A 57,671-nucleotide genomic window follows, 5' to 3' on the forward strand; every position below is an offset into this window, starting at 1 on the left:
ATCAGAGTAGGAGCATCCTGGGGCAGCAGATTCTCCAGTGTGCAGCACATTTCCATGGTAGTCCCCTGCTTGCGGGCATTAACCTCCACAAAATAGATCCGACCGGAGTTGCTGACGATATAGTCACATCCGAAAATTCCCCTGTATCCGCTTCTGCCCAGGACACGGCCCACCATCCTGGTATGCTCTTTTATCTCCAGCTGATCCTTGTACGGCAGGACCGAAGGAAAGGTCGAGCCCCTGAACATGTTTCCGCCTTCTATTTCCTGGTCGGCAATGGCCGCAATAAAGACATCGTCCTCGTTACCCACCACTCCCAGGACCGTGGGATCATGTTCATGAGGGACGTATCTGCTGATGAAATAAGTGGACTGAGGCAGGGGCAGCCTTGAATTCAAATCAGACATGGACCGGACAATAAAACTGTTGGTACCAGCCGCTGAATAGGGCTGGGAAACAAAAACACCTTCGGTCCACTCTGCCAGGGCTGATGTGGTTCCCTGAACCATCTCCCCGACCCCGCTGCAGACCTTGTAGTCTATGACCGGCACAGCATCCTTAAGCATCTGCAGCTGGTAAAGCTTGTTATTCCACATGCTGGCCACCTGTCCACCCGGACCCAGAAGCACCACCCCTGGCATCCTGGTAAAGGAAAGTTCAGGCAGGGACTCAAAAACATGCACATACAGCCTGCCCTGCTTACGGACCAGCATCCGAACCAGTTCCAGGACTGTTGATGAATAGGATACCACACCGGCAAAATCTCCGGCTGACATCCTGCAGCTGAATTTCTTGCTGGTCTGAGCATAAAGGCTCCTGGCCAGGGGGTTAATGACCAGGACATTCTTATGCGGATATGATTCCATCACATCAGGGAGGATGGAAATATAATCAAATTTCTTGTTGTGGATTCTGGCGAGATTCTCTTTGACAAACTGATTGAGAGCGTCGGTCTTGATTTCTCCGATGTACAGAAAATAATTCGTATCATCTTCCAGCTTGAGGTCCGAAAAAAGAACATCTTCTTCATCAGAAAACATGCCCAACCCTCCGGGGATTGACAATTTTGCAAAATCCCAGCATGACGATCATACAATTTCGTCTAATGGATATGCTGAACCTGACCATCCATTCTGACATCGCTGCAATAACAAAACAAATTCAAGCGCTTACCTTAAAAATCTACCTGTTTATCCGGCCTGCATAATACCTGCAACTTAGAACCCCATCAACCATTCTTAAGGAGGTGACCGCTCCTTAAGCCAGCCTCATCCCAAGCCCCTCCCCCCGTCCTGCCAGCAGGTGCAGAGCTGATTTTGCAGGACTTTTCTAAAAGACATCCTGAAATGTCAATGAAAAAAACTGCCAGCATCTCCAGTGGGACTCCTGATAGTTTCAACCCAGGCTCCTGGCCATGGTTTGACATGAATGAATAATTATCTATAATTTACTCTGTTTATTTGCCACACCTTCAATTTTCGAGCCAGCTTCAGTTGGGAGTCGGCCAGCATGGCCGCAACACTTCTGGTACCAATCTGGTACCCGGCTAAAACAGATTAATCAGGCCATTGGTGCCATTCAAAGAAAACCAGGCAGGACCCGGAGTCTGCCCTGACTGGGACCAGGATCCTGTTCAGGCCAGCAGTCCTTAACACCTTATAATGGAGGAAAACCATGAACCGTCCCAAGTACATAAATGAGATCTCCAAGGTCGGACAAATACCTGAAAAAGAACTGGAGGACCTTGCTCCGGTCATGCAGAAATTCGAGTTCAGGTCCAATGATTATTACCTGTCCCTGATCAATTGGGATGATCCCAATGACCCCATTAAAAGAATCATTATCCCCTGCCAGGAGGAGCTCGATCAGTGGGGAAAACTGGACCCGTCCAATGAGAAAAAATATTCCAAAATGCCCGGACTTCAGCATAAATATCTGAGCACAGCCGTATTTCTGGCCAGTGACACCTGCGGGGGCTACTGCAGGTACTGCTTCCGCAAAAGGCTTTTCATTTACCCTGAACAAAGAGAAGTCCTGACTGATTACCAGGCAGCCCTAGACTATGTCCGCTCCCACCCCGAAATCAACAACGTCCTCATAACCGGGGGTGACGGACTCATGCTGTCCACAGCCAGACTGGAAGAGCTGATAAGCAGTCTGCGCACCATTAAGCATGTCAAAATCATCAGAATAGGAACCAAGCTTTTATCCTATGATCCCTACCGGGTCATCAATGATCCCGGACTGATAAAACTGGTGGAGGAATACAGTCTGCCCCACAAAAGAATCTATTTCATGCTCCATTTTTCTCATCCCAGGGAAATCACCCAGGTCAGTCTGGAAGCCTGCAACCGGCTGATCAAGGCCGGCGGTATTCTCTGCAACCAGACCCCCATGCTCCGGGGGGTAAACGACGATCCCCAGGTAATGGGAGAACTCTTCAACCAGCTTTCGTACATGGGAATTGCACCTTATTACATCTTTTTATGCAGACCTACAGTGGGCAACCTAACCTACGCCGTCCCAGTGGAAGAAGCCTTTCATGTCTTTCAAACGGCCAGAGGAATGTGCTCAGGGCTTGGAAAAAGAGCCAAACTGGCCATGTCCCATGCCGAGGGCAAGATTGAAGTAGTGGCCATGACTGATGAAAACATAATTTTTCGAATCCACCGGGCCGCTGATCCCGATGACAGCGGAAAAGTTTTTATCTGCAGACGGAATCCCAGTGCCTACTGGTTTGACGACTACAGAGAAATCCTGGAAACCATCCATCATCAGGACCTGGGGTATTGACCTAAAAAAACCCGGTCCTCCAAGCTTAAGGACCGGGTAACAACTATCAACCGCAGCTGACAGAAATCATTCTCAATTCTGCTTCAGCAGTCTCTCCATTCGATCTCTGTTGAACCCGTTTATCCTCATCCCATTGATGATCACCACCGGTGTTCCAGTCAAACCCATATCCCTCATGATCTTCATCTGGCGGGCCAGCTCATCCTGGTGTCTGGTCTGAAGGAGAAACAGCACCTCTTCAGGGGAATCGGTAAAGACATTGAATTGCTGATTAAAAAGGGAAATAACATCCAGGTCGGGGTTGCCAATAATCTGGTCCCTGTCCATCATATAGGCGAAATCAACCACATCCTGATAAAGGTCTTCATCTTTGTATTCCATCATAAGCAAAGTCAAAGCCATTGAACCTGAGTCGGGATCAATGGGAAAGTGGGCAATCCTGAATTCGTCAATCCAGTCTTTCTGGTCCAGGAGATGGGTATAAGCATGCCGGCAATAGGGGCAGAACGGATCGCTCAGAAAAAGCACCTGGGCAGTTCCAGAACCTTTAAAAAGAAGGTCTCCCACTCCGGGGTCCCCTTCGATTCTGTCCAGTTCATCCAATGCGTCCTGATGCAAAGACTCTCCAGTTCCCAGATCAACAAAAGATCCATCCAGCTGAACAGTTCCGGTCTCATCAACAATCAGGTCCACAAGCTGCTTTCGGCCGGTTTCCGGCTCAAACAAGGCCATTCTCACTGCATATAGGGGCAGGACCTGACCACTGACCACTAGCTCGAACCGGATCTTGCGTTCCAGAGTCATATTTTTCACACTAATGGCCTCAGGATCTCCTCCTCTCTCAACAATGATTCCCTGAAATCTGTCAAGCACATTGGTAATCAGCACGTCTTCCTGCAGCCCGGCATTAAGCTTGGAGCCAAGTCCAAGGATTATGCAAAAAGCAAAAAATAAAATCTTTTTCATCTGACCTCCATGATCATATTCATCACTGATTTTCTTCAGGACAAGGATTGCAATTAACTGCCCTCTACCAGCAGTATGGACTCCAGGGATGGGGACTCCAGGGATGGAAATGCCGGTCCTGGCAAAAGGGACCAGGGCCGCAGGAATCGTAACAGGACGTAACGGCTTTCCTCATATCCCACAGGCGAAGATGCTGCACCTGGATAAGCGGATACACATAAGTCCGCTCCCCAACCAAGCCCTCTTTTTGACCGGATATGTTTCCAATAACTGTTAACTCACGCCCTTGGCCATAAATTGCCGGGTCCATGAAACCCGAATGCCTTATCATGAACCGGCCAAGAGATCTATCCAGATCTCTTGGCCTCTTCTGAAAGTCAAGCTCTGTCTGCCTGACAATGATCAGGGTGTCCCCTGGTTTGACAATAGCCTCAACAATCACCCCGCCCAGGATAACAGTTTTTCCCACAAATCGTCCCGGGTCTTCCAGCACATGCTTGAACCTGATCTCTCTTTGCACCTCATCCATGGCCTGCCGGGAAAAGGGTGAGCATCCAACAGCACAGACCAGCAACAAAAAAAGAAGATAAAAAAATCGCTGGCTCATCTTAGAATCCCACCCCAACACCTGCACCCACACCACCGCTTCCACCGCCAACTCCAATCCCCAGCCGGGGACTTCTGGACAAGCTGCTGATCTGCCACAGGTGGTGTTCCACCGCCATAATCACTGGATAAACATATTCCATTTCACCCAGGGGCCGGACTTCTTTCCCTTCCACCTGTCCGGCCACAGTCACCAGTCTGCCCGGAGCGTAGACCGATGGATCCAGGAATCCGGGGAAAAAGACCAGAAAGCGACCACCTGACTCATCCCCGGTCAACGGCCTTTGTCGGATATCCAGGGGATGCTCCAGGATCTCCACCCAGGTCTCCCTCTCCAAGGGGACTGTATTGAGGATCCTTCCCCCTAAAACCAGAGTCTTGCCCTTCATGACGCTGATATTCTGCCGGAGGTCAGCAAAGGATACACTTTGATCAACAGTTTTCATAACCGGCCCGGATATGACCGGGGCACAGGAAGGCAGCAGCAAAAAAAGGCCCATCAAGACAAGCATCATCCTGATCATCTCCGTCCTCCTTGTGCAGATCTACTTTGCGATCCGGACCAGACTTTAGCAGGCAATAATCACAAACAATAAGCCTGCCAAAGACCTTGCCCGGACTTATTATTCCCTGGGCCTTGAACTGTGTCTCTTGGAAGCGGAAAGCTCAGCCTTCCGGAGGCGGATGGACTTGGGAGTAACCTCCACCATTTCATCCGCCCGGATAAAGTGGAGGGCCCTCTCCAGGGTCATGGGCAGAACCGGGGGCAGCACAATGGCATCATCCTTGCCGGAGGCCCTGATGTTGGTAAGCTTTTTTTCCTTGGAGGCATTAACATTCAGATCACTCTCCCGGTTGTGCTCTCCTATGATCATTCCCTCATAAACCGGTTCACCCGGGGAGATAAACAGGTTTCCCCTGGCCTTGAGATTGGAGAGAGCATAAGGTACAGCCGCTCCTGCCCGATCAGCCACCAGGGATCCCATGAACCGGGTAGGGAAATCTCCTCTGAATTCATCATATCCGCTGAAATAGGAATTCATGATCCCTGTTCCCTTGGTATCTGTCAGAAATTCATCCCTGTAGCCGATAAGGCCGCGGGATGGGATACTGAACTCCAGCCTGACCCGGCCGGTATCGTGGTTGACAAGATTGATCATGCGTCCCTTGCGCAGGGACAATTTTTCCGTAACCACCCCCACAAAGGTTTCGTCGCAATCCACGAACAAATGTTCCATGGGTTCCAGCTTTTTTCCACCCTCAAACTTGTAGATCACTTCCGGCCGGCCCACACTGAGTTCAAACCCCTCCCTGCGCATGGTCTCAATGAGAATGGCCATCTGAAACTCACCCCGCCCCTTGACCAGAAAGCTGTCCCTGTCTCTGGTTTCCTCAACCTGGATAGCCACGTTTCTCAACGTCTCCCTGACCAGCCTTTCCCAAATTTTCCTGGACTGGACATGCTTTCCCTCTTTTCCAGACAGGGGAGAAGTATTGATGGAAAACTTCATGGCCACTGTGGGCTCGTCAACTGTGATTCTTTTCAAAGGCACAGGATTGTCTCTGGTGCAGATGGTATCACCAATATGTACGTTCTCGATACCTGAAATAACTGCAATGTCACCAGGCAGGACTTCATCGGTTTCCTTCAGCTCCAGGCCGATGTAGGTCTGCAGCTTGGTTACCCGCAGCAGATCCTGTCTCTCCCCCTGCCCCAGGCAGACAAGCTGGTCGCTTTGCCTGGCCCGGCCATTGAAAACTTTGCCCACAGCCAGCCTTCCCAGATAATCTGAATAACCCAGATCCGAGACCAGCATCTGAAAAGGTTTATCCGGATCATAGGCCGGGGCAGGAACCATCTCCAGGATGGAGTTGAAAAGAATGTCCAGGTTTTCACCTCTTTCCTCGAGAGAACCCTTGGCTATTCCCTGAACAGCAATGGCATAGATCACCGGAAAATCCAGCTGGTCCTCGGTGGCATCAAGATCAATGAACAGATCGTATATCTCATCCAGCACTTCAGCCACCCTGGCATCCTTGCGGTCGATCTTATTGATGAGCACAATGATTTTGAGCCCGGCCTCCATGGTCTTCTTCAAAACAAACCTGGTCTGGGGCAGGGGGCCTTCCGAGGCATCCACCAGCAGAACTGCTCCGTCGGCCATGGAAAGAGAGCGTTCCACTTCTCCGCCAAAGTCGGCGTGACCAGGGGTATCAATGATATTAATCTTGACTCCATTCCACATGACTGCACAATTTTTGGCTGCAATGGTGATGCCGCGTTCGCGCTCCAGGTCCATGGAATCCATGACCCTTTCTTCAACTTCCAGACCCTGACGAAACACTCCGCTCTGTTTAAACATTGCGTCCACCAGGGTGGTCTTTCCGTGGTCCACATGGGCTATTATGGCCACATTACGGACCAGTTCATTTCTTTCTGTTTTCTTCATAGTTATCCAACTGGCTAATAATTTCAGAACTTGTGGCATCCATGAGCGGACCATGCTCAAAGCCGGCCAGGTGCAGAATGCCGTGGACCATGAGCCGCACAAGATAGGAATAGGGATCCTGACCGTACAGAAAGGATTCCCGCTCAATCCCATCAATATTGATGATCAGCTGGGCTGGATCAGCAGGACTATCTCCAGGAAAGCTCAAGACATTGGTTGGACCTTTAAGATCCAGAAATTTCTTATTGAAACCGGCCATACCGGGATCATCGGTAAAAAGCATCTCCAGGCGGATTTCATCCAGGCCGGGACCAGAGCATATTCTATGGGCCATCGTCCTGATTTCTCTGGGACTGGTGACAACAACCCGGCTCAATCCGGCCTCGAATCTGACACTTATCCTGGATGACCGCCTGCCCGGGTCATTCATCAGACTGTTTCCGGGCCTCGACTCTTTCCCGGTCAAAACGGTCATAAGCCCGGACAATGCGTCCCACAAGGCTGTGCCTGATCACGTCTTTTTCATTAAAATAGACAAATTCGATCTCATCTATTCCTGCCAGGACTTTCTGAGTCTGGATAAGCCCGGAAACAGACGTCCCCGGCAAATCAACCTGGGTTACATCTCCGGTTACCACAGCCTTGGAACCCAGGCCCATCCTGGTCAAAAACATCTTCATCTGCTCTGGAGTGGTGTTCTGAGCTTCATCCAGGATAATGAAAGATTCGTTCAGAGTCCTGCCCCGCATAAAAGCCAGAGGAGCAACCTCGATCATGCCTGTTTCAAGCATTTCCTGGACTTTGCGGAAATCCAGCATGTCGTGCAGAGCGTCATACAGCGGCCGCAGATAAGGATTCACCTTTTCCAGAATATCCCCGGGCAGAAAGCCGAGTTTTTCCCCTGCTTCCACCGCAGGTCTGGCCAGGATAATCCTCTTGACCGTTTTCTGCATCAGATGCGATACAGCCACGGCTACAGCCAGGTATGTCTTTCCAGTGCCGGCAGGACCAACTCCAAAGACCAGATCCCTGGTCTTGATGGCCTGCAGGTATCTGCGCTGGGTGGCGCTTTTGGGGACTATGGTCTTTTTATTGGAAACAATAAAAATTTCCTTTTTAAAGACCTTCCTCAAGTCAGCACCGGGATCATTTTCAAGGATCCGCAAGGCAGCCTCCACGTCCTGAGGGCTTGTCCTGTAACCGGACTTAATCAGGGCGTAGAGCTGGACCAGACAATTTTCTGCCAGCTCAAGATTCTCCTGGGAACGTCCTTTAAGTCGAATTTTATTTCCCCTGCTTTCAATCAGAACCTCGGTCCAGGCATGGATGACCTGTAACGAATTCCCCTGGGGACCAAAAAGTTCCTGGATGGATTGGGTATCGTCAAAATCGATCTGTTTTTCAAAAAAATCAGGCATGGTTATTCTTGGAAGGAACCTTTAGATAGCCGTTGATCCGGGTTTTGTCTGAACTTTAGCCAAACCGGCTTTTTAACCATTGAGCCCTGGATCATGTTAGGTTATGGTTCTTGGGTTTTATGGATACACCTGTTGTTCCGGAATTTCTAGAAAGCATTACTGAATAAGTCATAATATCTCTATTTATTTTAAAACACAAGCCGGACCACTCCTGCTGGAGCATGATACATGGATATCAAACTGTTCTTCACTACATTCGGCATCATTTTTCTGGCTGAACTCGGTGACAAGACTCAGATGGCCTCAGTTCTTATGGCCGCCCAGAGCCAGAAACCATGGACAGTCTTCATTGGTGCCTCCCTGGCACTGGTAAGCATCACCCTTCTGGCAGTGATCTTTGCCAACATAATCTGCAACTACATCCCAGGGGAAGCCATTAAAAAATTTGCAGCCATTGGTTTTCTGGTCATTGGTACTCTCATGCTCGTTGATAAAATATAGTCCAGTCTCAGCCGTAACCTTAAGCAGAAGTTATTCCAAGTGACAAATAAGACAATTCCGGTTCTCCTTTTTCTGCTCTTAATCCTGATTATGGTCACTCCAGCCCGGGCCACAAACCCCTGGAACCTGGAGGCTGACCGCATCCTTTCCAGGGAGGATGAAAATATTATTGAAGCCTTTGGCAATATCCATCTCACCAGGCTCAATGATTACCTCCAGGCCGACTATGCCAAGCTGTACACAGATACCAACTGGCTCTATCTCAAGGGAAATGTACGATCCTACTGGGATGGAGACTATCTTCAGGGTGACGAGGCAGAACTGGATCTGGACAACAAGGTCGGATGGGTCAAGAACGGACAGGTTTTCATGGCTGAAGAGCACATGTATTTTACAGGGGAGCATCTGGAAAAGACCGGTCAGCACACCTATACCTTTATCCAGGGAACTGTGACCTCCTGCGACGACGAAGTTCCGCCCTGGTCAATAATGTCCAGCCAGGGCAAGATTACTGTGGATGGTTATGCAAGGCTGTGGCATCCCAGGTTCAGGGTAAAGGACAGGTCTGTTCTATACTCACCCTACATGATAGTCCCGGTCAAGACCAGACGCCAGAGTGGTTTTCTCATTCCGGACATAGGTCATGGGTCTGAGTACGGCACCAACATCAACCTGCCCTATTACCAGGTGATTGATGACCAGCGCGACGCCACCCTCTACACCAACTACTATTCCAAGAGAGGAGTCATGCTGGGCCTGGAATACCGCCATACCCCAGGCCTGCTGAACAAAGGGCTGTGGAGGGCCGACTGGCTGAGCGACCGGGACAGACACGATAAAGCAGAATCAATGCCCTCCAGACTTTCCAGAAGGGAGAAGGGACAGGATCTATTCAGACCGAACCGGGACAGATACTGGCTGAGGGGCAAATATGACGGCCATGATCCGCAATCAGGCTGGTCCTGGAAAATTGACCTGGACTACGTATCCGATCACACCTACCTCAAAGAATTCAAGTCAGGACAATCCGGATTTGACAACTCCCGGGATCAGTTCCTCGAGCAATTCGGCCGGGATATCCAGGATCATGACCGGCTGATCCGGGCCAACATCATCAGTGCAGCCAGAAACTGGAGCAATATAGGTCTGGATGCCCGCATGGTCTATTCCGACAACCTGATCTACAAGAATCAAAATCTTCCTTCAGGCGAGAATCCCACCATCCAGAGACTGCCTGAAGTAAATTTGGATCTGTACAGAACCAGACTGGGAGCTTCTCCCTTTGAAATCCAGGCCTCCAACCAGGCTGTATACTTCTGGAGGGAATATGGCACCCGGGCGGCCAGAATAAACCTGCATCCCAGGATAAGCCTTCCCTTGAGAAATGCGCTGGGTACTGTCACCCCCAGAATCGGGTGGAGGCAGGCTATTTATATGGTGGATGAATTTGAAAACGAGGCTTCAGCTGTCAACACCAAAGACAGGTTTCAGACCAGAGGCCTTTATGATTTCAATCTTAACTCTTACACGGAACTGTTCCGGATCTTCAACCTTAACCCCCTGCCCGGACCTGATCCGGACCAAGCAGGAAAAAGCAGCTGGACCAGAATCAAACATACTCTCAAACCGGAAATCAACTATGACTTTGTACAGAACAAGGACCAGGCCGAGTATCCCAGATTTGACTCCCTGGACCGGATAAATCCCAGGGATGAACTGACCTATTCCATCAGCAACATCTTCACCAGGAGAAAAGATAGCCTGGTCCAGGCCGGACCAGATCAAGAACCTTCCATCAGCAGCTCTTACCTGGATTTTTTTCGTTTAAAATTCGAACAGTCCTATGATTTCAGAGAGGCACGGAGACGACAGGAGTTCAAATCAATCTCCAGAAAACATCCTTTTTCAGACCTGCTGACCGAAACACAGGTCAGCCCTTCACGCCAGGTATCCTTCAGAAACAGGACCTGGTATTCACTATATGAAAACACCATCACTGAGCACGAACACTCCCTGATCCTGACCTGGCCCCAAATCATGTCCGCCTGGGTCAGCCTGGATTTTCTAAGGGAAAACGTGGTTCACAAACGTCCCAATAGAAGACCGGAGATCTTTGACGAAAAAGTCAACATCCTGGAGCTGGGTTCCAGCTTTGATTTCATCAGGAACTGGCAGTTCACCTTTGTTTATCGAAGAGACCTGGACACCGGGAAAGACCTGGAAAGAGGAGTGGGTATCCTCTACCGTCACCAGTGCTACAGCCTGGAGTTCAATTTCAAGGAATCAGACTATGACCGGAAATACGAAATCCGGTTCAACCTATTAAACCTGGGTTCATTCGGCGGCTAGACCCATGTCCAGAATCAGCATACTCCCTCCAGAGCTGCAGAACCAGATCGCTGCAGGTGAAGTGGTGGAACGCCCGGCATCAGTGGTCAAGGAACTCATGGAAAACAGCATTGATGCCGACGCCTCGGACATACAGGTGCATCTTGAATCCGGCGGTCAAAGCCGGATCATGATTGTTGACAACGGCTCCGGGATGAGTAGTCAGGATTTGTCCCTGGCCCTGACCAGGCATGCCACCAGTAAGATTTCCAGTCTGGAAGAATTGTCTTCTGTAACCAGTTTCGGTTTCAGGGGGGAGGCCCTGCCAAGCATCGCCTCCATATCCCAGTTTACTGTTTCCTCCTGCCCCCGAAATCAGGACCAGGGTTATTTCCTGAAATTGATTTACGGCAATATCGTGGATCAAGGCCCTGAAGCCATGGTGCCCGGGACAAAAATTATTGTGGAGAACCTTCTGGCCAATGTTCCGGCCAGGCTGAAATTTTTAAAAACCAGGGCCACTGAAAGCAGAAAATGCCATGAAGCCTTTATCCGCCACGTTCTGGCTAACCTGAAGATTGACTTTGAACTCTTTTCCGAGTCCAGGTCAGTTTACAGGTTTTATCCTGGACAGCCTCTCCTGGAACGGCTGCGGGTCATCTGGCCTTCCCAGGTCTGTGACAGCCTGAGGGATTTTTCCCTGGATAAAAACGGCTTCCGCCTGTCCGGACTGGCCTCTGGACCTGAAAGCGCCCAGGCCAGGGCTGACCGAATCCTTTTCTATGTTAACCAGCGACCGGTCAATGACCGAATGCTTCTCTCCGCTGTCCGCCAGGCATACAAAGGCAGACTTCTTTCCCGGGAATACCCCCAGGTGGTTCTATTCATTGACCTTCCACCTGATCTGATAGACGTAAACGTCCATCCGGCCAAAAACGAAATCCGTTTCCGCAATGAAAAGGAAGTTTTTTCTCTGGTGGTTAACGCCCTGAAATCCTGTTTTCAAGCTGATATCTACCAGTCCCCGGACCTTTCTGAATCAGATTGGAAAGAGCCGGGCCGGGCCTATTTACCTGAGGAGCAGGAAAAGACTTTTCAAAGACTGAAAGAAAAACAGGCCCACTTTGATATCCAGCCCAAGTACACAGAAAAAACAGGTACCCCAAACCCCGCCATCGGATTCGGAAGCAGGCCACTTGCCATTCATGGGCTGACCTACCTGGGTCAGGTGGATTGTTCATTTCTGCTTTTTCTTAAAAAACCCGGGACCCTTTTAATAGTTGACCAGCATGCAGCCCATGAGCGGATAGTGCTGGAACAGATCAAAAAAGCGTACCGAAACCCGGTGGTAAAAAAACTGGTTATTCCGGAAAAGCTTTCCATCCATCCGTCCCAGAGAACTCTTCTGGAAAACATATGGAAGGACCTCAAGGCCATGGGATTTATTTTGGAGTTTGATCCGGCCAAGAACCTGTCCGTGGCCGGAGTACCGGATTTTCTTTCCATAAAAGAGGCTGTTGCGGCCCTGGAAGATATCCTGGCTGCCAAAAAAACCGGACTGCAGGACATGTTCATATCCATGGCCTGCAAAGGAGCTGTCAAGGCCGGGGCCGTGATCACCCCGGACGAGGCTGTGGAACTCATGAAAAAACTTCTGGGCTGTCCTGACAACCTCTTCTGCCCTCATGGACGTCCCATATCCAGGGAACTGGCAGGAAAAGACCTGGAGAGAATGTTTAAAAGAAGATAGGAGGTTATTATGAATATACTTATAGTTGGCTCTGGTGGAAGGGAACACTCCCTGGCCTGGAAAATAAAGCAGAGCCCAAAAGTCAAAGAAATTTACATTGCACCGGGCAACGGTGGCACAGCTTCCCTGGGGCAAAATATACCGGTCAGTGTAGACGACATCCCTGGCCTGGTGGCCCTGGCCAGGGAAAAAAACATCGGGCTTGTTGTTGTCGGGCCAGAGCTTCCTCTGGTTCTGGGACTCTCTGATGCGCTGGACCGGGAAAATATCCCCTGTTTTGGCCCTGGCGCATATGCTGCCCAGCTGGAAGGGAGCAAGGCCTTTTCCAAATTCCTCATGGCCGAGGCTGAGGTCCCCACTGCTGGATTCAAGGTCTTTGAAGACTTTGCTCTGGCCGAAGAATACCTCAAAGCCAGAGACTACCCCTTGGTAGTCAAGGCCGACGGTCTGGCCGCAGGCAAAGGGGTTGTGGTGGCCACTGATTTTGCAGAAGCCAGGGAGGCCCTGCATGACATGATGGTCAAGCAGGTATTCGGCAAGGCAGGCGAGACAGTGGTCATAGAAGACGCTCTTCAGGGCGAAGAAGCTTCATTCCTGGCCTTTTGTGATGGCCATGATTACCTCCTTCTGCCCTCTTCCCAGGATCACAAAAGAATCGGGGAAAATGACACCGGTCCAAACACCGGGGGCATGGGAGCCTACAGCCCGGCCCCGGTTTTGCCCCAAGAAAAATATGAGGAAACCGCTCACCAGGTAATCAGGCCCATTATCCAGCATCTGGCTGAAATGGGCCGACCCTTTAAAGGCATACTGTACGCAGGACTTATGTTTACCCAATACGGGCCCAAGGTCCTTGAGTACAACGTCAGGTTCGGTGACCCGGAGTGCCAGCCTCTGCTCATGCGTCTGGAATCTGATCTTGTTGAGATCATGCTGGCCTGTGTTGAACAGAGACTTAAGGATGTAACTCTGAAGATCAGGCCGGAAGCTGGCGTGTGCGTAGTCCTGTCCGCTGATGGCTATCCCAAGCAGTATAAAAAAGGACATGTCATAACCGGCATTGACGAAGCTGAAAAAGATTCCCTGGTCAAGGTGTTTCATGCCGGAACAAGCTTTGACGGATCAAATATCCTGACCAGCGGCGGCCGGGTCCTGGGGGTTACGGCCCTGGGTCAGAACCTGCAGGAGGCCATTTCCAGGTGCTACACAGCAGCAGACAGGATCAATTTTCAAGGCATGTATATGCGCCGGGATATCGGGCAGAAGGGACTGGAAAAAACCTGAGCCTGTTTTTTCCCAAAAAAAACATGATTCCGGGCACGGACTCCAATTTTGTCCATGCCCGGAATGCGCAATATCAACTAAGGTACAGGTCAGGAACAGTCGGCCAGCCCCTGTCTGCCTGGACGCCTGATGACCCAGACCAGAAAGTAAACCACTGGAGTGTCCATAAAGGCGATCAGCAGCTTTATGAGCACCTGCCCAACGATCAAAGGTAAAATAGGCATGATCCCATAAAAGGCTATGCTGATGAAAATCACACTGTCTATGACCTGAGAAGATCCCGTGGACAGGTTGTTCCTGATCCAGAGATGTCTGCCCCGGAATATCTTTTTCCAGAAGTGAAAAGCCCAAACATCATGGTTCTGGCTGATTACATAAGCAATCAAAGAGGCCAGGATGATCCTGGGAGCAGCCCCCAAAACTGATCCGTAGGCTTCCTGATTGTCCCAGAAGGAAGCTCCAGGCCAGGCCAGGGCCAGATGAATAAGCCCGAGACTGACCACCAGGGCGGCAAAACCACCCAAAACCACCTGCTTGGCCTTTTCCTTACCCCAGATTTCACTGATGACATCCGAAGCAACAAAGGTGATGCAATAGGCCAGGATCCCTGCCGGAAGCACCACACTGCCGATGGTAATAATCTTTGAAGAAATAACTGATGCCACCACCAGGCTTCCGGAAAATACCGTGGCAAGCAAAATAAACGCCAGGCTGTTGTCCCGATCCACTAGATCTCCTCTGAGGCCTTTTCTACATCGTCACGCATCTTCTGTCTGGCAGCCTCGATTTTCCGGGCCAGTTCCTGATCATCCAGGGCCAGGATCTGGGCCGCCATCCAGGCTGCATTTCTGGCCCCGGCCTTATCCAAGGCCACGGTGGAAACAGGAAAACCCGGAGGCATCTGGACAGTAGCCAGCAGTGCATCCATTCCCCCAAGGCTGGAAGCGGACAGAGGAATTCCTATGACCGGCTTGATAGTGGACGCAGCCACAGCCCCGGCCAGGTGCGCAGCCATGCCGGCGGCACAGACAAATACCTTGCATCCCTTTTCCTCCATTTCCCGGATCAACTTTCTGGTCCTCTCCGGTGTCCTGTGGGCAGAGGTAATGGTCATGAAATGTTCAATACCCAGCTTATCCAGAACTTCTGAACAGGGCCTGACCTTTTCCAGATCAGACTTGCTTCCCATGAAAATAGCAACCTTTACCATATGATACTCCTGTATTTATCTAAAAACATGCTTCCTGATAGGAATTGCCACATCCACGCATCTTCAAGTTATCCTGACGGACATGGCTGAAAAATGATTCGCCCGCAGCAGCCAGGATCTTAGTATCATTGCAGCCCTTCACCGTCCTGATCACCAGGTGATTTTAAAGGACAGAATCAAGCCCGCTTTATCTTTTGTCCACCACCCTCACGGCCTTGCCCTGGTTTTTGGGCAGGCTTCCGTGCTCCACCAGATCGACCTTGGCAGTAATAAGGATCTCTTCCCTCAAAAGGCCGGCTATTTTCTGCTGCAAAGCCTGAAGAGTCCGCATGTCCTCCACGAAAAATTCATCCCGGATCTCCACTTTGACCCGCATCTGATCCAGGTATCCTTTTCGTTCCAGTTCAATTACATAGTTCTGACCAACTTCCGGGATGGACATAAGTACTTTCTCCACCTGCATGGGATAAATGTTCACTCCCTTGAGAACGATCATGTCGTCGGACCGGCCGGTTATCCGGTCAATTCTTTTGTGGATGCGGCCACACGGACAGTCACCCGGAATAAATCTGGTCAGATCCCTGGTCCTGTATCTGATGATGGGCATTCCTTCCCGACAAAGAGTTGTCAGGACCAGCTCGCCCACTTCTCCATCCGGCACAGGCTCAAGGGTCTTGGGATCAACTATCTCGGCCAGGTATGAATCCTCCCACAGATGCATCCCAGACTGGGCCTCACACTCAAAAGCCACCCCCGGACCGTTCATTTCAGACAGTCCATAGGAGTTATAAGCCTTAACCCCGTAAATGGCTTCGATTCTCCGACGCACCTCTTCTGAATGAGGCTCAGCTCCGATGAGCATGATCTTCAGCTGCAAAGACCTGGGATTAATTCCCAGATCGTCAAACACCGAGCCAAGGTGCAGGGCATAGGACGGAATAATGTGAGCCACTGTCACTTTGAAATCCTTAAGCATCTTGATCTGACGCTTGCTGTTGCCGGCTCCGGCCGGAATGGTCAGACAACCCAGTCTTTCAGCACCATAATGAATGCCCAGCCCCCCTGTAAAAAGGCCGTATCCACTCATATTCTGAAATACGTCCCAGGAACGGACCCCTGCAGCATGCATGGATCTGGCCACCAGACCGGCCCAGGAGTTGAGATCATTGGAGGTATGATAGATTACCGTGGCTGCGCCTGTTGTTCCGGATGAAGCATGCAGACGGACCATCCTGTCCACAGGCATGGTCAGAAGACCGTCCGGGTAATTGGCCCGCAGATCCTCTTTGGTGGTAAAAGGCAGACTGGTGATGTCCTCTGCCTGGTTTACCGAAGAAACCCTTATTCCGGCCATAGCCAGCTTTCCACGGTAAAACCTGGAGGCCGTGGCCTGGTAAACAGTATTCTTCAGCCTTATGCCCTGAATCCGCCGTATTTCGTCCTGATCAGCAAACTCAATTCGATCATAGTATTTCATATCCGGTACCTTATGTATCCAGTTCAAAAAACAACCAGGTGGGAACCAGAATCAGGGCTGTTCAACCCACCCTTGTCTACAGTAACCCATCAGCAGCACTTTCAGACGGCACAGGAATGTCCGCCAGATTTTCAAAGGCTGTAAATCTCTCCAAAAATGACAGCTCCACCATGCCTACTGGACCATTGCGCTGCTTTCCAACAATGATCTCGGCAATCCCTTTTCTGGGATTGTCGTCCTTTTTATTGTAGGCATCGTCTCTGTATAAAAAAAGAATAACATCAGCATCCTGCTCAATGGCTCCGGATTCACGCAGGTCAGACAAAACAGGCCTTTTATTGGTCCTTTCTTCAACCTTCCGGTTGAGCTGGGAAAGGGCTACCACAGGCACGCCAATTTCCTTGGCCAGGGCTTTCAATGACCTGGAGATCTCGGATATCTCCTGTTCTCTGGAGTCGATCCGTCTGCCAGCCCTCATCAGCTGAAGATAGTCAACTATAACCAGGCCCAGATTCTTCTCAGACTTGAGACGCCTGCACCTGGCCCGCATCTCAATGGATGACAGGGCCGCAGTATCGTCAATAAATATGGGAGCCTTGGAAAGAGCGTCCGCTGACTGGTAAAGTCTGGCCCAGTCCTCGTCATTCAGATATCCGGTTCGCAAATTTTTCAGGTCCACCTTGCCAAACGAGCAGAGCATGCGCATCATGAGCTGCTCCATGGACATTTCCAGGGAAAAAATGGCTGTAGGCACTTCATGGGCTGTGGCTGAACGCATGGCCACGTTCAGGGCAAAAGCTGTCTTTCCCATACTGGGTCTGGCTGCAATGATGATCAAGTCTGTGGGCTGGAGTCCGGCTGTTATTTCATCCAGACTGTGGTATCCAGTTGGCACCCCTGTGACCAACTCCTTTCTTTCAACCCTTTTTTCCAGAAGCTCAAAAACTTCAGCCACCAGTTCCTTGCTTGACCTGAAGACCTGTTTGGACTTGGCTTCACTGATGGCGAATATTTTCTGTTCAGAAGTATCCAGCAGGTCATTGACCTCTGAAGCAGGCTCAAAACTCTGGGAGATTATCTCAGTAGCTGCCTGGATCAGGCTCCTGCGAATGGACTTCTCCTTTACGATCTGGGCGTAATACAGGGCGTTGGAAGCCGAAGCCACTGCCTCGGTCAGGGAAGCCAGGTATACAGCTCCGCCCACACTTTCCAGCCGCGCTTTTTTCTCCAGGTCTTCATGGATGGTGACCAGATCTATGGGGATGTTTTTCCGGTAAAGGTCCACAAATGACCTGAATATGATCTGGTGGGCCGGAGAGTAAAAATCTTCTTCAGACAGGATATCGATTATGGAATGCAGAACCGTATTGGATAAAAAAACCCCGCCCAGAACCGCCTGTTCGGCTTCAAGGTTCTGGGGGGGCATATTCCTGATCAGATCCGAAGAAATTCTGTTCAGATTGTCAGGCAGGTTTTCTTTTTTTGCTGAAGCCACCTTGTCACTATTTGTTCTCTTCCGGGGCTTCTGCAGCCTCGGGTTCAGCCGGAGTGTCCACAGCCTCTGATTCGACCGACTCCTCCACAGCCTGAGGTTCGCTTCCGTGTCTGACCACGCTGACCTTGACCATGCACTGAACATCCTGGTGAAGCTTGACCTCCACCTCAAAATCACCAAGGGTCCGGATGGGGTTGTCCAGGACAATCTTCCTGCGGTCCACCTCGATCCCCATATCAGAAAGGGCGTCTCCAATATTGGTGGTGGTTACAGAACCGTACAGCTTGTCATTCTCACCCACCCTGACCGGGATGACCACTTGGGCAGCATTAAGCTTGTCAGCCAGACTCCGAGCTGCCTGACGGATCTTTTCCATTTTGGCCTCAAGTCTTTTTCTCTCCCTCTCAAAGATATTCATGTTGGCCTTGGTGGCCGGCATGGCCAGGCCCTGGGGAATAAGATAATTTCGCCCGTACCCCGGCTTCACCTTGACCACCTCGCCCAGACGGCCGAGATTGTCCACATCTGCTCTAAGTATTATCTGCATGATGATGCTCCTGAAACAGCATATTCTAATATTTATTGTCGTTTAATCAATGCATCTTGCCGGGCCGCAACATATTCCCGGCTGTGCTGAAAAATCCATCAGCCTAGATGGTCCTCTTATGCACCTGACTGCTGTGGGTGGCCGTGTAATACAACAGGGCCATCTGCCTGGACTTCTTGATTTCACCAGTCAACTTACGCTGATGCTTGGCGCAGGTTCCAGTAATTCTACGGGCAATAATTTTACCCCGGTCAGTGATGAAATCCTTGAGCAGCTCAACATTCTTGTAGTCCAGATCTATGTCTTTGTTGGCGCAGAACCGGCAGAACTTTTTTCTTGGTGCAAATTTCCTGAATGCCATTTAACTCTCCTTTGACTCAGTCTTTTGTTCAAGCTTGACAGTCAGAAACTTGAATATTCCGTCAGCGTTCCTGATGTTTCTTTCCAGTTCAGCAACCTTGTCTGCAGGCAGGCTGTATTCCAGCCGCACATAATGTCCCCGGGTCTGTTTGCGAACCGGATAGGCCAGCTCCTTGATACCCCAGTCGTCGTTCTCAACGACCTGTCCGCCATCCCTGTCGATAATTCCGGACAGGGTCTCCACCAGCTCCTTACTGCCTTCAGAGCCCAACTCCGGACTGAGCAAGAGAAGAGTCTCATACGTAGCGTTCATTCAAAATCCTCCTTATGGTCATTAGGCCCTCATCCACGGATGAGAGCAAGGTAAACAGTAATTATTATTTTGATATAAATATCATGTCAAGCGCAAATACTCATCCAGTTCCCGCATGAATTCGGACAGCAGTTCTCCGCCTTTGACTTTTTTGACCATCTCTCCTTTTTTAAAAATAATCCCGCAATCCCTGCCTCCAGCCAGTCCGATATCAGCTTCTCTGGCTTCCCCCGGACCGTTGACCACACACCCCATGATGGCCACGGTAAAGACTTTCTCAATATTTCTGAGCTTCTTTTCAACCGCTTCAGCCATGGCTGTCAAATCTATTTCGGTCCGGCCGCAGGTAGGACAGGATATTATGTCTGGTCCGCGCTGCCTCAGACCCAGGGACCTGAGTATCTCCCAGGCAACTGGCATTTCATTGACCGGGTCACCGGTCAGAGATACCCGCAAGGTATCCCCAAGGCCCTGATAGAGAAGAACTCCCAGCCCCACCCCGGATTTGACTGCTCCACGCATGGGGGTCCCTGCCTCGGTGATCCCGATATGCAGAGGATAATCCCTTTGATCAGCCATCAGCCTGTATGCCTCAATGGTCCCAAGGACCGAGGAAGACTTGAGGGAAATCTTAATAAGTTCAAAACCCCGGTCTTCAAGCATTCTTATATGCCCCATGGCGCTTTCAACCATGGCTTCAGGGGTTGGCCCTCCGTATTTCTTCAGAATGGTCTTGTCCACTGAACCACTGTTCACCCCGATCCTGATGGGAATAATATTTGACTTGGCCGCGTCCACCACCCGGTTGACTCTGGACTGATCCCCTATGTTTCCCGGATTAAGGCGCAGGCCATTGATCCCGGCTTCAATGGATTTCAGAGCCAGTCTGTGGTCAAAGTGAATATCCGCCACAACCGGGACAGGAGAGCCGGCAATTATTTCTTTGAGCCTGGATGCAGCCGGTGCATCAGGTACAGCTACCCTGACCAGCTCACATCCGGCCAGGACAAGCTGGTTTATCTGGTCCAGGGTTGCCCTGACATCCCTGGTATCGGTATTGGTCATGCTCTGGACCCGGACAGGATTGTCCCCGCCGATCCCGACATTCCCGATCATGACCTGCCTGGTCTTTTTCCTGTTCATGAAATGAGCATTACCATCCGCTACCAGGCCCATCAAGAAGTAAAATATCCTGCCTGTTGATATTTTCCCCCATCAACTCTATTATTTCCAGGGTCTCAATAACCAGAACTTATTGTTCAGCAACCAGTCAATTCAAGGAGTCCGGCAATGAAAATCGGCATCAGCACCTGCCTTCTGGGTGAAAAAGTACGTTACGACGGTGGACACAAACTGGACAGATACCTGCGCGACATACTGGGGAAATATGTCAGTTATGTGCCGGTCTGTCCGGAAACCGAGTCCGGACTTCCCACGCCCAGAGAAGCCATGCGTCTGGTGGGGCCCGAGGACAACCCCAGGCTGGTGACCATAAAAACCAATATCGACCATACCCTGCGCCTTAAAACCTGGGCCAAAGAAAAGCTGGACCAACTTGAAAAGCAGGACCTGTCCGGTTTTGTGTTTAAAAGCAAATCACCCAGCAGCGGCATGGAGCGGGTTAAGATCTATAATGAAAAGGGAAATCCTGCTCCCAAGGGCCGGGGGATATTTGCAGGCATGTTTATAGACCGTTTTCCCCTGACCCCTGTTGAAGAAGACGGCAGGCTCAACGACCCCATGCTCAGGGAAAATTTCATCACCAGGATATTTGTTTTCAACAGATGGAGGGAACTTTCAGGTAAAAAATTTAATTCCGCCGCACTGGTTGACTTTCATACCAGACACAAGCTCCTGGTCATGGCTCATGATGTGGAAGCATACCGGCAGCTGGGCAGGATGGTGGCCAGGGCCGGCGAGTTCAGCAGGGAACTGGCCGAAGAGTATGCCACCCGGCTAATGTCTGCTTTAAGGCGCTCTTCAACTGTCAAAAAAAACACCAATGTGCTCCAGCACGTCATGGGGTACTTCAAAAAACAGCTGACCAGGGATGAAAAACAGGAACTCCTGGAGGTAATTAAAAGCTATGCCGACCATGAGGTGCCGATCATAGTTCCAGTTACCCTGCTCAACCACTATGTCCGCAAATACGGGCAGCCCTACCTAAAAGACCAGGTCTATCTCAATCCCCATCCCAGGGAATTGAAGCTTAGAAACCATGTTTAAACTGAAAAACAGCATCCATATTAATCAGAATCACTTCCAAACCCAGGGAGCACCACATAATCTACCAGCATAACAGTCATTATCCATTCCAGGAAAGTGGATGGAGCCTTTTGCATAGCTGGCCCGGAGACGCATTGTTTTGCCCATAAAAACAGAAAAAAAGACTCAGCTCTGATTTTTCTTCGCCTCCTCCTGGTCTTGAGGATCCCTGTCCTCCTGTTCAGCCTTTCTGAGTTCTTCCATCACATCCTGGGAAGCCTCAGTTTCAGACGTATAATTTATCTCAGACCGGGCCCGGTCCTGACCGCTTCCAGTATCCACTGCTCGGGCAGAAACCTCCAATCCCGGCTCTTTGAGGATGCGCATGGGCGGTGCAGACCCGTCTTTGTCAACTCCGAACCAGATGGTTTGGTGAGGAAAGGGGATTTCAATACCTCGGTCATCAAATATTCGTTTCATCCTTTCCAAAAAGGCCCTGCGTACGGAAAACTGACGGCCCGGCATGGTCTTCAGCCTTACCCGGATTTCAACTGCTGAATCAGCCAGATTGTTCAGCCCGAAGACCTCCAGGTCTCCAATGACGTCCGGCCCCCATACTTCGTCCTGACGCAGCTCAATGGCAACGTCCTGCAGGGCCTGGACAACTTCTCCGTAGTCCTCCCGATAAGCTACGCCTGCATCAATCAGGGCGTAGCCATAGTCCCGATTATTGTTCTTGACCGTTGTTACATCCCCAAAGGGTATCACATAAACCGCTCCGCTCAGATCCCGCAGGGTCACCGTTCTGATGGACAGCTTTTCAACCGTGCCTGCATACCCTCCAGCCTCCACCCAGTCTCCCACGGCAATGGAATCTTCAAGCAAAATAAAGGCTCCGGTTATCACATCCCTGACCAGGGTTTGTGCTCCAAAGCCGACTGCCAGGCCGATTACGCCGGCTCCAGCCAGAAGAGGGGCAATGTTTATGCCCAGGTGAGCCAGAACGCTCATTCCAGCCACCAGGAACAGAGCAATGCGGACCACATTCCTGAGCAAAGGCAACAGGGTCAGGATTCGGGTGCTGGACTGCTTGCCTCCATTAAGGCGTTCCTTGGCCAGGTAGTTCTCAATTTTAACGCTGACCACCTCCCAGACCAGAAATGCTCCGGCAATAATCAGAAAAATAACCAGCAGCTTGGAAAAAACTGCTCCCCCCTGGGGAGACAATAGCCAGCTCAGGGTGCCAAGCCCCCAGACCTGCATGATGGAAAAGAAGGCTATTGCATATAAAACCCCTCTGACTGTATGCTGAAGCAATGGAAGATACCGGTTGGCCCTTGCCTCCAGCTCTGGATGGTCCTTTTTCAGTTCATCACTTATTTTAAATAAATGGTCTATTCCCCGGCGGCTTAGCCGGACCAGAAAACTGATCAGGACAAGAACCATGACAGTCAGAATCACAGCCCTGATCACAAAATACAGCCCGCCCTGGATCTCCAGGACCCAGGTTCCAAAAAGGCCCACCGCAAACATGACTGCTCCTACATGCCAGAAATCAGCCAATCTGCGGCGAAACGCACTTATCCTCCTGGTGTGATCCTTGACCGGCTCCTCAGGCAAAACCGGCTCCGGCTGATCCGGTCCGCCCCGAATCCAGGCAGCTACATCCCTCCGGTTCTGCATAACCAGGATGATTACCATCAGGGTGATGACCAGTCCCAGAAGCTTGAGCACGAACAGGTAGAGGCTTTGAGGCAATCCCAGGATTAGGGCAGCTTCCAGGGTAAAGTATCCGTACACTCCGATCCTTGCCACCCTTCGGGCCCAAATATACAGATACTGGACAGATTCATTGTCCAGGGGAAGAAACCGCAGAGAGGGCACCCCGGGCACCAGGATCAGCCTGGTAAGAGCCAAGATCAGCCGGACAAAGACATTGGCATTGATCAGGGTCAGGGCTACCAGCTGGGTCCCGGGACGGGGATCGAGAAAAGGCAGCAGGCCATAAGCTGCTGCTGCAAAAGCTGCTATGGGGATGATCTCCAGAAAGGTATTGCCCACCATCAGAATCCCTCTGAATCCCAGACTGTAAGCATCCTGATCTTCCAAAGCCTTCCGGACCCTGGAAAGCAGACGGATGACCAGAACCTGGGCCAGGAGACCGGCCATAAGAACCAGAAAAACCTTCCCGGCCATCTCACCCCAGCTCTTCAGCACTTCAGGGTCCCGGGCCTGTTCAGACAGTTCCACCAGCAGTGCAGGAACTTCCAGAACATGCTTGCCGGTTTCTGACAGCATCTGATTAATACCCTGCACGTATTCAGACGCCAGAAAAAGCAGATCTCCAACCAGCCCTCTGGATTCAATCTTGAGTTCATCAGGTTCAGCCTGGCCTGCTTCCAGCAGGATGCGCAAGTCCTGCTTCAGCCTCTCCAATTGCTGCGGATCTTCCAGATCCTGCAAAAGCCTTTCAATACCGGCCCTGGATATATCAGCCGATTCCTGGCCCTGGCTTTGCCGGGCATCTGACGGATGAGCAAGGATGCACAGGATAAAAAGACTGGACAGCAGGATGATACCCGGGTTCAGAGATTGAAAGCGCATATATTCTCCTTTGGAAAAGTACATCTGAATTAAGCTCACTAAAGTGCGCGACCCTCTTCTACTCCAATAAAATGCATATATTTCAAATAGTTATCCACAGCTTGCCAGGTGTCATCCAGGTACCGACACTGACCGTGGTGCTGGACAGCTGCATAGTAGCTGCCCGAAACTTTTCCCACCGGACAGCAACCTTTCTGAGCAGGATTATTCCGGGTTGAACTCTGCCCTGACCTGTTCCAGGAGGATTCCTTTTCTAAAGGCCCGTTCCGGAATATACTCGGCCTGAGCCTGGGATTGATCAGCAGTACCGCCAATTGTTATCTCACCGGTCCAGATCACTCGATTTTCCCAAAAAATATTGCCCTCAACCCTGTACACATACCGGCCCTGGTCAACCGGCTGGTCTTTAAAATCCTTACAATCCCAGACCACAGTATGGTCACCGGAAAGCTGAGTTGCCCGACTGATTGCATCGACATACCCCGGATCAGCCCGGTCCCAGCCGGATACTTCCCGCCACAAAGGAAGACTCAACGGTCTCAGCTCATAACCTCCCTGGGCTGTATAATCATTGGCAAAAACTGTTGCCACATAGTTTCCAGCCTGGTCCTCAATCCAGACTGCAATCTGGTTGCTGGCCATTCTTGGCTGGATATGCAGAAAATAACTGATTTCAATGCGGCAGGATCCTGGCTCAGAGGAATCCGACCCTGTCAGGTTCTCGCCCGGTGCTTCCCGGCAGACACCATTTCCTGCTGTCAGGCCGGCTGCAGCAATCCCCAGCAAAACTCCCCAGAACACTTGTTTTATCCTCATGATACCATCACCACTTTTTAAAGAAAAAAGACTTTTTCCTTGATAAGCAAAAGGTTAACTAGTAGAATTTATAAAAAAAATAATAAATTTTTGCAATCCACTCCAGGTAAAATGGAAATTCTCCAAACCTATCCAATATTTGTCGCCAGGCAACCCATTTTTGACCGCCAGGACAAGGTCTGGGCATATGAACTACTTTACAGGGATCAAGAGATTCCCAACAGCGCCAGGATTGACAACCCGGATCATGCAACCCTCAAGGTTATCTCCCAAGGTTTTTCCGTGGCCATTACAGCCACAGGAGGACGCAAGCCAGTCTTTATTAATTTTCCTGAGCGGCTGATCCTGGAGAAAAGTGCCTTTGCCCTGCCTTCCGAGCTTTGTGTTGTTGAAGTTCTGGAAACTGTCACGCCGGACGAAAACATAGTCCAATCGTGTCTTGAACTCCAGCAGAACGGATACAGGATAGCCATAGACGATTACTTCGGGCAGCCGGAATTTGAGAGACTCATCAAGATTGCGGACATAATCAAGGTGGACATCCTTAAGCTCTCACCTCTTGAAATCAAAAAACTCGTAAAATCCATGTCAAAGCTAAAAGCCAAGATCCTGGCTGAAAAAATTGAACATCTGACCATATACAACCTTTGCAAAAAAATTGGATTTGACTACTTTCAAGGTTTCTTCTTCTGCATGCCGCAGATCATATCAGGATCCAAGCCTTCTCCGGCCAAGGTTTCAAGCATCAAGCTCCTCAAAGAGCTGGCCAGAGAGGATCTGGAGCTATCAGACTTGAGCAAAATCATCCAGAAAGACGCCTCCCTGAGTTACAGGCTACTGAAGTTCATAAATTCAGCTTACTTCGGATTCAGAAATGAAATATCTTCCATCCAGCAGGCCGTGACCCTGCTGGGCATCAGGCAAACCTCTCAATGGCTCAGAGTGAATATCCTCTCGGATATGAGTGAAACTCCAATGGACTCTGAGGTAACTTACCTTGCTGCATTGCGAGGAAAATTCCTGGAACAGGTTTCAGCCAGTCACAACTCCCCGCCCTTTGACCCTCCCTCCATGTTCTTGCTGGGACTCTTTTCCCTTCTGGACACTCTGATTGGCAGGCCCATGGAAAAAATTCTTGAAGAACTTCCCTTAAAAGAAGAAATGAAACAGGTTTTGGCTGATAAAAGCAGTACCTCCAACGGTTACTGGCTGAAGCTGGCCAGGTTTTACGAAAAAGGAGACTGGCAGAAGACCCTGGATACCATCAGCTTTCTTGGACTTGACCCTGAAGAAACCGCCCGGATCTACAATCAGTCCCTTGAATGGGTCAGATCATCCCTTGCTTCCAGAATCTGACGAGCCCGAAGATGTGGTCCGCCTCTGGCCATTGTACCTGGTTTGTTTTTTCTTGACTGACCAGTTTGCAATAATCCCTTGTTTTTCTGAAATCATCGGACTAAATTGCAGCCCATGGTGTGCAGCTCACGATTGTGCCGGTCATGAAAAAAGCTGTTGCCTCATGTTCGGATGGTCCATATGAGAAATTTTTGATCCAGATTCCTGAAAAACAATATTTTTTCCAAGGCCTGCCATTTTATTTAAATACTGAGACCATGCTCACTCAAACAAGCTCTCCTGCAATGCAGGAAGTCTTTCAAAAGGCGAATTTGGTAGCCCCGACCAGCACCACTGTCCTGCTTACCGGTGAAACCGGAGTAGGCAAAAGCAGCCTGGCCAGGTACATCCACAACCGCTCCACCCGGAAAGACCACCCTTTTGCCGCCATAAACTGTGGGGCCATACCAGAAAACCTCATTGAGAGTGAGCTGTTCGGCCATGAAAAAGGAGCCTTTACCGGCGCCATCAACAGAAAGGCGGGTAAATTTGAACTTGCTGACCAGGGCACAGTGTTCCTTGATGAAGTTGGCTCCCTGAGCCAGAACGCTCAGGTCAAGCTTCTTTCCTTTATGCAGGACCGCACTTTCCAGAGAGTGGGGGGTACCAAGGACATCCATGTCCAGGTGCGGATCATTGCCGCGACCAATGCCGATTTAAAAAGTCTGGGTCAGCAAGACAAATTCAGACAGGACCTGATGTACAGGTTGAATGTATTCCCCATTGAAATCCCTCCCTTAAGGGAAAGAACTCAGGACATCCCAGCCATTGCCCGGGACATCTTTGTGAGGCTGAAACCTGGTTTTCCCGGTCCGGTCCAGGAGATATCCAGAGAAGTGATCCAGGCCTTCATGGATTATTCCTGGCCTGGAAACGTGCGTGAACTGGAGAATCTTATTGAACGGGCCTTTATCCTGGAAAGTTCTGAGCTTTTGACTCCCATGAGCTTCCCCCCGGAACTGTTTGTTCACCAGGCCGGAAATGAGACTGAATATATCAATATCGACCTGCCCCTGTCCGAAGTCAGAAGAATCCACCTGGAGGCAATTGAAAAACAGTACCTCCAGCAACTGCTGATCAAAAACAAGGGTAGGATAAGGAATGCAGCCCGCCAGGCCGGCATCGGCGAAAGGCAGCTCAACAAGCTCATGGGCAAATATGGTCTTAAAACCAGAGAGTTCAAACCTTGCTCCGCCCAAAACATCGACAATTAAAAACCAGCTGGTCCGACCCCAGGCCCCGGGATAATTAATTGCGAAAAATTTGCCTGTCCTGGGCGGAATGAAAAAACCGGTATCAGCGGTTCTGTTTTTATAATACCTGGAACCCTTGATTCTGGTTTTCCATCTGCAGCCAAGCCACTCTTTCCCTATCCAGCCCTCTTTTTTCAGTAGCCGCGGTCTTAAACAACTCTGGCTTCAACTCCGACTTATGCCCATTTCCTTTAATAAAGACACCTGATCCACTGTTTCATGGCAATCAGCCAGAAAATAAACACCTAACCCGAAAGTAACCGGCAAACCCCAGGGTACATCACCAGCAGACTCCGGCTGGGTCAGGCAGCAACTTTCCGGCTGACCAGACCAAGTATAACCCCTTAAGAAAAACAGAATTTCCAGGACTGACTTTCATCAGGCTAAGAAACTCTTCTTGCTGTTTTCATTTGCTTTTTTTAACGGCACAGATCTTGATTAACAGCTTTTCAACAGGTGAAAACGTAATCAGGCCCCAAAAAACATAAGCCATTAAAACAGAAAAAGGATCTTATCATGGATAAACTCGAACAGATTGAAGTTGAAACTGAGCCTCCTTCTGAGGACCCTCCGGCCGCCTATGACCTTGGATTCAGGGCTGAATCACTGTTCCATCCGACTATCCGCACCATTTCCCATTCTAGCCATAATATTTTTGAATTCAGCCCTCAGGAATTCAGGAGGACTCACTACAAAAGAGTTTCTGATAGAGACTGGAATGACTGGAAATGGCAGGTGCAAAACAGAATAACCAGATTTCCGGATCTTGAAAAAATCCTGCCTCTCTCGGGGCAGGAGCTCCAGGCCGGATCAGGACAGGACCTGCTTCCCATGTCCATAACTCCATACTATTTAAGTCTCATCCATCCATTTGATCCTGATGATCCCATACGCAAGTGCGTTGTTCCTACTGGGCTTGAATTTAAAAAAGGGCTGGGAGAAGAGAATGACCCCCTGCATGAAGACAGGGACAGCCCGGTTCCAGGCATTGTGCACAGATACCCGGACCGGGTGCTCTTTCTGGCAACTGGATTCTGTTCCACCTACTGCCGGTACTGCACCCGGTCCAGGATGGTCGGACACGACTCCCTGGGCCACCCTGAAAAATGGATCAAGGCTATTGACTACGTTAAAAACAATCCTCTGGTACGTGATGTGCTCATATCTGGCGGTGATCCACTGACCATGGGCGATGATCAGCTGCAATACATTCTGGAAAAACTCAGAGCCATCCGCCATGTGGAAATAATCCGGATAGGGACAAAGGTACCGGCAGTCCTGCCTCAAAGAATCACCAGATCTCTGTGCAAGATGTTGAAAAAGTTTCATCCCCTTTTCCTCAGCCTGCATTTTACCCATCCCAGGGAGATGACAGAACAGGCTGCTCAGGCCTGCAGCCGACTGGCCGATGCCGGGATACCCCTGGGCAGCCAGACTGTTCTTTTAAAGGGTATTAACGACCAGACATCCATCCTGAAAAACCTATATCATAAACTCTTAGTTGCTAGGGTAAGGCCTTACTATCTCTACCAGTGCGACCCTATACCTGGTTCCAACCACTTCAGAACAACCATTGAAAAAGGAAAGGAAATGATCCAGGGACTCAGGGGGCATACTTCGGGCTATGCCGTGCCCCAATATGTTATTGATCTTCCGGGAGGGGGAGGAAAAACCCCGGTTCTACCCGGGTATTATCAAGGCCGGACCAGCACCGGCCTGGTATTCAAAAATTTTGAGAACAGGCACTATGTTTACCCGGATCAATCCATGGCTGAAAACCAGGCAGGAATGAACCTGGTGGCCCCTGAAAACATCGCCGGAGGAGCACAATGAACATTGGATTAACTTATGATCTGCGCCAGGACTATCTTGCTGCAGGCTTTACCATGGAGCAGACCGCAGAACTGGACAAGCCGGAAACCATCGACGGAATCGAAAATGCCCTGACCGGCCTTGGTTTTGAGGTGACCAGAATCGGCAGTGCCCGGAATCTTGCCCGGCTTCTGGACAAAGGAAAGAGATGGGACATGGTCTTTAATATTTGTGAGGGCATGTTCGGGTCGGGAAGGGAATCCCTTGTGCCCTGCCTGCTCGATTATTACCAGATACCATACGTTTTTTCCGACCCAGCGGTACTGGCTCTGTGTCTGGACAAAGGACGCTCCAAGCAGATTGTCAGGGACATGAACCTGCCTACTGGCTGGTTTCAGGTAATTGGATCTGTGTCCGACCTTAAGCAAATAGAGCCTGTGTTTCCGGCATTTGTCAAACCTGCGGCTGAAGGAACAGGAAAGGGCATTGACCAGAAATCAGTGGTCCATGATCCTTGGGAATTACTGTCTGTCTGCACCGACCTTTTTACCCGGTTCAATCAGCCTTTACTCATTGAGGAATTCCTGCCTGGCACAGAAGTAACTGTAGGCATAGTAGGGTCAAAGGACTGGGCTGAGCCTGTGGCAACCATGGAATTGGTGTTCAGAGATGAAAACATTTACTCATGTTCAGTCAAGGAAAATTACCTGGAAAAAGTACAGTACAGGCTGGTCCTTGGAGATCTAAAAAACCAGGCCGAAGACCTGGCTCTGAAAATCTGGCAGGGACTGGGCTGCATGGACGGAGGAAGAGTTGATCTTCGTCAGGACCAAAATGGCTGCATGACCTTTATTGAAGTCAATCCCCTGGCTGGACTGAACCCTGTTCATTCAGACCTGCCTATCTTGAGCCGCCTGGCCGGATGGAGTTATGATGATCTCATTAAGACCATCATGGACTCCGCCCTTAGACGATCCGGCCTCAAGCTGCCTGAAAAGACGGGTAGCTGGCAGAAGCCGGATAACAGGTCCCTTAATCCCCTCCCAGAAACAGAAAGTTCCCCCAGGTCCTTGGTACAGCAAAAATGCAGCTGATCGTACTTACCTCGTCTTTTTCTTCCAGGGCCCGTTCGGACCAGGCAGACAACCTGGTCCAGGCGGGCATGGTTGTGGAAGCTTTGACCAGCCTCGGCCATGAGGTAAGCATGATCTCAGCGACCCTGGACATGGAAAGTCTGAGCAGGCAGCTCAGCATGCTCAATCCTGGCCTGGTCTTTAATCTTGTAGAAGAAATCAATGGCAGAGGAAACTTTATTCATTTTGCTCCAGCTGTTCTGGAAAGCATGAACATACCCTTCACAGGCAACGGTCATTCAGCCATGGTAACCACCTCGGACAAGCTTCTGGCCAAAAAAGTAATGCTTGCCCATCATATCCTGACCCCTCACTGGCTGACTGCTGAAGAGGTGGATCAAAACAAGTCCATAAAAGGAGGAGCATTGGTCAAGTCGGCCTGGGAACACGGATCTTTTGGCCTGGAAACATCATGTGTATTCAAGGACTTTTCAAAGGATAAGATCGAAAAACAGATCAAAAAGTTAAGAAAAAGGCATGGCGGGGTCTGGTTTGTTGAAAAATACGTGCCAGGAAGGGAGATTAATGTTTCCATTCTGGATAAACCTGACGGCCCAGTGATCCTCCCGGTAGCTGAGATTGTGTTTTCTGATCAGTCTCTGAAAACAGCCCGTATCGTCGGTTATAAAGCCAAATGGAATCCCGGCTCAAAAGAAGAGCAATGCCTAAGCCGGGAATTCATTTCGGGCAAAGAAAACCAGAAACTCATCCGTCAGGTATCGGATATTGCGCTGCACTGTTGGGAAGTATTTGAAATGTCTGGATATGCCAGGGTTGACTTCCGGGTTGACTCAAAGGGAATTCCTCTGGTTCTGGAGATAAACGCCAACCCCTGTCTGTCCCCTGATGCCGGGTTCATGGCTGCTGCCCAGGAAGCCGGATTCAGCCCGGACCAGGTCATCCAGTGCATAGTTCAGTCAGGGTTGGCCAGGTATGGCCGTGAATAATATAACCATCGATGATCATGTGGACTGTTCACTTCCGGATCAAATCCAAGATCTCCTGGTCTCCACAGGAACTTTCAGCCGGGAAGAAATCAGGGTTGCCAAAGAGCTGATCCGGGAATGCCTTGAAAAGGGTAACAAAAAATCTGGTTATCACTTTCTTCTGGCCAAAGACACTCTGAATAACCTGGCCGGGTACACCTGCTTCGGTCCTGTTCCCTTTACCCGCTCAGGCTTTGATCTCTACTGGATGGCCGTTCGTCGGGAGTTTCAGGGGGCAGGCCTGGGCAGAAAGCTGTACCTGGCTACGGAACAGGCTGTAAAAAAGATGAACGGAAACATGATCTATGTTGAGACCTCAGGCAGGCAAGAGTACCATCCAGCCAGACTGTTCTACCAGCAGATGGGATTCAGTCTGAACTGCACTCTGGTGGACTTTTATGCCCCTGGGGATCACAAGCTGATCTACTCAAAACAGGTCTTGAGCGCATTAATCTAGCCAGAATCCCATCAGGATCTTATGGCAGGCCTGGACTGGGCCTGGAACGCGGCTATTATCTTGCCTGCATTCAACTCAGGCGGCTTTCCGGCATCCAGGATCAAATCTGCACAATCCAGGTATAGCGGCTCCCTCTGAGCCAAATTATTTTTCACTTCCTCTTCAAGGGATAAATCCGACAAAGGGGGCCTTTGACCGGAAACAGGAGATTCTGCCAATCTTTTCAAAACCTGTTCAGGTGAAGTCTTCAAATAGACCGTCAAAAAAAAACTATCTTTCAGGATCTTTCTGCTGGCCTCACTGAGAACAGCTCCACCGCCAGTGGCCACCACCAGATGTTTAACCAGGGCGGTCTGGGCCAGCACCTCCTCTTCCATACTCCTGAACCATGCCCATCCTCTTTCAGCAACCATTTCTTCAATGGTCATCCCTGCCTCATCCTGGATCAACTGGTCAGTGTCCATGAAATTCAGGCCGCATCTTCCAGATATTATCCTGGCCAGGGTTGTTTTTCCACTGGCCCGGTACCCTGTAAGATATATGCTCTGAAAGGCTTTTGCTATTTTTCTATCCACTTTTGAAATAAGTCTTCCAGTTCTTCCTGAGAAAAATATGACCCGGAATTAAATCCGACCCGGTTTCTCTGCCGGTATGCCTCATAAAGAATAATTGCTGCAGCCACTGACACATTTAGACTCTGAACCATTCCCAGCATGGGGATATAGATTTCCTGATCCACCACCTTTTGAAGATCTTTTTCCACCCCGCTGTGTTCATTTCCCAAAACCACTGCAGTAGGCCGGGTAAAATCCCATTCATGGACAGCAATGGCTGTTTTGCTGAAACCAGTCCGGATCAGATTCATCCCCTGGGAAGAAAGTGATTCCACCAGGCTCGGCACGCAGGGATGGTTGACTCGTTCCACCCACTTCTTGGCCGAGGCTGAAGACTTTTTGCCCAGGACCGGAAAAGTATTTCTGGTGTACAAAAGATGGACTGCTGCAACCCCAAAGGCATCGCAGCTTCTGAGAATAGCAGAAACATTGTGGGGATCATGAATGTTATTGATGACCAGGGTCAGGTCCTTCTGCCTCTGGCCAAGGACCTTCCTGACCCGCTCAACCCTCTGACTAGTTCTGATCTTACTGGTCATGGTCTCTGCTTTCAACTGCCCGGAGTTGGATCATCCGTCCGCTTTCCTGGGTTTATTTTTTCGAAACCAGACCAGATACTCCTGATTGCCTTTGGGGCCCTTGATCATAGATGGAACCATTCCTTTATACTCCAGGTCAAAATCACGGACCGATCCGGAGATCACCCTTTCAACTGTTTCCATGGCCAGATCATGCGACTTGACAATTCCCTTGACGGTCCGGCCCGGACCAACTTCAAACTGCGGCTTGACCAGGACCACTGCCTCCCCTCCTAACTTTAGAAAAGGCAGAGCACCTGGAAGCACCCGGGTCAAAGAAATAAAAGAACAATCAATCACAAGTAAGTCCACCTGCTCCGGCAACAGGTCAGGCCGGGCCATCCTGATATTCACCTTTTCCAGGTTGACTACCTGCTCATGTCCGCGCAGTTTCCAGTGCAACTGTCCGTAACCCACGTCCAGGGCGTAAACCCTGGCTGCACCAAACTGAAGAAGGCAATCCGTAAACCCGCCTGTTGAAGCCCCGACATCCAGACAGACCTTATCTTTGACCTGGATTGAAAATTTTTCTATGGCCGTCAGCAGCTTGTACCCGCCCCGACTGACAAAACGTTCCGACTCCTTGACAAAAATGGCAACTTCCCGGGGCAATGGTCGACCAGGCTTGTCAATACGCATCCAGTCAGCACCCTGTTTGATATAGGCCTGGCCGGCCATGATCAGCCGCTTGGCCTGTTCCCTGGACTGGGCAAAACCCTGGGCGAGGAGAAGTTCGTCTGCCCTGACTTTTTCAGCCATCAGTAAGAACTCATTATAAAGAATAGACAACTGCTCAAAACCAGAAGATCAGTCTCTTGCCCAATGTCTCCAGGCTGCATCATCTGATCACTCTGTACCAGGCATGCCAGCCAGTTCCCATTGTCTGTCAATTCCACACCCTATCCATTCTTTTCTCCAGCCTTATCAGGACAGATCCTCCTAGCTGCCTGTTATGCCCAGTGAATCAGCCCCAGGCAGTGGGGATCAAGGAGCAGCGGATGATGAGGCAGAATCCTCACAGTATATCCGAATCTACCTGTTGTGTCAGGGACAACCCGCCCTTGAAAAGCCATCCAGCCGTCTCCTGTGCTGTCTGCCTGTTCCATCTGCACGGTCTTTCTGTTGGCAAAGTCCCCGTGCATGTCCACTCCGCCAGAATAGATCTCCACCAGAATGTCCTGCGGAGATAGACCGTTAATAAACACTTCAGCTGTAACCACCAGTTCTTCACCTGAATGGAGGCTGTCTTCTGTGGAGGCCCGGACATTCCTGATTTTGACATCACTCCACTTGGTCATGAGATCCATTCTCCAGGATGCCAGGTTCTTGGCCTGTTCAAAGCCGTTCTTCTCCAGCTTGACAAAATTCTGGTAGGCAGGGAGGTAGGCTGTCCTGCTATAGTCTTCAACCATGCGATGCGAACTGAACATGGGCGCCAGATCCCTGAGTCCGTCCTTCATCTTCCTGATCCACTCCATGGGCAGATTCCCGGTGGAGCGATTATAAAATGTCGGGATAACATCCTTTTCCAGAACATTGTACAGATAGTGGCTTTCAGTCAGGTTCTGATATTCCTGGTCCTGATACTCCTCTCCCTCTCCAATGGACCAGCCGTAACGGTTGTCCGGGGTATAGGCTTCATCCCACCAGCCGTCCAGGACACTGAAATTCAGGACTCCATTGGCTACGGCCTTCATTCCGCTGGTTCCGCATGCTTCCAGTGGGCGTCTGGGATTATTCAGCCAGACATCGCAACCCTGGAGCATGAAGCCACCGATTTCCATATCATAATCTTCAAGAAAAACAAAATGATGCCTGCAATCCTCATTTCGACAAAACTGAACAATCTCCTGGATAAGTTTTTTTCCTTCAACATCCTTGGGATGGGCCTTTCCAGCAAAGATAAACTGAACAGGCTGCTTTTTATTGTTCATTATTTCCAGGATCCGCTTGACATCAGTAAGAATGAGATTGGCCCGCTTGTAAGTAGCGAAGCGCCTGGCAAAACCAATGGTCAAGGCCCCGGGGTCTAAAACCTCATCAGCCAGCTGAAGCTCGTACCGCCTGCCTCCCCTGGCCAGAGTCTGTTCCTTGAGCCTGGTACGGACAAAATCCACCAGCCGTTCGCGCAGGCGTTCGCGGGTTCTCCAGAGCTCTGCATCAGGTATGGCCTGGGACTGCTTCCAGACCCTCTGACAGTCCGGGTCTTCCCTCCAGTCCGAACCCAGATAGCGATCAAACAGGTAAGCCATGTCAGGTGCGATCCAGGTGGGTATGTGGATGCCGTTGGTTATGGCGGCAATGGGAACGTCATCAACCGGATACTGAGGCCAGACCTTTTTCCACATGTTTCTGGCCACTTTTCCATGCAGCTGGCTGACCCCGTTGTTAAATCTGGACAGCCGCAAGGCTAGAACCGTCATGCAGAACAGCTCCTGGTCATCCCTGGGATCTTCCCTTCCCAGGGCCATAAAAACCTTGAAGGCAAGGCCTATCTCCCTGGCGTAGCTGTCAAAATATTTCTGCATCAGTTCTGGGGCAAAGCGGTCGTTTCCAGCCGGAACAGGAGTGTGGGTGGTGAAAACACTGCTGGATGCGACCAGCTCCATGGCCGCCTCAAAGGACATGCTGTGTTCCCGCATGAAGATGCTGATTCTTTCCAGGCCGGCAAAGGCTGAATGTCCCTCATTCATATGGATCACCCTTGGGTTCAGGTTCAGAGCATGCATTGCCCTGATCCCGCCCACACCCAGCACGATTTCCTGCTTAAGGCGCATCTCCCAGTCTCCGCCATAAAGCTGAGCTGTGATCTCCCTGTCCTGAGGCATGTTTTCATTCAGGTTGGTATCCAGAAGATAGAGGCTGATGCGACCTATCACGGCCTTCCAGATATTTATCCGGACAGTGCGGTCCAGCAGCTCCACTTCAACTGAAACAGGCTCTCCCTGCTCATTCCTGACCAGACTCAAAGGCATCTCTTCAAAGTCATTAACCGGATACCTTTCCTGCTGCCAGCCGTCTCCGGTAAGATACTGCCGGAAATAACCCTTTTGATAGCAGAGCCCTATGGCCACCAGAGGAAGATTCAAATCACTGGCTGACTTCAGATGATCTCCAGCCAAAACTCCCAGTCCTCCGGAATATATGGGCAGAGAAAGGCTGATGCCGTATTCAGCACTGAAATATGCGATGACAGGTTCCCCTTTTACGCCTTCAAACTCAAAGACGGTCTTGGTGGAAGTCCTGTACTTTTCCAGGCTTTCTCTGGTCTGGTTGAGTCGATCCAGAAAAAAAACATCCTCAGCCAGATCCTCAATGACCTCCTGAGAAAGCAGGTTCAGGAACTTGACCGGATTCTGCCTGCACTTTCGCCACAACTGGTAATCTATACGCTCGAAAAGCTCGGATATCTCATGCTTCCAGGAAAACCAGAAGTTGTAGGCCAAATCCCAAAGCGGGGTCAGCTTATCAGGCAATTTGGGAGTGACGCTGTACACCTTTAACGGACGCATAAAAAACCCTCCACTGCAATACTTTTTAAACAGACTTTGCCGGACAAACATTGAAATTGCAAGGGCTCATTTAATCCTTGCAGGTTTCAACCCATGCAGGTAAATTATAAATTTTAGACTTAACAATAATCTGGTCCAGAGACCATCCAGTACTGGACCCTTTGAAGTCCACGTAGTCTGACCATAACCTAAATTGAGCGATTTTTCATGTAACTGCCCAGGTCAGGACCCCAAGACACGTCATCATCCGATGCCGCCCATGCTCTTCCCTGCAGCAAACCGGCCCAAACCCGGACAGAAAAATGCGCCGGACCTTATCTAGCTCCAAACCATAAAGGACTCCTGATGAACCACACCATCAATGTCAAATTCAAATTCCTCAGGGAAACGGAAAAACAAGGAAACACCCTTGAATACGCCACAGAACATTCTGCAGGCCTGGACCTGAGGGCATTCATGGAATCTTCTGAAGTCAACCTTGAACCAGGCCAGAGATTCCCTTTTCCCACAGGCGTGTGCATGGAAATATCAACCCCGGGTATTGCGGGTTTTGTCTATTCCAGAAGCGGCCTGGGAACCAGACATGGTCTGGTGGTAAGCCAGGGTGTAGGGGTCATTGATCCGGATTACCGGGGAGAAATCATTGTCTCTTTGCTCAACAATTCACCGGTCCCTGGAACAGTCAAAAGAGGTGAGCGAATTGCCCAGCTCCTTTTCCTGCCTTTTTTTCAGGCCAGAATCATCCAGACAGATGAACTTTCAGCAACCCGCAGGGGATCCGGCGGATTCGGACACACAGGGACACTTTAGCAGGACAAACCGGAGTATGAAACATGGCAGACAATAATTATATTAAAGACAGCACCAGCAAGTTCATCTGTCCGACCTATGCCAGGTATCCCCTGGGAGTTGACAGGGCCAGAGGATGCTTCCTGTATGACTTCAACGGCAGGGAATACCTGGATCTTTTATCCGGAATTTCGGTCTGTAATCTGGGTCACAGCCACCCCGAAGTGGTTAGTGCCATAAAAAAACAGGCTGACAAGCTCATTCATGTCAGCAACCTCTTCTACCAGAGAGAACAGGTTGAATTGGCTCAAGCACTGCTTGAGACCTGCGCCATGGACAAAGTTTTTTTCTGTAATTCTGGAGCCGAAGCCAATGAGGGAGCCATCAAGCTCCTGCGCAGGTACATGAAAAACATCAAGAAACAGGACCGGTTCGAACTCATCACCATGTCCGGGTCTTTTCACGGACGGACTCTGGCCACCCTGACCGCCACTGGTCAGGACAAGATCAAGCAGGGCTTTGCTCCGCTTCCCCCAGGGTTCAAAACAGTTGAGTTCAACCAGGTTGACGGCCTGGAAAAAGCCATTACCCCGAATACGGCCGGAATCATGCTGGAAATCATCCAGGGTGAAGGGGGAATCAGAATGGTCTCTGAACTGTTCCTGGATGAAGTCATCAGGGTCTGCAACAGACATGACCTGCTGCTGATTGTGGATGAGATCCAGACTGGTATGGGCAGGACCGGACAATTCTGGGCCCACCAACACTACGGTTTAAAACCGGACATCATGACCTCAGCCAAGGCCCTGGCCGGAGGGCTGCCCATGGGAGCGGTACTGGCCAGGGATGAAATTGCCCAGGCCTTTGATGCGGGCAGCCACGGCACCACCTTTGGAGGTAATCCACTGGCCTGCGCTGCAGCCCTCAAGACCCTGGACATCATCAGCCGGGACGGGCTTGTCCGGCATGCTGCAGAACTTGGCCGGGAAGCTCTGGAGATATTCAGCAGGCTCAAGGCAAAGCACCCCAAAAAAATAAATGATGTCAGGGGAAAAGGTCTCATGCTTGGAATTGAGCTGACCTTTCCTGGGACCGGAATATGGCGGGCTCTACTGGAAAAGGGTTTTGTGCTCAATCTCACTCAGGACACTGTTTTGCGGCTGCTGCCACCCCTTATTATCTCCAAAAAACAGATCCAGGACTTTGCCAAAACACTTGACCAGCTCCTCCATGATTCGCAAGATTAGCCAGCCTAAAACTCGAATCAGAGGTCAAAGTAAAAAATGTACGCACTAGTCATCAGATCCGAACCGGACTACCTGTCCTGCCTGGAAGCACTGCTGTATGAGCACATTGCCTGGGGATGGGAAGAAAACGCGCCGGGCAGAGTCACTGCCCATTTCAGCCAGGAAAAACAGGCCATTGAATTCCAGGAGCTTGTGCTCAAGGCCTGTCCCAAGTCAAAGTTTGAGCTGGAGTCGGTGCAAGACAAAGATTGGAGTGAGGACTGGAAGCAGTTTTTTACCCCCATTGAAATCGGCAACACCTTTGTCATCCTGCCGGATTGGCTTGGACAGACACCGTCAGAACTGGAAAAGATCGTGATCACGCCCAAGATGGCTTTTGGAACAGGTCACCACCCTACCACCTGCCTCTGTCTTGAAAAACTATCCGGGCTTTACTCCAAAGGCCTAATCCCTTTGGGAGCTAACTTCCTTGACCTGGGAACAGGTTCGGGCATACTGGGAATAGCCTGCTCCAGGCTTGGATTTCAGGGAATCGGCCTGGACATTGACCAGTGCGCCATTGACAACGCTGAGGAAAACATTGTTCTGAATAATGTTCAGGATCGTTTCCAGGTCTGGACCGGAGACATAACTTCACTGGACAAGGGAAGAAAATTCAACCTGATTTTTGCCAACATCCTGGCACCCACCCTCAAGGAGCTGGCTTTTGACATCCTTTCTCTGCTGGACACAGCCGGTTATTGCCTGGTTCTTTCCGGAATCCTTGATCAGCAGGCCCGGGACGTGGCAGATGAGTATGTCAGGCTCGGGATGGACTTCCCTGAAATCACCCACCATGGAGAGTGGAGTGCCTTGGTCTGGTGTAAACTGCCCCATGCCCGAACATGAAGATTGAAACCCTGCTTCTAAACTATTTTGAGACCCTGCGCTCCAGCCTGGGACCCAGTAATTGGTGGCCAGGTGAAACCCCGTTCGAAATTGCTGTTGGAGCGATTCTGACCCAAAACACCAACTGGTCCAACGTGGAAAAAGCCATCCTGAACCTCAAGAGTCAAAACCTGCTTGATCCAGAGACCATGTTCTTCCTGGGTGAAGACGAACTGGCTCAACTCATCAGATCGGCAGGATATTTCAGGGTCAAGGCCAGGAGATTAAAAAATTTTCTATTCTTCCTGAATAATGAATGCGCTTTTAATTTTTCCTATCTTCAGAACATGGATATTGAGGAACTCAGGGCAAAGCTTCTTGAAGTCAAGGGAATAGGGCCGGAAACTGCTGACAGCATCCTCCTTTATGCACTGAATAAACCGACTTTTGTTGTGGATGCTTACACAGCAAGAATCTTCAACAGGCACAGTCTGGTTCATCAGGATGTGGATTATCATCAGCTCAGAGAAATGTTCATGTCAAATCTGCCGGAAGATCCTGAACTGTACAATGAATTTCACGCCCTTGTTGTCCGGACCGCCAAAAAATGGTGCAAAAAAAAGAATCCCCTGTGTCATGAATGTCCCTTAAGCCCATACCTTGACCAATAAACCCGAATATAGTGTCCATATGCAGTATTCAGCATCAAAAACAGCAAAAAATTCTATGAAATCCCTGCTCTTCTTCCTGCTGGTCCTGTTTTGGCCGGTATGGAGCCTTGCCGAACGACCCGGCAGCATCCAGTCGGAAATTGAAGCCAGACAGGATCAGCTGGAAAGGCAGCAAAGGGCCATTGACAGGCTCTCCCAACAGGAAAGAGAGGCATATTCCAGGCTGGCCAGGGCTGAGGACCGACTGGATAAAATCAACAATGAACTGGAGGCCCAGGAAGGGGAACTGCGGGAAATACTTTCCCAGGAAGCTCAACTTGCAGCAAGATACAATGATCTTGTTCGGGAAAAATCTGAAACGCAAAAAAAACTGGCCGAAATACTTGAGGATATCTGGCCGATTTTTCTGGAAAGCCAGGGTCGCGGACTAGGTCATATTCAACAATGGACAGACCTTGACCGGCAAATGACCTGGCTCAGGGCGTTTTACCTAGAAGCTGAGGAGATTTACTCCCTGCTTCAGGAGCAGTCTGGCGAACTGGCCTCTAATCTGGCCGGCCTCCAGATACTCAAGGCCAGCTATCAGGATAAGCTTGCCCAGGTCAACAGGACCAAAGACCGGATGCTCGGAGAAAAGCTCAGCTTTCTGAATGAATTGCAGGAAATCAGGGCTCAGCGTCTTGCAGGCGAAGAGATGATCGACCAAATACTTGATGTAATAGATTCCCTCAATTACCAGTTAAGGGCTGTTACAGAAAGGGAATTTGAAGGTTTGAAAGGCCATCTGTCATGGCCGGTCCATGGAGACCTGGTCGCCACTTACCAGCCTTCCAGCGAACCTCCCCACAACGGGCTCAGCATATCTGTACCTGAAAACAGCCCCATCAGGGCAATCTCCTGGGGAAAAGTTGTTCACAACGATACCTTGCGCGGCTTCGGCAGAGTGGTTATTATCTTTCATGGTGCAGATTACTATACCCTGTACGCTTATCTGTCCGAGAGCAATCTGCAGATCGGCCAGGAGGTGGAAAAGGATGAAGTAATCGGCCGGGCCGGATACTATCCACAGATCAATGCGCACGGTATTTATTTTGAATTGCGTTTTAGGCAAAAAGCCATTAACCCTGTTCCCTGGCTGGCAAAATCATAAAGTCACTGCTGAAAATAAATTAACAGCATTATGGACAAGGCAGGTTTTACCCGCTTTAAAGCCTGGTTCTCCATATTAATATCAGCAGGAGATTGATTTCCAAAATACTGAGACCGTGCCTCGGGAGAAAAACAGCCGGTAACAAGTTTGGGAAAAAGCCAGACCATGTATTTTAATGCCAACGATCCTGACAAGCTGGAGGAAATAATGCGATTAAACCACTTGATTGGAATACTTTTAATACTGTTTTTAATCATGGTCTCGCCGTGGACTGGCCAGGCCAGAGAAGACCAATATGAAGGGCTTAAAAGATTCAGCCAGGTCCTGCATCTCATTGAAGACAACTATGTCCATGAAAAAAGCCGGGAGGATCTGCTTCAAGGGGCCATAGAGGGAATGCTTCAAAAGCTTGACCCCCATTCATCCTTTGTATCCCTGGATGAACTCAGGATGATGCAGGAGGACTTTTCCGGTGAATTCGGAGGGATAGGCATTCAGATTGGAATGAGGGACAATCAACTGGTGGTTATAGCTCCCATTGAAGACACCCCAGCTCACAAGGCCGGCCTGCAGCCGGGCGACATGATTCTGGAGATAAACTCCAAATCCACCCAGGGAATGAGTCTAACCGACGCCGTAAGGCTCATCAGGGGCCCCAAAGGTGAGCCTGTGGAGCTGACCATCCTGTCTGCAGACGATCAGAAGCCCAGAAAGGTGGAGATCGTCAGAGACACCATTCCGGTTCATTCGGTCAGAATCCAAGAATTGGAGCCAGGATACGTCCAGCTCAGAATAACTGATTTCAAGGGAAACACCACTGAAGATCTCAAAAGCGAAATCCTTAAGTACGCATCCCAAAAAGACCTTAAAGGAATAATTCTGGATCTGCGCAACAACCCCGGGGGCCTTCTGGACCAGGCAGTTTCAGTTTCTGACCTGTTTCTGGATGAGGGGCTCATTGTATACACTCAGGGAAGAGACCAGAGACAACGCAAGGACTATAATGCCACCAGAAGCGCTGCTGACGTGACCACCCCCATGATCGTGCTTATCAATGCCGGATCAGCTTCTGCTTCAGAGATCGTTGCCGGAGCCCTCCAGGACCGCAACAGGGCCCTAGTGGTGGGAGAGAATACCTTTGGCAAGGGATCTGTCCAAAGTATTATTCCCCTTTCTGATGGCGCTGCCATAAAATTGACCATTGCTCTGTACTATACTCCAGCAGGACGCTCCATTCAGGCCGAGGGGATTGCCCCTGACCTCAGGATCCCGTTTCAGAGAAAGACCTCTGCCCAGAGTGACCCTGAACACCCGGCCCTTAGAGAGTCCGGACTGCAGATGCATCTGAGAAATCCGGATCTTCGAGAAAAAGATGACCAGGACTTGACCGATGAGGTCAAGGAAATCCTTGAACAGGACAATCAATTACGTCTTGCCCTTGAAATATTGAGATCCATGCCCAGGATAAAAGAGCTTAGCTATAAAAAATACTAAAACATGGCCTCAGCAAAAAAATCCGGCAAAAAGAAAAAAAAAGAAACCGGACAGACTCCGTTTCCCGGAGTCCGTCCGGTGCTCTGGGGAGCAGCCTTTGTATTGACCCTGTTCACCCTGGTGGCCATCCTCCTCCTGCCCCACAAGGACACCTCCCGCCAATCCGATCTTGTAAGGCCTGATAAAACCCGGACCATCCCTGCAGAACCCTCTGATGATCTTTACCCTGATCCGGCCCATGAGCCGCCTTCTCCTTTCAAACCCAAGACATTTGTTTACGAAGAAAAGATTGGACTAGACTTTGACCTGCGGGTCTGGGAGGCTGACATGGCCATCCTGCAGACCATGACGCTGCTGGGACATGATCCAAACCGGATGTCCCACAGAAACGTTGAAACCCGGTTTTTTTACGGGACACCTTATCATTTCCAGGAAATGGTCATCTATACCAACAACGCTCATGAAATCTTCATCCAAAAGCTCAAAGAAAACCTTGAACGCTTTCTGTCCAATGTTGCCCTGACCAGGGGAACCCGTGAAAACACCATATCAATAAGCATCAACGGGCAAGAGACCCACAGCATAATCCTGGAAAGGATATTTGAAAAGCCCCTGCCTGGTTCCGGCAAACTGGTCATAATTATTGACGATCTAGGAGGCGATTTAAAGTATGCCAAAGAGCTGGCCAAACTGGACTTCCCAATAATTTTTTCAGTTCTCCCCCACATTTCCGCCACTGATCAGGTTGTGGATCTTGCCAGGCAGAACAATATCGAACTCATGCTTCATTTGCCCATGGAGCCACTGGGCTTCCCTGAAGGGGTGGACCCGGGACCAGGGGCCCTGTTCGTTAATATGGATGAAAATGAAATTAGACGCAGGGTCAAGGACAATATCAAGCAGGTGCCCGGGGCCATTGGCGTCAACAATCATATGGGGTCCAGGTTCACCCAGGATGCCAAAGGCATGGCCATAGTCTTTGACGAACTCAAGAAAAATCAGCTTTTCTTTCTGGACAGCCTGACCACCCCCAAGAGTGTGGCCGGAAAACTGGCCAAGGAACAGGATATTGCTTTCCTGAAAAGAAACATCTTTCTCGATAATGTCCAGGACACCAATGCCATCATGTTTCAGCTGAGCAAAGCTGAAAACATTGCCATCAAGCTGGGTATGGCCGTGGCCATAGGCCATCCTTACCCTGAGACCATCAAGGCCCTTCAAAAGTGGAATTCTTTAAAAAACAATCAGGTGGAGGTTGTCCGTGTCTCGGAGTTCATTTCTACCCAGAGATACAGGACCGTCTCCCACGACAGACCCGGATCATTGAACTGATCCAGAACCTTTTAACTCCTTCGCCATGCATATCCTAGCGCAGGACCTTTTAGGAGAAAAAATGACTCAAAGAACCCTGTCCATCATCAAGCCCGACGCCACCCAGAGAAATCTGCAGGGAGCGATCCTCAAGATGATTCAGGATGCCGGACTAAAGATCGTGGCCATGAAAATGATCACCCTGACCAGAAACCAGGCTGAAGGCTTCTATGCCGTACACAAAGAAAGGCCTTTTTTCGACAGTCTTACCCAGTTCATGTGTTCAGGCCCGGTAGTGGTATCAGTCCTTGAGGGGGAGAATGCCATTACCAGATACCGGGAAGTCATGGGTGCCACCAATCCGGCCAATGCGGATGAAGGAACCATCCGCAAGGCTTTTGCCCTGGACATTGAAAAAAACTCAGTCCACGGTTCGGATGCTCCAGATACGGCTGCTACTGAAATAGCCTATTTCTTCAATCAGCTGGAGATTACAGGCTGATGTCTGTCCGCATCGGTTTCATTGGAGCCGGAAATATGGGCGGGGCCATGATTGCAGGCCTGGCCCGGGACAAGGATCTCAGACTTTTTGGCTTTGATCCAGATGCTGAAAAACTGACCAGGCTCCAGGAGCAATACGATCTTAGGCCTCTGGAGACCCCCTTGTCCGTGGCCGAGGGCTGCGATTATATCTTCCTGGCTGTCAAGCCTGGATTGACCAAAGAAGTCACAACCCGGATCAGTCCAGCCTTGTCCAGTAAAAAGTGCCTGGTGTCCATAGCAGCAGGGATTTCAGTTCAGTCAATTGTGTCCTGGTCTGAGGACGTGTGCCCGGTGGCCAGGATCATGCCCAACACTCCGGCCCTGGCGGGCCGGGGTGTTTTTGCCGTTTGCCTGGACCACGAAAAGATCCAGCCGGAGCATAGGCAGCTTTTAGTCAGAATCATCTCCAGTCTGGGCAAGACCTTTATTTTGCCTGAAAAGAAATTTGATGCATTCACAGGCCTGATAGGTTCAGGCCCTGCCTATGTCTACTACTTCATGGAGAGCATGGTCGAGGCGGGGGTATTGTTGGGCCTGGACCGAACATCTGCAACCGTCATGGTCAAAGAGCTTTTTGCAGGTTCGGCTGAAATGAGCATTAGTTCAGAGCTGCACATCACCCAATTAAAAGAAATGGTCACCTCACCAGGTGGAACAACAGCAGCTGGATTAAGCAGGCTTGAGAAAAAAGCAGTCAAGGCCTCCATCATGGAGGCCGTAAAAAAAGCAGCGTCCAGGAGCAATGAGCTGGGCAAAGAGTAAGCAAAGACTACAAGCTCTTTCAAAGACCTGGCGGAGACACCAGGTGATTCACCGGCCCGTCTCCCCCGCCCAGATTAAAGGAGTTTTCCAAAGCTGACTGCAGATAATCCCTGGCCTGCTCAACCGCAGGCCCTATTTCCAGACCCCTGGCCAGGTTGGCTGCAATGGCCGCAGACAAAGTACATCCGGTTCCATGGGTATTTCTGGTCTTAATCCTGGGTCGTTTAATGGGAAATGGTGCACAGCTCTCTATACCCAGCCAGTCCACCATCTCATCCTGTTTTTGGAAGTGACCACCCTTGAGCAGGACTCCCTTTGCTCCCATCTTTATGAAAATATCAATGGCCTCCAGCACCTTCTCTCTGGAGTCTATCTCTTTGATCCCGGTCAAAAGTTCTGCTTCCGGCTTGTTGGGGGTGACAAGGATGGCTTTGGGAATCATCATCTTTTTCAAGGCCTCGACTGCATCTTCCCTTAACAGCCTGTGACCGCTCTGGCTTATGCAGACCGGATCAACTACAAGCAATAAGTCTTTATCCTTAAGGCTATTCCAGACCTCGGATATGATCTCCACGGAAAAAAGCATGCCGGTCTTAGCCGCCTTTACTGGAAAATCATCAAGAACCCTGTCAAGCTGGAGAGAGACAAAACCGGGTTCAGGAACTGATATTCCGTAAACTCCCAGGGTATTCTGGGCTGTAAGGGCTGTGATAACCGACATCCCATAGACCCTGTGCGCGGCAAAGGTCTTGAGGTCGGCCTGGATTCCGGCCCCACCCCCGGGATCTGACCCTGCTATGGTCAGGGCACAATTCAAAGGTTTGGTCATTTGTTTTCCTGGCGACAAGGTTTCAGGTCAAAGACGTCTGCCGGTTCCCAATATTTATCTGCCTGATTTGTTCCGGATCTTGGCCCAGGCATCTCTGAGGGTAACTGTTCGGTTGAATACAGGCCTGTTCGTTCTGGTATCTGGATCAACGCAGAAGTAGCCAAGCCTTTCAAACTGGATTCTTTCCCCGGGTTCAGCATGTTCCAGGCCAGGCTCAATATAGCATTCGTCAAGGATGTCCAGAGAGTCAGGGTTAACATATTGAATAAAGTCAACCCCTTTTTTCTCATCCTTGGTAGGACTGGCAACGGAAAAAAGCCGGTCATAGAGCCTGACTTCTGCCTTTTTGGCGTGCTTTGCCGAAACCCAGTGCAGGGTGGCCTTGACCTTGCGGCCGTCAGGAGCATCGCCCCCTCTGGTAGCTGGATCATAGGTACAGCGGATCTCAATGATCTGGCCGGTTAAAGGATCCTTGATCACCTCCTGACAGGTGATGAAATAAGCATACCTCAACCGGACCTCGCGTCCGGGAGCAAGACGGAAAAACTTCCTGGGCGGGTCTTCCATAAAATCATCACGTTCAATATACAGCTCCCTGGAAAACAAGAGCATGCGCTTGCCCATGGAATCATCCTCAGGATTGTTGATTGCTTCGAGTTCCTCTTCCCGGCCTTCAGAATAGTTGGTTATGACCACCTTAAGCGGATTTAGGACAGCCATCCTTCTGGGAGCCCTCTTATTCAAGTCCTCCCGTATACAGAACTCGAGCATGGACATGTCCACGATATTATCACTTTTAGCCACGCCTATCAGATCGCAAAACCGCCTGATGGATGCCGGTGTATACCCTCTGCGTCTCAAACCGGAAAGAGTGGGCATCCTGGGGTCATCCCAGGACTTGACATGACCCTCACTGACCAGCCTGGAAAGCTTTCTCTTGCTCATAACTGTGTAATTAAGATTGAGCCTGGCAAATTCAATCTGCTGTGGATGACAATCCACTGAGAGGTTGTCCAGGATCCAGTCATACAAGGGACGATGGTCCTGAAACTCCAGGGAGCAGAGGGAGTGAGTGATCCCTTCAATGGCATCGGACAGACTATGGGCGTAATCATAGGTAGGATATATGCACCATCTGTCTCCTGTCCGATGATGGTCAGCCCTGACTATCCTGAACAGGACCGGGTCACGCATGTTTATATTGGGAGAGGCCATATCGATCCTGGCCCGCAGAACATGTGTCCCTTCTTCAAACTCATTATTTTTCATCCGCTGAAACAAATCCAGATTCTCTTCAATGCTCCGATCCCTAAATGGACTGTTCTGTCCTGGTTCAGTCAATGTTCCCCGGTAGCTGCGGATCTCCTCAGGGCTCAGGCTGCACACATAGGCCTTGCCCTTGTTGATCAGCTCCAGACCAAACCGGTACAGCTGGTCAAAATAATCCGAGGCATGGCAGAGATGTTCCCCCCATTCAAAGCCCAGCCAGCGGACATCTTCCATTATGGATTCAACAAACTCTGGCTGTTCCTTTTTGGGGTTGGTGTCGTCAAACCGAAGATGGCACCTCCCGCCGTAGTCTCTGGCCACTCCAAAGTTAAGACATATGGACTTGGCATGGCCTATATGCAGGTATCCGTTGGGCTCGGGTGGAAAACGGGTGATCACCTCGGTGTGTTTTCCGGCTTCCAGATCTTTTTCAATTATGTCCCGTATGAAGTTCGGCTGTGAAGAATTTTCCATCCTGGTTCCAAAATCCTTTTGTAATTTAACTAGATTAGGTTGTTGTTGAACGTGGTCCCTGGACCTGACTGCTGATTCTCACCAGACAGATTCATCTCTGAAGACTGGGACCTTCATCCGTCAAGAAGATCATTGCAGGGATCAATGTATCTGTGCACCATTCCCATAAGCTCCGTGTTTTCAATTGGCTTGGAAAGATAGGCGTTCATTCCGGCCTCAAAACATTTTTGTCGACTGTCATGGTCGGCCAGTGCAGTCACTGCGATTATGGGCACATCCCTGAGCCCTGAGAATCTGCCTTGCCTGATCATGGCAGTCAATTCAAAGCCATCATGTTTAGGAACCATGATGTCCATAAGGACCAGGGAAATATCAGGATTGCTGTTCATAAGTTCCAGAGCCTCCTGTCCGTCCGTGGCAGTCAGCACGTCAAAACCTCTGCTTTTGAGCATCCTTTCTATGAGCATGCGATTAATTTTTTCGTCTTCCACCACCATTATGGGCTTGGGCCCGGGTTCAGACCTGCATTCAAGCCTGTGTTTGGCCTGCTTGAAAAGTGGCTCTGAGACAGCAAAATCAACACCCAGAAAAAACCGGCTTCCCTGGCCCGGCCTGGATTCAACCCCGAGTTCAGCTCCCAGGGTCTGGGCCAGTTGCCTGCAAACGCTAAGACCTATGCCAGAACCAAGCTGGCGCTTGAACTGGACATCATCGCTTTTTACAAATGGCTCAAAAATATCATCCTTTTTGTCCAGGGGAATACCAGGCCCACTGTCTTTGACTTCAAACAGAATCCTTACGGCATTCATCCTCTGATCATCGTCACCCTGCCGGGGCAAGCTGCTTACCCTGAACAGGACCTTCCCATCCGGTGTGAACTTGATGGCGTTTTCAAGAAGATTCCAGAGTATCTGCCTGACAATGCCCATGTCGCCACTGAGCTTAGCAGGAATATCTGAGGCAACTTCAAAATCCAGGTCAAGACCTTTGTTCCTGGCCATGGGGTCAAAAACATCCTTGATCTTATTCATTTCAACTTCAAGGTCAAAAGGTTGGGAATGAACCTTGTACATTCCCTTTTGTAAACCTGAAAGTTCAAGGATCTTGTTTATGGACATCAAAAGCTGTCTGGACGAGTCAAGGGCGATGCTGACAAGTTCCTTTTCCGGGTCATTAAGCCTTGCTTCCAGCATGGTCTGCAGGACACTCATTATCCCATTGAGAGGAGTGCGCAGTTCATGGCTCATGGCCTCCAAAAACCTGTCTTTGGCAGAATTTGCCTTTTGCAGTTGTCTTTCCGCCAGTTTCCTTTTTTGCCGACTCCTCAGAAACCATATCCCATAGCCCATGTTTCTGGCGACCCTCTCCAGGTGCTCTACCTCCTGAGGCGTAAATTCGGTCTTAACCCCGCCGTAAATGGTCAATGCCCCGAATCCCACGCCAGAATAGGAAATGGGAAATGACAGGATGTATCTGATGTGGTTTTTCCGGATCAACTCTTTCCAGGGATCAAGAGAAGGATCTTTTTCAGGTTCCTGGATATACACAGTTTCTCCAGTACGGATGGCCGTACCTGTAGGCCCCATTCCCAGTGAGCTGGCGTCCCAGGTGAGTTTCATGGTTTGGGTCATGCCTTTTTTGTCACCACTTGCGGCTCTGATGCTGATACTGCTCTGGTCATCCATTTCAGCATACCCAACCATGACCAGACAGGAATTCAGACTTGAGGCCAGGATATCGCAGACTCCCTGAAGCATATTATCTTCGTTGCCGGCTTTTATGATCACTTCTCCGCACCGGTTCAGGGCTTCCAGGTTCCAGTTGGTCCGGCGCAGATCCTGTTCAAGACCTGACAGCTTTGCAACCCGCTCTTTAAGCTGGGTTCCAAGGTTAAGATTCATGGCTCGGAGCTCGCAAATCTTAAACAGATATTCCAGCTGAACTTGAAGCATGGCCTCATCCCAATGAGTATCCATAACTCCGTCAACCGGCAAAGCTTCCTTAACCTCAGTACCCAGAGCCGATCCGGATTGTGAAATAGCCAGGACAGCTATTCCCCTTTCTCTTGATGCAGTATCAACCCAGTTCCGGATCCCTTCATAGCCCGGTCCGGGATAAGGGATTTCCACCATCAGGACAATCAGCTCCTCATTGAGAGTCAGGTTCTCAAGATCCGACTCCTGATCCAGACAACGGATCTCGCCCCCAGAGGGAAACTTCGTCAGAGATCTTCTGAGCCGGCCTTCAAGGTCCTTGTTCCTGATCAAGAGATACGTCGCTGTCATGGGTCATTAATCCTTCAAGTAAATGCCTTCTGGAGACGGAATCGAAAATGGGTGAAACGTCTGCCTGCGCCCTGGTTTCGAATTCCGATTCCCATTGCCTTTTTGGACCCAATGAGAATAGCCAGTCTTCTGGCCCTGGTGAGTCCAGTGTATATGAGATTTCGCTGCAAAAGCAAATAGTGCTGGGTGACCACAGGCATCACAATAGCCGGGAATTCGCTGCCCTGAGACTTGTGAACGCTGACTGCATAGGCCAGACCAAGCTCATCCACTTCGTCAAATTCATATACAATATTTCTGCCTTCAAAATCAATGATAAGTTCTGAATCTTCCTGATTGACCTGCTTTATCCAGCCAAGGTCGCCATTAAACACTTCTTTTTCGTAATTGTTCCGCAATTGCAAAACCCGATCTCCAGGCCTGAAGGATCTGCTGCCGCGAACCACAGCATCAGGACCTGGATTAAGCCGATCCTGCAAGATATTGTTGAGCTCCTGGGTACCCACGCCTCCTTTATGCATCGGAGTGAGCACCTGGATATCCTTCATGGGGTCCAGACCGTAAACCTGGGGGATGCGTTCACAGACCATGAAGGTGATCAGGTCCTGAATCCTTGCAATATCCTCCTGTTCCACCCAGAAAAAATCAGCCTGAGGGGGTTTCTGGGCTGAACTGACTGGAAAATGTCCGGTATTGATTCGGTGTGCATTGACAACTATGGAACTTTCCCTGGCCTGCCTGAAGATGCTGGTCAGCATGGAGCTGGGCAGGACCTGACTGGCCAGGATGTCCTTGAGGACATTTCCAGGACCCACAGCTGGAAGCTGATTCACATCTCCCACCAGGACCAGCCTGCAGGTTACTGGAAGGGCCCTCAGGAGCTGGGTAACCAGATGGGCGTCAAGCATTGAACTCTCGTCAACAATAACCGCATCTGCCCTGATTTTATTCTCTTCGTTGTAGTCGAATCCTCCGGCAGGATTATACTTGAGCAGTCTATGGATAGTAGCCGCTTCAGCCCCGGTGGCCTGGGAAAGCCGCTTGGCTGCCCGGCCTGTGGGTGCAGCCAGCTTGACCTTCATTCCCAGCCTGTCAAACACCTTGACGATCATCCGGGTTATGGTGGTCTTTCCTGTACCAGGGCCTCCGGTGATAACACAGGCCTTGTTCAGGCAGGCATTGATCACAGCGTCTTTCTGTTCCGGACTGAGGGTGATTCTCTCCTCTTTTTCCAGGGCCTTGACATGGGATCTGATCTTTTTTTCCGCTGCTGCCCCTGGATGGGTTGAAAGGCTGCACAACCTGTGGGCAGCTTCCTTTTCCAGGCCATAAAAAAAAGTCAAGTAAACAGCCCTGGCTATTCCCTGTTCAGCCAGATCCTCCACAATGACTTTCTTTCGTTCTTCCAGAAGATCAATGGCTTTTTCAATAAGCCCGGGGTCAACTTCGCCCAGGATCTCAACCACCTTTTCCACCAGGGCGGCCCCGGGGAAAAAAAGATGTCCCTGTTCACTCAGCATGAAAAGAACATAAACTACGGCAGCCTGGAGTCTCTGGGGGCTGTCCCGGACAACCCCCAGGTTCAAAGCCATGCGGTCGGCAGTCTTGAACCCGATGCCCCGGATATCATAGACCAGATCATAGGGATTTTCAGTGATTTTGGAAACCGAGTCCCTGCCGAATTTTTTGTATATTTTGCTGGCAAAAGTTGTCGGTATCTGGTGGGTCTGCAAAAAAAGCATCAGGTTTCTTATTTCGCGCTGGTCTTCCCATGAAGACCTTATTCTCTGCAGCTTCTTGGGGCCAATCCCCTCCACCTGCAGTAGTTGGTCAGGATTCTCCTCAAGAATATCAAGGACCTTTTTTCCGAATCTCTCCACCATCTTTTCAGCCATGACCGGGCCTACTCCCTTGATCATGCCTGAACTCAAATAGCGCTTTATCCCGTTTATACTGGCCGGAAACAGTTGCTCAAACTCGGAAACCATGAACTGCCTGCCGTATTTGGGATGATCCTTCCACTCACCTTTCAGTGAAAGCAGTTCCCCAGGAACTATCCTGCCCATGGCTCCGCAGACCGTCACCTGGCCCGGCTCCTGGGAGGATTTAACCCTGGCCACAGCATACCCGCTGTCCTCGCTGAAGTAAACTAGACTGGTTACCTCAGCCTTAAGTGTGCCCATGATGATCCTTGACCAGGCAAAGCCCCGGACAAAATATCCAGACATAACTGCTAATCATACTTAGATGTTAACTTAACTTGTTCAGAATGACAATTCCCAACGGCCCGCCAAAATCTCAGCAAGCTGGGCAGTGATCAACCTTGACAGATATATTGACATATATTAATATTGAAATAAATCAAAACCAGCAGGAACAAAATGAAAGAATTCATCTTGACCGTAAAAGCCCTGTCCGACCCGACCAGGGTCAGGATATTAAAGCTGCTTGAACAGAAAAGTCATTGCGTATGTGAACTCCAGAATATCCTGGAGATTGCCCAGCCTACAGTTTCACGACACCTGAAAGTCCTTGAGCAGGCTGAATTTGTTTATAGTTCCCGAGAAGGGTCCTGGGTCAATTACTGCCTGAAACCAAATCCTTCCAATATTTATGCTGCTGCCATGATTAAGAATCTTGGATCGTGGCTCAACCATGATCCAAGTATCACCAGCCTTATTTCCAAGGCACAGACAGTTGATCGAAACAAAATCCTGAGCCGGAATCAAGACCCGGCCAATTGACTCAGATATGAAAGAATGGCAAAAACTGCTGTTAATACTGGTGGCCTTCTGGCTGGCCTATCTCACGCCGTGGGATTCTGAAACCGTCAGAAGGTCTGGTCTGGAAGCTTTCATGATGCTCCAGGATTACGCCCGGGAGCATGTCCTGACCTGCCTGATCCCAGCCTTTTTCATTGCCGGCGCAATTGCAGTATTTGTGTCCAAGGCCGCAGTTCTGAAGTACTTCGGATCAAAAGCCAATAAAGTCCTGTCCTACTCAGTAGCTTCTGTATCCGGGACCATTCTATCGGTCTGCTCCTGCACAGTCCTGCCCCTTTTTGCAGGGATTTATTCCAGAGGAGCCGGAATTGGACCTGCCACAGCCTTTTTATATTCCGGCCCAGCCATCAATGTTCTGGCCATAAGTATGACTGCCAAGGTTCTGGGCTGGCAACTGGGATTGGCCAGGGCTGTTGGAGCCATCTTCTTTGCAGTAGTCATTGGAATTTTGATGTCCTGGATTTTCTGCAGGGATGAAGCAGAAAGAGAAGAATGTCAGATGCATCTGCCTGATGAAGAGCCCAACAAGCGGACCTTGCTTCAGGACGGCCTGTTCATATTCACCATGGTCCTTGTTCTGGTCTTTGCCGCTTTTGCCGAGCCAGGACCTGGAGCACACAACTTCTGGACGACCATTTATTCCATCAAGTGGCACAGTACCGCTGTTCTGCTTGTCCTGGTCTGTCTCATGGCCTGGAAATGGTTCGAGAAAAACGAACGTCAGGACTGGATCCACTCCACTTGGTCTTTTATCAAGATGATCAGTCCCCTTTTATTTGCCGGGGTCCTGGTTGCTGGCTTTCTGCTGGGTCGACCCGGGTATCCTGCCCTTATTCCTGAGCAGTGGGTTGCAGAACTGGTCGGAGGAAACTCTTTGCAGGCCAACCTTATCGCCTCTGTGGCCGGAGCCCTCATGTACTTTGCCACTCTGACTGAAGTACCCATTCTGCAGGGACTCCTTGGCTCAGGCATGGGACAGGGACCGGCCCTGGCCCTTCTTCTGGCCGGACCAGCCTTGTCCCTGCCCAACATGCTGGTCATCGGGAGCGTGATGGGCCTGAAAAAGACTGTGGTTTTTTCACTGATTATCATTGTTATGGCCACATTCTGCGGATTGATTTACGGCAATTTCTTCAATTAACACCATCAGCATGCTTGCAAAGCAGTAAAATTCACCCAAGGAGGATTCAATGGATATCAAAGTACTGGGCCCAGGATGTCCCCGCTGTGAACAGGTCAAAAATCTGGTCATGGAAGCAGTCAGGGAAACCGGAGTTGAAGCCAATGTAGAAAAAATATCCGATACCATGCAGATCGCCAGCTACGGAGTGTTTGGAACACCGGCCATAGTCATCAACGGCAAAGTCAAAAGCGTGGGCAAGGTGCCCACCAAAGACCAGATCAAGGAATGGATTTCCTGATTATCCTGCTCAGGTATTGACGAGGTGGTGGCATATGTTTAAATCAGGTTATCTGATTTTTTGCCACCCCAAACAGGTTATTCAATCATGAAAAAATTTGCAGCAGTAATCATATTTATCGGTGCGGTCTTTGTCTTGATGCTTCTGTATTCCATCCAGCAAGGCCAGGAATCTGTTCTTCAACCGCTACCTCAGGTCCCGGCCCCTGGCATGGTGACCATGGTCAATCTCGGTGCTGACTCCTGCCTGCCCTGCCAGATGATGGAGCCAATTATTGAGGAGATGCGCGAAAAATATGAGGATCAGGCCAAGATCGCCTTTATAGATATCTGGAAACACAGTGATCAGGGCCAAAGATTCAGGATAACCACCATACCTGCACAGATTTTCTATGACCACCAGGGACAGGAAGTGTTCCGGCATCAGGGATTCATGGATGCAAAATCTGTCGCCAGCATCCTTGACGAACTACTGGAAAAACAAACTGCTGCCCAGCCCGCCCAGGTGTCAGGCATCTGATTGTCTTAAACATTCATGCTGGAATCCCTTCTCATCACCATCAACTCCTGGATTACTCAGGACACCGGATTCGCTTATATCGGGTCTTTTCTGTGGGGAATGGTCAGTGTTGTCTTCAGTCCCTGCCATCTGGCTGCCATTCCCCTTATTGTCGCTTATGTGGGGGGTCAGAACAGGATATTGGACTCCAGGGAAGCCGGAACCTATTCACTCCTTTTCAGCCTGGGGCTATTCATCACCATTGCGGCAATTGGGGCTGCATGCGCTGCTCTGGGCAGGGTCCTGGGTGATGTTGGAGGATACTGGCAGATTATTATCGGAGCCATACTGATATGGGTCGCCTTGGGCATGATGGGTGTTCCCCAGTGTTCCCTGCCCGGCAACTTTCTGCACAGGTTCAAACTTCGCGGCCACATGGGAGCCCTGGGCCTGGGGCTTGGCTACGGGGTTCTTTCAGGAATGTGCACCTTTGGCTTTCTCGCCCCCATCCTGGCCATCATAACCATCCAGGAAAAAGTGGCCACCGGGATTGTCATGATCATTCTCTTTGCCCTGGGACATTGTCTGCCCATCCTGGTGGCAGGATGCTCAGCCGCCCTGGCCAGGAGAGTAACTGAACTGAAAGCCTGGCATGGTGCCGGGACCTGGTTCAGGAAAGGGGCTGGGATCTTGATTCTGATCCTTGGTGTCTACTTCATCCTCAACCCTTTTTTCAGCTGAATCTAAAAAACACCAGCCTTTAGTCGTCGGGAAAAAGCGACGAATGGTGTTCAACAATCAACCAGTTGTCGCCAGTGTTGCGATACACAAAGGTAAATCTGGCCGGAACTGCGGCCCTGTCCCCACCCTTGGATACGTGAAAGGTGTATGAGCCGGAGTTTATGGCAATATCCCCATAAATTCTGACATGCTCATCCTGGACCGTACATCCCGGTTCCAACTGCACCAGAAACTCGAAATACTCTCTGAGTTCCGGCCTTGTCCTTCTTATTCTGGAGGACAGGGTAGGCAGAAGAGATGCATGGACATCATAACAGGCCAGAATATTTTCCGGATCAGCACTTTTTAGAGCCTGGCACCATTCCTTCAATCGATCTGATACTTTTGTTTTTTCTTCCATATACCAACTTCCTGTTTATTTTTCCCAAGAGTATAGAATTCAAGTTCAAACTACCAGGGTTAACTGGTCAACGGTCCCAAAAAGCCTGGTCCTGACCATCACCACCTGGTGGCAACTGCAATTCCTCCAAGAATCATGACCCCGCTCAGGGCATGAATCCAGCCAATGGGCTCCCCTAAAAGCAGAAAAGCGCCAAGCCCGCTGAACAGAGGCAGAGTATAGTATATAAGCCCGGCTGTGGACGGACCCACAAGGGATATGGCTTTGGCCCAGAAAAAAAACGATACCAGCGAGGCCCCAATCCCAATATACAGGACCGACCCCAGAATATCCATGGTAATGGCAGGGAATCCTTTAAAAAAAATTTCAAGACCGGCCCAGGGCATAAGCATGGCCAGGCCCAGACCGAAAGTGGACATGAGCATGGTTGCCTGACTGATCTCAGCAGGTTTTATCCTGATAAGGATAGTGTATCCGCCGAATATCATGGCAGCAGCCACCATCCACAAATCTCCAGCTGCAAAAGACAGCTCCCTGAGAATAGAAAGGTCACCCCTGGTTATCAGCACAACCACCCCGGAAACAGCCAGAACCAGCCCTCCGGACCGGGCCCAGGTTATGGGCTCGCCCAGGAATATCCTGGAAAAAATAATTATAAAAATTGGGGTAGAAGTGGCTATCAAAGAAAGATTCAAAGCAGTCGAAGTGTGGGCTGCTATATAGATCAGGGTATTGAATACCGTCACTCCTAGAAAGGCAGCTGACAATAGATATCCGAGATTGACCCTGACTGTCTGCCTGTCTTTCCATGTTCCAGCCCCGGCCAGGGGGAAAAGGACCAGACAGGCCACAAGCCAGCGTAACATAGCCAGGGTGGCTGGGTTGACCTGTTCGTTCAGCCCCCTGGCCACAATAAAATTGCCAGACCAGATCACAGTGGCACCCAGGGCAAAACCAAGCCCGGCCAGCCTGGCGACTCGGCAGGATCCGACTTTATCCATTTACATCTTCTCTTCACAACTCACAGCACATAATTTTCCGCACATGGAGCATCCCTTTTCATCGTCCGTAATCTGGAGTCGTTTTCTGACCAGGTCCGGATCCAGGGAATTGGAGATAATCCCTTCCCAGTCAAGGGCCTGCCTGCACTTTGAAATCTTCATGTCCTGCTCCAGAGCGCCAGCCACCCCTTTTTCAATGTCCGCGATATGCCCTGCAACCCTGCAGGCCATAACCCCCTGGTACACATCGTCTTCATCAGGGAGGCCCAGGTG

At 50.2% G+C, this 57,671-nt stretch carries 54 protein-coding genes (2 of these 54 cut by a window edge); 26 read left to right on the forward strand and 28 right to left on the reverse strand.

The genetic code is table 11. The features are described 5' to 3' along the window. Positions 1–1,040 carry the 5' portion of an ATP-grasp domain-containing protein gene (locus tag P771_RS0108620; protein WP_028574831.1) on the reverse strand. It extends 355 nt beyond the left edge of the window, so 1,040 of the gene's 1,395 nt are visible here — the first part of the coding sequence; its start codon is at positions 1,038–1,040; the stop codon falls past the left edge of the window. A 634-nt stretch (positions 1,041–1,674) separates the two neighbouring features. On the opposite strand from P771_RS0108620, the gene P771_RS0108640 reads away from it, so the two are divergent. Continuing rightward, the gene (locus P771_RS0108640) at positions 1,675–2,793 is read left to right on the forward strand and encodes a KamA family radical SAM protein (RefSeq protein ID WP_028574832.1); all 1,119 of its coding nucleotides are present in this window, start codon (positions 1,675–1,677) and stop codon (positions 2,791–2,793) included. Between the two features lie 72 nt (positions 2,794–2,865). Here P771_RS0108640 and P771_RS0108645 read toward each other — a convergent pair whose 3' ends face one another. From P771_RS0108645 to P771_RS0108670, 6 genes are all read right to left on the reverse strand, one after another. Continuing rightward, complete coding sequence (locus P771_RS0108645; protein ID WP_028574833.1) at positions 2,866–3,759, reverse strand: DsbA family protein; 894 nt, start codon at positions 3,757–3,759, stop codon at positions 2,866–2,868. A 64-nt stretch (positions 3,760–3,823) separates the two neighbouring features. Beyond that, a complete protein-coding gene (locus P771_RS18305) occupies positions 3,824–4,366 on the reverse strand; it encodes a Slp family lipoprotein (RefSeq protein WP_051617217.1) in 543 nt (180 codons plus the stop codon). 1 nt (position 4,367) lies between these two features. Continuing rightward, positions 4,368–4,889: a Slp family lipoprotein gene (locus P771_RS0108655; protein WP_028574834.1), complete on the reverse strand. Its 522-nt coding sequence runs from the start codon at positions 4,887–4,889 to the stop codon at positions 4,368–4,370. A gap of 99 nt (positions 4,890–4,988) precedes the next feature. After that, positions 4,989–6,815, reverse strand: coding sequence for a translational GTPase TypA (typA, locus tag P771_RS0108660; RefSeq protein ID WP_028574835.1), 1,827 nt, complete (start codon positions 6,813–6,815; stop codon positions 4,989–4,991). After that, positions 6,793–7,245, reverse strand: coding sequence for an rRNA maturation RNase YbeY (gene ybeY, locus P771_RS18310; RefSeq protein ID WP_051617218.1), 453 nt, complete (start codon positions 7,243–7,245; stop codon positions 6,793–6,795). The genes typA and ybeY overlap by 23 nt, the downstream gene beginning before the upstream one ends. Then, complete coding sequence (locus tag P771_RS0108670; protein ID WP_028574836.1) at positions 7,238–8,233, reverse strand: PhoH family protein; 996 nt, start codon at positions 8,231–8,233, stop codon at positions 7,238–7,240. The genes ybeY and P771_RS0108670 overlap by 8 nt, the downstream gene beginning before the upstream one ends. A 228-nt stretch (positions 8,234–8,461) precedes the next feature. Between P771_RS0108670 and P771_RS0108675 the strand changes: the two genes are divergently transcribed. Genes P771_RS0108675 through purD form a run of 4 tightly spaced genes read left to right on the forward strand, consistent with a single transcriptional unit; the run spans position 8,462 to position 14,096 of the window. Further along, complete coding sequence (locus tag P771_RS0108675) at positions 8,462–8,734, forward strand: TMEM165/GDT1 family protein (protein ID WP_028574837.1); 273 nt, start codon at positions 8,462–8,464, stop codon at positions 8,732–8,734. Between the two features lie 39 nt (positions 8,735–8,773). Continuing rightward, positions 8,774–11,083 (forward strand): LPS-assembly protein LptD, encoded by a 2,310-nt coding sequence (locus P771_RS0108680; protein ID WP_028574838.1) that lies wholly within the window; start codon positions 8,774–8,776, stop codon positions 11,081–11,083. Positions 11,084–11,087: 4 nt separating this feature from the next. Further along, complete coding sequence (mutL, locus tag P771_RS0108685) at positions 11,088–12,812, forward strand: DNA mismatch repair endonuclease MutL (protein WP_028574839.1); 1,725 nt, start codon at positions 11,088–11,090, stop codon at positions 12,810–12,812. A 9-nt stretch (positions 12,813–12,821) separates the two neighbouring features. Next, positions 12,822–14,096: a phosphoribosylamine--glycine ligase gene (purD, locus tag P771_RS0108690; RefSeq protein ID WP_028574840.1), complete on the forward strand. Its 1,275-nt coding sequence runs from the start codon at positions 12,822–12,824 to the stop codon at positions 14,094–14,096. Between the two features lie 89 nt (positions 14,097–14,185). Here the strand turns inward: purD and P771_RS0108695 are convergent, their stop codons facing one another. From P771_RS0108695 to ispG, 8 genes are all read right to left on the reverse strand, one after another. Then, entirely contained in the window at positions 14,186–14,824 is a 639-nt protein-coding gene (locus tag P771_RS0108695; protein ID WP_028574841.1) for a queuosine precursor transporter, read from the reverse strand. Continuing rightward, complete coding sequence (purE, locus tag P771_RS0108700; RefSeq protein WP_028574842.1) at positions 14,824–15,306, reverse strand: 5-(carboxyamino)imidazole ribonucleotide mutase; 483 nt, start codon at positions 15,304–15,306, stop codon at positions 14,824–14,826. Before purE ends, P771_RS0108695 begins: the two co-directional genes overlap by 1 nt. 187 nt (positions 15,307–15,493) lie before the next feature. Further along, positions 15,494–16,783, reverse strand: coding sequence for a phenylacetate--CoA ligase family protein (locus tag P771_RS0108705; RefSeq protein WP_028574843.1), 1,290 nt, complete (start codon positions 16,781–16,783; stop codon positions 15,494–15,496). Between the two features lie 76 nt (positions 16,784–16,859). Continuing rightward, on the reverse strand, positions 16,860–18,278 hold the full coding sequence (gene dnaB, locus P771_RS0108710; protein WP_244147310.1) for a replicative DNA helicase: 1,419 nt from the start codon (positions 18,276–18,278) through the stop codon (positions 16,860–16,862). A gap of 7 nt (positions 18,279–18,285) precedes the next feature. After that, positions 18,286–18,825 (reverse strand): 50S ribosomal protein L9, encoded by a 540-nt coding sequence (rplI, locus tag P771_RS0108715; RefSeq protein WP_028574845.1) that lies wholly within the window; start codon positions 18,823–18,825, stop codon positions 18,286–18,288. A gap of 103 nt (positions 18,826–18,928) precedes the next feature. After that, positions 18,929–19,186 carry a 30S ribosomal protein S18 gene (gene rpsR / locus P771_RS0108720; protein ID WP_028574846.1) on the reverse strand — a complete coding sequence of 86 codons (258 nt, stop codon included), beginning with the start codon at positions 19,184–19,186 and terminating at the stop codon, positions 18,929–18,931. Next, on the reverse strand, positions 19,187–19,498 hold the full coding sequence (gene rpsF / locus P771_RS0108725) for a 30S ribosomal protein S6 (protein WP_028574847.1): 312 nt from the start codon (positions 19,496–19,498) through the stop codon (positions 19,187–19,189). 81 nt (positions 19,499–19,579) lie between these two features. Beyond that, positions 19,580–20,641: a flavodoxin-dependent (E)-4-hydroxy-3-methylbut-2-enyl-diphosphate synthase gene (gene ispG, locus P771_RS0108730; RefSeq protein WP_028574848.1), complete on the reverse strand. Its 1,062-nt coding sequence runs from the start codon at positions 20,639–20,641 to the stop codon at positions 19,580–19,582. Positions 20,642–20,788: 147 nt separating this feature from the next. On the opposite strand from ispG, the gene P771_RS0108735 reads away from it, so the two are divergent. Beyond that, the gene (locus P771_RS0108735) at positions 20,789–21,724 is read left to right on the forward strand and encodes a YbgA family protein (RefSeq protein WP_028574849.1); all 936 of its coding nucleotides are present in this window, start codon (positions 20,789–20,791) and stop codon (positions 21,722–21,724) included. A gap of 165 nt (positions 21,725–21,889) precedes the next feature. Here P771_RS0108735 and P771_RS17000 read toward each other — a convergent pair whose 3' ends face one another. Next, on the reverse strand, positions 21,890–24,307 hold the full coding sequence (locus tag P771_RS17000) for a mechanosensitive ion channel family protein (protein WP_051617219.1): 2,418 nt from the start codon (positions 24,305–24,307) through the stop codon (positions 21,890–21,892). 204 nt (positions 24,308–24,511) lie between these two features. After that, positions 24,512–25,123: a DUF2271 domain-containing protein gene (locus tag P771_RS17005; protein ID WP_084301774.1), complete on the reverse strand. Its 612-nt coding sequence runs from the start codon at positions 25,121–25,123 to the stop codon at positions 24,512–24,514. A 111-nt stretch (positions 25,124–25,234) separates the two neighbouring features. On the opposite strand from P771_RS17005, the gene P771_RS0108755 reads away from it, so the two are divergent. The 6 genes from P771_RS0108755 to P771_RS0108790 all read left to right on the forward strand — a co-directional run bounded on the left by P771_RS0108755 (position 25,235) and on the right by P771_RS0108790 (position 32,159). After that, positions 25,235–26,479, forward strand: coding sequence for an EAL and HDOD domain-containing protein (locus P771_RS0108755; protein WP_028574850.1), 1,245 nt, complete (start codon positions 25,235–25,237; stop codon positions 26,477–26,479). Positions 26,480–26,736: 257 nt separating this feature from the next. Next, complete coding sequence (locus P771_RS17010; protein ID WP_161635956.1) at positions 26,737–27,732, forward strand: sigma-54 interaction domain-containing protein; 996 nt, start codon at positions 26,737–26,739, stop codon at positions 27,730–27,732. Positions 27,733–28,287: 555 nt separating this feature from the next. Beyond that, the gene (locus P771_RS17015; protein ID WP_084301775.1) at positions 28,288–29,604 is read left to right on the forward strand and encodes a KamA family radical SAM protein; all 1,317 of its coding nucleotides are present in this window, start codon (positions 28,288–28,290) and stop codon (positions 29,602–29,604) included. After that, on the forward strand, positions 29,601–30,677 hold the full coding sequence (locus P771_RS17020) for a D-alanine--D-alanine ligase family protein (protein WP_051617222.1): 1,077 nt from the start codon (positions 29,601–29,603) through the stop codon (positions 30,675–30,677). Before P771_RS17015 ends, P771_RS17020 begins: the two co-directional genes overlap by 4 nt. After that, positions 30,668–31,663, forward strand: coding sequence for a D-alanine--D-alanine ligase family protein (locus P771_RS0108785; RefSeq protein WP_051617223.1), 996 nt, complete (start codon positions 30,668–30,670; stop codon positions 31,661–31,663). Before P771_RS17020 ends, P771_RS0108785 begins: the two co-directional genes overlap by 10 nt. Then, positions 31,656–32,159, forward strand: a complete 504-nt coding sequence (locus P771_RS0108790; protein ID WP_161635957.1) for a GNAT family N-acetyltransferase — start codon at positions 31,656–31,658, stop codon at positions 32,157–32,159. Before P771_RS0108785 ends, P771_RS0108790 begins: the two co-directional genes overlap by 8 nt. Before the next feature lie 11 nt (positions 32,160–32,170). Here P771_RS0108790 and P771_RS0108795 read toward each other — a convergent pair whose 3' ends face one another. The 4 genes from P771_RS0108795 to glgP form a co-directional block, all read right to left on the reverse strand. Further along, positions 32,171–32,734, reverse strand: coding sequence for a shikimate kinase (locus tag P771_RS0108795; protein WP_051617225.1), 564 nt, complete (start codon positions 32,732–32,734; stop codon positions 32,171–32,173). Continuing rightward, positions 32,719–33,312 carry a TrmH family RNA methyltransferase gene (locus P771_RS0108800; RefSeq protein ID WP_035244220.1) on the reverse strand — a complete coding sequence of 198 codons (594 nt, stop codon included), beginning with the start codon at positions 33,310–33,312 and terminating at the stop codon, positions 32,719–32,721. Before P771_RS0108800 ends, P771_RS0108795 begins: the two co-directional genes overlap by 16 nt. A gap of 30 nt (positions 33,313–33,342) precedes the next feature. Beyond that, a complete protein-coding gene (locus P771_RS0108805) occupies positions 33,343–34,110 on the reverse strand; it encodes a TlyA family RNA methyltransferase (protein WP_028574855.1) in 768 nt (255 codons plus the stop codon). Positions 34,111–34,301: 191 nt separating this feature from the next. Next, positions 34,302–36,863 carry an alpha-glucan family phosphorylase gene (gene glgP / locus P771_RS0108810; RefSeq protein WP_028574856.1) on the reverse strand — a complete coding sequence of 854 codons (2,562 nt, stop codon included), beginning with the start codon at positions 36,861–36,863 and terminating at the stop codon, positions 34,302–34,304. A 345-nt stretch (positions 36,864–37,208) separates the two neighbouring features. On the opposite strand from glgP, the gene dut reads away from it, so the two are divergent. From dut to proC, 9 genes are all read left to right on the forward strand, one after another. Further along, on the forward strand, positions 37,209–37,673 hold the full coding sequence (dut, locus tag P771_RS0108815; RefSeq protein ID WP_028574857.1) for a dUTP diphosphatase: 465 nt from the start codon (positions 37,209–37,211) through the stop codon (positions 37,671–37,673). Positions 37,674–37,696: 23 nt separating this feature from the next. Continuing rightward, positions 37,697–38,899, forward strand: coding sequence for an aspartate aminotransferase family protein (locus P771_RS0108820; protein WP_028574858.1), 1,203 nt, complete (start codon positions 37,697–37,699; stop codon positions 38,897–38,899). 36 nt (positions 38,900–38,935) lie between these two features. Beyond that, positions 38,936–39,787: a 50S ribosomal protein L11 methyltransferase gene (locus P771_RS0108825; RefSeq protein WP_028574859.1), complete on the forward strand. Its 852-nt coding sequence runs from the start codon at positions 38,936–38,938 to the stop codon at positions 39,785–39,787. Beyond that, positions 39,784–40,437, forward strand: coding sequence for an endonuclease III domain-containing protein (locus P771_RS0108830; protein ID WP_028574860.1), 654 nt, complete (start codon positions 39,784–39,786; stop codon positions 40,435–40,437). Before P771_RS0108825 ends, P771_RS0108830 begins: the two co-directional genes overlap by 4 nt. Positions 40,438–40,492: 55 nt before the next feature. Next, complete coding sequence (locus P771_RS0108835; RefSeq protein WP_028574861.1) at positions 40,493–41,587, forward strand: murein hydrolase activator EnvC family protein; 1,095 nt, start codon at positions 40,493–40,495, stop codon at positions 41,585–41,587. Positions 41,588–41,794: 207 nt separating this feature from the next. Further along, a complete protein-coding gene (locus P771_RS0108845) occupies positions 41,795–43,081 on the forward strand; it encodes a S41 family peptidase (protein WP_028574862.1) in 1,287 nt (428 codons plus the stop codon). 3 nt (positions 43,082–43,084) lie between these two features. Further along, positions 43,085–44,413, forward strand: coding sequence for a divergent polysaccharide deacetylase family protein (locus tag P771_RS17025; RefSeq protein ID WP_051617226.1), 1,329 nt, complete (start codon positions 43,085–43,087; stop codon positions 44,411–44,413). A gap of 61 nt (positions 44,414–44,474) precedes the next feature. After that, the gene (gene ndk / locus P771_RS0108855; protein ID WP_028574863.1) at positions 44,475–44,894 is read left to right on the forward strand and encodes a nucleoside-diphosphate kinase; all 420 of its coding nucleotides are present in this window, start codon (positions 44,475–44,477) and stop codon (positions 44,892–44,894) included. Further along, a complete protein-coding gene (gene proC, locus P771_RS0108860; protein ID WP_028574864.1) occupies positions 44,894–45,697 on the forward strand; it encodes a pyrroline-5-carboxylate reductase in 804 nt (267 codons plus the stop codon). Before ndk ends, proC begins: the two co-directional genes overlap by 1 nt. 19 nt (positions 45,698–45,716) lie before the next feature. On the opposite strand, the gene thiD is transcribed toward proC, so the two are convergent. The 4 genes from thiD to recD2 form a co-directional block, all read right to left on the reverse strand. Further along, positions 45,717–46,526 carry a bifunctional hydroxymethylpyrimidine kinase/phosphomethylpyrimidine kinase gene (thiD, locus tag P771_RS0108865; RefSeq protein WP_028574865.1) on the reverse strand — a complete coding sequence of 270 codons (810 nt, stop codon included), beginning with the start codon at positions 46,524–46,526 and terminating at the stop codon, positions 45,717–45,719. 54 nt (positions 46,527–46,580) lie between these two features. Continuing rightward, positions 46,581–48,269: a glutamine--tRNA ligase/YqeY domain fusion protein gene (locus tag P771_RS0108870; RefSeq protein WP_028574866.1), complete on the reverse strand. Its 1,689-nt coding sequence runs from the start codon at positions 48,267–48,269 to the stop codon at positions 46,581–46,583. A 113-nt stretch (positions 48,270–48,382) separates the two neighbouring features. Further along, positions 48,383–50,554, reverse strand: coding sequence for a GAF domain-containing hybrid sensor histidine kinase/response regulator (locus P771_RS0108875; protein ID WP_084301781.1), 2,172 nt, complete (start codon positions 50,552–50,554; stop codon positions 48,383–48,385). Between the two features lie 14 nt (positions 50,555–50,568). Beyond that, positions 50,569–52,782: an SF1B family DNA helicase RecD2 gene (gene recD2 / locus P771_RS0108880; RefSeq protein ID WP_244147311.1), complete on the reverse strand. Its 2,214-nt coding sequence runs from the start codon at positions 52,780–52,782 to the stop codon at positions 50,569–50,571. Positions 52,783–52,935: 153 nt separating this feature from the next. On the opposite strand from recD2, the gene P771_RS0108885 reads away from it, so the two are divergent. From P771_RS0108885 to P771_RS0108905, 5 genes are all read left to right on the forward strand, one after another. Continuing rightward, positions 52,936–53,298, forward strand: a complete 363-nt coding sequence (locus P771_RS0108885; protein ID WP_028574869.1) for an ArsR/SmtB family transcription factor — start codon at positions 52,936–52,938, stop codon at positions 53,296–53,298. A gap of 112 nt (positions 53,299–53,410) precedes the next feature. Beyond that, positions 53,411–54,478, forward strand: a complete 1,068-nt coding sequence (locus P771_RS0108890) for a permease (RefSeq protein ID WP_244147312.1) — start codon at positions 53,411–53,413, stop codon at positions 54,476–54,478. Between the two features lie 49 nt (positions 54,479–54,527). Continuing rightward, positions 54,528–54,758 (forward strand): thioredoxin family protein, encoded by a 231-nt coding sequence (locus P771_RS0108895; RefSeq protein WP_028574871.1) that lies wholly within the window; start codon positions 54,528–54,530, stop codon positions 54,756–54,758. An 87-nt stretch (positions 54,759–54,845) separates the two neighbouring features. Continuing rightward, on the forward strand, positions 54,846–55,277 hold the full coding sequence (locus tag P771_RS0108900; RefSeq protein WP_028574872.1) for a thioredoxin family protein: 432 nt from the start codon (positions 54,846–54,848) through the stop codon (positions 55,275–55,277). A 15-nt stretch (positions 55,278–55,292) separates the two neighbouring features. Then, the gene (locus P771_RS0108905; protein ID WP_028574873.1) at positions 55,293–55,997 is read left to right on the forward strand and encodes a cytochrome c biogenesis CcdA family protein; all 705 of its coding nucleotides are present in this window, start codon (positions 55,293–55,295) and stop codon (positions 55,995–55,997) included. A gap of 19 nt (positions 55,998–56,016) precedes the next feature. Here the strand turns inward: P771_RS0108905 and P771_RS0108910 are convergent, their stop codons facing one another. The 3 genes from P771_RS0108910 to thiC all read right to left on the reverse strand — a co-directional run. Further along, positions 56,017–56,397 (reverse strand): SgcJ/EcaC family oxidoreductase, encoded by a 381-nt coding sequence (locus tag P771_RS0108910; protein ID WP_028574874.1) that lies wholly within the window; start codon positions 56,395–56,397, stop codon positions 56,017–56,019. A 98-nt stretch (positions 56,398–56,495) separates the two neighbouring features. Beyond that, the gene (locus P771_RS0108915) at positions 56,496–57,398 is read right to left on the reverse strand and encodes a DMT family transporter (RefSeq protein WP_035244154.1); all 903 of its coding nucleotides are present in this window, start codon (positions 57,396–57,398) and stop codon (positions 56,496–56,498) included. After that, positions 57,399–57,671: the final stretch of a phosphomethylpyrimidine synthase ThiC gene (gene thiC / locus P771_RS0108920; protein ID WP_028574876.1), read on the reverse strand. It continues 999 nt past the right edge of the window; 273 of the gene's 1,272 nt are visible here — the last part of the coding sequence; its start codon lies off the right edge, out of view — the gene reads right to left on this strand; the stop codon is at positions 57,399–57,401.

Origin of the sequence: Desulfonatronovibrio hydrogenovorans DSM 9292 (assembly GCF_000686525.1) — a bacterium.
GTDB lineage: Bacteria > Desulfobacterota > Desulfovibrionia > Desulfovibrionales > Desulfonatronovibrionaceae > Desulfonatronovibrio > Desulfonatronovibrio hydrogenovorans.

Coding starts and splice junctions, on each gene's coding strand:
- rplI (WP_028574845.1), bottom strand. CDS start 18,825: ATGCAGATAATACTTAGAGCAGATGTGGACAATCTCGGCCGTCTGGGC.
- P771_RS0108670 (WP_028574836.1), bottom strand. CDS start 8,233: ATGCCTGATTTTTTTGAAAAACAGATCGATTTTGACGATACCCAATCC.
- P771_RS0108675 (WP_028574837.1), top strand. CDS start 8,462: ATGGATATCAAACTGTTCTTCACTACATTCGGCATCATTTTTCTGGCT.
- P771_RS0108645 (WP_028574833.1), bottom strand. CDS start 3,759: ATGAAAAAGATTTTATTTTTTGCTTTTTGCATAATCCTTGGACTTGGC.
- P771_RS17000 (WP_051617219.1), bottom strand. CDS start 24,307: ATGCGCTTTCAATCTCTGAACCCGGGTATCATCCTGCTGTCCAGTCTT.
- P771_RS0108885 (WP_028574869.1), top strand. CDS start 52,936: ATGAAAGAATTCATCTTGACCGTAAAAGCCCTGTCCGACCCGACCAGG.
- P771_RS0108905 (WP_028574873.1), top strand. CDS start 55,293: ATGCTGGAATCCCTTCTCATCACCATCAACTCCTGGATTACTCAGGAC.
- P771_RS17025 (WP_051617226.1), top strand. CDS start 43,085: ATGGCCTCAGCAAAAAAATCCGGCAAAAAGAAAAAAAAAGAAACCGGA.
- P771_RS0108735 (WP_028574849.1), top strand. CDS start 20,789: ATGAAAATCGGCATCAGCACCTGCCTTCTGGGTGAAAAAGTACGTTAC.
- P771_RS0108835 (WP_028574861.1), top strand. CDS start 40,493: ATGAAATCCCTGCTCTTCTTCCTGCTGGTCCTGTTTTGGCCGGTATGG.
- P771_RS0108705 (WP_028574843.1), bottom strand. CDS start 16,783: ATGAAATACTATGATCGAATTGAGTTTGCTGATCAGGACGAAATACGG.
- P771_RS0108785 (WP_051617223.1), top strand. CDS start 30,668: ATGCAGCTGATCGTACTTACCTCGTCTTTTTCTTCCAGGGCCCGTTCG.
- P771_RS18305 (WP_051617217.1), bottom strand. CDS start 4,366: ATGAGCCAGCGATTTTTTTATCTTCTTTTTTTGTTGCTGGTCTGTGCT.
- typA (WP_028574835.1), bottom strand. CDS start 6,815: ATGAAGAAAACAGAAAGAAATGAACTGGTCCGTAATGTGGCCATAATA.
- P771_RS0108825 (WP_028574859.1), top strand. CDS start 38,936: ATGTACGCACTAGTCATCAGATCCGAACCGGACTACCTGTCCTGCCTG.
- P771_RS0108800 (WP_035244220.1), bottom strand. CDS start 33,312: ATGACCAGTAAGATCAGAACTAGTCAGAGGGTTGAGCGGGTCAGGAAG.
- recD2 (WP_244147311.1), bottom strand. CDS start 52,782: ATGTCTGGATATTTTGTCCGGGGCTTTGCCTGGTCAAGGATCATCATG.
- P771_RS17015 (WP_084301775.1), top strand. CDS start 28,288: ATGGATAAACTCGAACAGATTGAAGTTGAAACTGAGCCTCCTTCTGAG.
- P771_RS17010 (WP_161635956.1), top strand. CDS start 26,737: ATGCTCACTCAAACAAGCTCTCCTGCAATGCAGGAAGTCTTTCAAAAG.
- ndk (WP_028574863.1), top strand. CDS start 44,475: ATGACTCAAAGAACCCTGTCCATCATCAAGCCCGACGCCACCCAGAGA.
- P771_RS0108890 (WP_244147312.1), top strand. CDS start 53,411: ATGATGCTCCAGGATTACGCCCGGGAGCATGTCCTGACCTGCCTGATC.
- purD (WP_028574840.1), top strand. CDS start 12,822: ATGAATATACTTATAGTTGGCTCTGGTGGAAGGGAACACTCCCTGGCC.
- rpsF (WP_028574847.1), bottom strand. CDS start 19,498: ATGAACGCTACGTATGAGACTCTTCTCTTGCTCAGTCCGGAGTTGGGC.
- ybeY (WP_051617218.1), bottom strand. CDS start 7,245: ATGAATGACCCGGGCAGGCGGTCATCCAGGATAAGTGTCAGATTCGAG.
- P771_RS17005 (WP_084301774.1), bottom strand. CDS start 25,123: ATGAGGATAAAACAAGTGTTCTGGGGAGTTTTGCTGGGGATTGCTGCA.
- P771_RS0108845 (WP_028574862.1), top strand. CDS start 41,795: ATGCGATTAAACCACTTGATTGGAATACTTTTAATACTGTTTTTAATC.
- P771_RS0108820 (WP_028574858.1), top strand. CDS start 37,697: ATGGCAGACAATAATTATATTAAAGACAGCACCAGCAAGTTCATCTGT.
- mutL (WP_028574839.1), top strand. CDS start 11,088: ATGTCCAGAATCAGCATACTCCCTCCAGAGCTGCAGAACCAGATCGCT.
- P771_RS0108755 (WP_028574850.1), top strand. CDS start 25,235: ATGGAAATTCTCCAAACCTATCCAATATTTGTCGCCAGGCAACCCATT.
- P771_RS0108915 (WP_035244154.1), bottom strand. CDS start 57,398: ATGGATAAAGTCGGATCCTGCCGAGTCGCCAGGCTGGCCGGGCTTGGT.
- rpsR (WP_028574846.1), bottom strand. CDS start 19,186: ATGGCATTCAGGAAATTTGCACCAAGAAAAAAGTTCTGCCGGTTCTGC.
- P771_RS17020 (WP_051617222.1), top strand. CDS start 29,601: ATGAACATTGGATTAACTTATGATCTGCGCCAGGACTATCTTGCTGCA.
- P771_RS0108895 (WP_028574871.1), top strand. CDS start 54,528: ATGGATATCAAAGTACTGGGCCCAGGATGTCCCCGCTGTGAACAGGTC.
- proC (WP_028574864.1), top strand. CDS start 44,894: ATGTCTGTCCGCATCGGTTTCATTGGAGCCGGAAATATGGGCGGGGCC.
- thiD (WP_028574865.1), bottom strand. CDS start 46,526: ATGACCAAACCTTTGAATTGTGCCCTGACCATAGCAGGGTCAGATCCC.
- dut (WP_028574857.1), top strand. CDS start 37,209: ATGAACCACACCATCAATGTCAAATTCAAATTCCTCAGGGAAACGGAA.
- P771_RS0108875 (WP_084301781.1), bottom strand. CDS start 50,554: ATGACAGCGACGTATCTCTTGATCAGGAACAAGGACCTTGAAGGCCGG.
- P771_RS0108830 (WP_028574860.1), top strand. CDS start 39,784: ATGAAGATTGAAACCCTGCTTCTAAACTATTTTGAGACCCTGCGCTCC.
- P771_RS0108910 (WP_028574874.1), bottom strand. CDS start 56,397: ATGGAAGAAAAAACAAAAGTATCAGATCGATTGAAGGAATGGTGCCAG.
- purE (WP_028574842.1), bottom strand. CDS start 15,306: ATGGTAAAGGTTGCTATTTTCATGGGAAGCAAGTCTGATCTGGAAAAG.
- ispG (WP_028574848.1), bottom strand. CDS start 20,641: ATGAACAGGAAAAAGACCAGGCAGGTCATGATCGGGAATGTCGGGATC.
- glgP (WP_028574856.1), bottom strand. CDS start 36,863: ATGCGTCCGTTAAAGGTGTACAGCGTCACTCCCAAATTGCCTGATAAG.
- P771_RS0108805 (WP_028574855.1), bottom strand. CDS start 34,110: ATGGCTGAAAAAGTCAGGGCAGACGAACTTCTCCTCGCCCAGGGTTTT.
- P771_RS0108870 (WP_028574866.1), bottom strand. CDS start 48,269: ATGGAAAATTCTTCACAGCCGAACTTCATACGGGACATAATTGAAAAA.
- P771_RS0108900 (WP_028574872.1), top strand. CDS start 54,846: ATGAAAAAATTTGCAGCAGTAATCATATTTATCGGTGCGGTCTTTGTC.
- P771_RS0108655 (WP_028574834.1), bottom strand. CDS start 4,889: ATGATCAGGATGATGCTTGTCTTGATGGGCCTTTTTTTGCTGCTGCCT.
- P771_RS0108640 (WP_028574832.1), top strand. CDS start 1,675: ATGAACCGTCCCAAGTACATAAATGAGATCTCCAAGGTCGGACAAATA.